This window comes from Streptomyces sp. NPDC090108, assembly GCF_044747185.1.
Lineage (GTDB): Bacteria > Actinomycetota > Actinomycetes > Streptomycetales > Streptomycetaceae > Streptomyces.
The window spans coordinates 277,739-333,802 of the sequence record NZ_JBIVDQ010000007.1 but is presented as its reverse complement, the minus strand read 5'-3'; the positions used below and the strand labels follow the sequence as shown (position 1 = coordinate 333,802).

Annotated in this window: 54 protein-coding genes and 1 pseudogene (2 of these 55 only partly in view); 41 read left to right on the top strand and 14 right to left on the bottom strand. The window is 73.7% G+C overall.

Annotated features, from left to right (window positions below; genetic code table 11):
- The 5 genes from ACIPRD_RS25535 to ACIPRD_RS25515 form a co-directional block, all read left to right on the top strand.
- Positions 1-1,385, top strand: the 3' portion of a protein-coding gene (locus tag ACIPRD_RS25535; protein ID WP_401566216.1) for a sensor histidine kinase. The gene continues 286 nt to the left of window position 1, outside the view; only the last 1,385 of its 1,671 coding nucleotides appear in the window; its start codon lies beyond the left edge, outside the window; it ends in the stop codon at positions 1,383-1,385.
- The gene (locus ACIPRD_RS25530; RefSeq protein WP_356400151.1) at positions 1,382-1,786 is read left to right on the top strand and encodes a roadblock/LC7 domain-containing protein; all 405 of its coding nucleotides are present in this window, start codon (positions 1,382-1,384) and stop codon (positions 1,784-1,786) included. The genes ACIPRD_RS25535 and ACIPRD_RS25530 overlap by 4 nt, the downstream gene beginning before the upstream one ends.
- Positions 1,783-2,193, top strand: a complete 411-nt coding sequence (locus tag ACIPRD_RS25525; protein ID WP_356400153.1) for a DUF742 domain-containing protein — start codon at positions 1,783-1,785, stop codon at positions 2,191-2,193. The genes ACIPRD_RS25530 and ACIPRD_RS25525 overlap by 4 nt, the downstream gene beginning before the upstream one ends.
- Positions 2,174-2,794, top strand: a complete 621-nt coding sequence (locus tag ACIPRD_RS25520; RefSeq protein WP_356400155.1) for an ATP/GTP-binding protein — start codon at positions 2,174-2,176, stop codon at positions 2,792-2,794. The genes ACIPRD_RS25525 and ACIPRD_RS25520 overlap by 20 nt, the downstream gene beginning before the upstream one ends.
- A gap of 96 nt (positions 2,795-2,890) precedes the next feature.
- Positions 2,891-4,453 (top strand): cytochrome P450, encoded by a 1,563-nt coding sequence (locus ACIPRD_RS25515; protein WP_401566213.1) that lies wholly within the window; start codon positions 2,891-2,893, stop codon positions 4,451-4,453.
- 162 nt (positions 4,454-4,615) lie between these two features.
- Here the strand turns inward: ACIPRD_RS25515 and ACIPRD_RS25510 are convergent, their stop codons facing one another.
- On the bottom strand, positions 4,616-5,566 hold the full coding sequence (locus ACIPRD_RS25510) for an RluA family pseudouridine synthase (RefSeq protein WP_401566210.1): 951 nt from the start codon (positions 5,564-5,566) through the stop codon (positions 4,616-4,618).
- A gap of 97 nt (positions 5,567-5,663) precedes the next feature.
- Here ACIPRD_RS25510 and ACIPRD_RS25505 point away from each other — a divergent pair, with 97 nt between their 5' ends.
- Positions 5,664-6,245, top strand: coding sequence for a GNAT family N-acetyltransferase (locus ACIPRD_RS25505; protein WP_356400161.1), 582 nt, complete (start codon positions 5,664-5,666; stop codon positions 6,243-6,245).
- Between the two features lie 146 nt (positions 6,246-6,391).
- Here ACIPRD_RS25505 and ACIPRD_RS25500 read toward each other — a convergent pair whose 3' ends face one another.
- Together ACIPRD_RS25500 and ACIPRD_RS25495 are read right to left on the bottom strand one after the other, a co-directional pair.
- Positions 6,392-7,237: a siderophore-interacting protein gene (locus ACIPRD_RS25500; RefSeq protein ID WP_356400163.1), complete on the bottom strand. Its 846-nt coding sequence runs from the start codon at positions 7,235-7,237 to the stop codon at positions 6,392-6,394.
- 109 nt (positions 7,238-7,346) lie between these two features.
- The gene (locus ACIPRD_RS25495; RefSeq protein ID WP_356400165.1) at positions 7,347-8,267 is read right to left on the bottom strand and encodes a 5'-3' exonuclease; all 921 of its coding nucleotides are present in this window, start codon (positions 8,265-8,267) and stop codon (positions 7,347-7,349) included.
- Positions 8,268-8,480: 213 nt separating this feature from the next.
- Between ACIPRD_RS25495 and ACIPRD_RS25490 the strand changes: the two genes are divergently transcribed.
- The 6 genes from ACIPRD_RS25490 to ACIPRD_RS25465 all read left to right on the top strand — a co-directional run bounded on the left by ACIPRD_RS25490 (position 8,481) and on the right by ACIPRD_RS25465 (position 15,118).
- A complete protein-coding gene (locus tag ACIPRD_RS25490) occupies positions 8,481-9,614 on the top strand; it encodes a glycine betaine/L-proline ABC transporter ATP-binding protein (protein WP_401566206.1) in 1,134 nt (377 codons plus the stop codon).
- Positions 9,607-11,421, top strand: coding sequence for an ABC transporter permease/substrate binding protein (locus tag ACIPRD_RS25485; protein WP_401566203.1), 1,815 nt, complete (start codon positions 9,607-9,609; stop codon positions 11,419-11,421). Before ACIPRD_RS25490 ends, ACIPRD_RS25485 begins: the two co-directional genes overlap by 8 nt.
- A 537-nt stretch (positions 11,422-11,958) precedes the next feature.
- Positions 11,959-12,531 carry an XRE family transcriptional regulator gene (locus tag ACIPRD_RS25480; protein ID WP_356400171.1) on the top strand — a complete coding sequence of 191 codons (573 nt, stop codon included), beginning with the start codon at positions 11,959-11,961 and terminating at the stop codon, positions 12,529-12,531.
- Between the two features lie 162 nt (positions 12,532-12,693).
- Positions 12,694-13,110, top strand: a complete 417-nt coding sequence (locus tag ACIPRD_RS25475; protein WP_401566200.1) for a YciI family protein — start codon at positions 12,694-12,696, stop codon at positions 13,108-13,110.
- Positions 13,111-13,126: 16 nt separating this feature from the next.
- The gene (locus ACIPRD_RS25470; RefSeq protein ID WP_401566197.1) at positions 13,127-14,272 is read left to right on the top strand and encodes an RNA polymerase sigma factor; all 1,146 of its coding nucleotides are present in this window, start codon (positions 13,127-13,129) and stop codon (positions 14,270-14,272) included.
- Positions 14,273-14,725: 453 nt separating this feature from the next.
- Positions 14,726-15,118, top strand: coding sequence for a VOC family protein (locus ACIPRD_RS25465; protein ID WP_356400177.1), 393 nt, complete (start codon positions 14,726-14,728; stop codon positions 15,116-15,118).
- A gap of 29 nt (positions 15,119-15,147) precedes the next feature.
- On the opposite strand, the gene ACIPRD_RS25460 is transcribed toward ACIPRD_RS25465, so the two are convergent.
- Positions 15,148-15,846 carry a gamma-glutamyl-gamma-aminobutyrate hydrolase family protein gene (locus ACIPRD_RS25460; RefSeq protein WP_401566195.1) on the bottom strand — a complete coding sequence of 233 codons (699 nt, stop codon included), beginning with the start codon at positions 15,844-15,846 and terminating at the stop codon, positions 15,148-15,150.
- A 56-nt stretch (positions 15,847-15,902) separates the two neighbouring features.
- A complete protein-coding gene (locus tag ACIPRD_RS25455) occupies positions 15,903-16,640 on the bottom strand; it encodes a FadR/GntR family transcriptional regulator (RefSeq protein ID WP_401566192.1) in 738 nt (245 codons plus the stop codon).
- Between the two features lie 95 nt (positions 16,641-16,735).
- Here ACIPRD_RS25455 and ACIPRD_RS25450 point away from each other — a divergent pair, with 95 nt between their 5' ends.
- Genes ACIPRD_RS25450 through ACIPRD_RS25435 form a run of 4 tightly spaced genes read left to right on the top strand, consistent with a single transcriptional unit; the run spans position 16,736 to position 21,549 of the window.
- Entirely contained in the window at positions 16,736-18,100 is a 1,365-nt protein-coding gene (locus tag ACIPRD_RS25450; RefSeq protein ID WP_401566190.1) for a glutamine synthetase family protein, read from the top strand.
- Between the two features lie 11 nt (positions 18,101-18,111).
- The gene (locus ACIPRD_RS25445; RefSeq protein WP_401566187.1) at positions 18,112-19,485 is read left to right on the top strand and encodes an aldehyde dehydrogenase family protein; all 1,374 of its coding nucleotides are present in this window, start codon (positions 18,112-18,114) and stop codon (positions 19,483-19,485) included.
- Positions 19,482-20,264, top strand: a complete 783-nt coding sequence (locus ACIPRD_RS25440) for a 3-oxoacyl-ACP reductase (protein ID WP_356400187.1) — start codon at positions 19,482-19,484, stop codon at positions 20,262-20,264. The genes ACIPRD_RS25445 and ACIPRD_RS25440 overlap by 4 nt, the downstream gene beginning before the upstream one ends.
- Before the next feature lie 25 nt (positions 20,265-20,289).
- Positions 20,290-21,549: a haloacid dehalogenase-like hydrolase gene (locus ACIPRD_RS25435; RefSeq protein WP_401566184.1), complete on the top strand. Its 1,260-nt coding sequence runs from the start codon at positions 20,290-20,292 to the stop codon at positions 21,547-21,549.
- An 81-nt stretch (positions 21,550-21,630) separates the two neighbouring features.
- Here ACIPRD_RS25435 and ACIPRD_RS25430 read toward each other — a convergent pair whose 3' ends face one another.
- Positions 21,631-22,833, bottom strand: coding sequence for an amino acid deaminase/aldolase (locus ACIPRD_RS25430; RefSeq protein WP_401566181.1), 1,203 nt, complete (start codon positions 22,831-22,833; stop codon positions 21,631-21,633).
- Between the two features lie 1,527 nt (positions 22,834-24,360).
- Between ACIPRD_RS25430 and ACIPRD_RS25425 the strand changes: the two genes are divergently transcribed.
- Together ACIPRD_RS25425 and mycP are read left to right on the top strand one after the other, a co-directional pair.
- Positions 24,361-25,362, top strand: coding sequence for a hypothetical protein (locus tag ACIPRD_RS25425; RefSeq protein WP_401566179.1), 1,002 nt, complete (start codon positions 24,361-24,363; stop codon positions 25,360-25,362).
- Positions 25,359-26,582 carry a type VII secretion-associated serine protease mycosin gene (gene mycP / locus ACIPRD_RS25420; RefSeq protein ID WP_356400195.1) on the top strand — a complete coding sequence of 408 codons (1,224 nt, stop codon included), beginning with the start codon at positions 25,359-25,361 and terminating at the stop codon, positions 26,580-26,582. Before ACIPRD_RS25425 ends, mycP begins: the two co-directional genes overlap by 4 nt.
- Before the next feature lie 122 nt (positions 26,583-26,704).
- Here mycP and ACIPRD_RS25415 read toward each other — a convergent pair whose 3' ends face one another.
- Positions 26,705-27,718, bottom strand: a complete 1,014-nt coding sequence (locus tag ACIPRD_RS25415; protein ID WP_401566176.1) for a serine hydrolase — start codon at positions 27,716-27,718, stop codon at positions 26,705-26,707.
- A gap of 198 nt (positions 27,719-27,916) precedes the next feature.
- Here ACIPRD_RS25415 and ACIPRD_RS25410 point away from each other — a divergent pair, with 198 nt between their 5' ends.
- A complete protein-coding gene (locus tag ACIPRD_RS25410; RefSeq protein WP_401566173.1) occupies positions 27,917-28,648 on the top strand; it encodes an SseB family protein in 732 nt (243 codons plus the stop codon).
- Between the two features lie 33 nt (positions 28,649-28,681).
- On the opposite strand, the gene ACIPRD_RS25405 is transcribed toward ACIPRD_RS25410, so the two are convergent.
- Entirely contained in the window at positions 28,682-29,038 is a 357-nt protein-coding gene (locus ACIPRD_RS25405) for a DUF1844 domain-containing protein (protein ID WP_356400201.1), read from the bottom strand.
- Positions 29,039-29,423: 385 nt separating this feature from the next.
- Here ACIPRD_RS25405 and infC point away from each other — a divergent pair, with 385 nt between their 5' ends.
- The 10 genes from infC (at position 29,424) to ACIPRD_RS25355 (ending at position 40,656) form a co-directional block, all read left to right on the top strand.
- Positions 29,424-30,110 carry a translation initiation factor IF-3 gene (gene infC, locus ACIPRD_RS25400; protein WP_356400553.1) on the top strand — a complete coding sequence of 229 codons (687 nt, stop codon included), beginning with the start codon at positions 29,424-29,426 and terminating at the stop codon, positions 30,108-30,110.
- A 112-nt stretch (positions 30,111-30,222) separates the two neighbouring features.
- Complete coding sequence (gene rpmI / locus ACIPRD_RS25395) at positions 30,223-30,417, top strand: 50S ribosomal protein L35 (protein WP_018549118.1); 195 nt, start codon at positions 30,223-30,225, stop codon at positions 30,415-30,417.
- A 108-nt stretch (positions 30,418-30,525) separates the two neighbouring features.
- Positions 30,526-30,909 carry a 50S ribosomal protein L20 gene (gene rplT / locus ACIPRD_RS25390; RefSeq protein WP_356400203.1) on the top strand — a complete coding sequence of 128 codons (384 nt, stop codon included), beginning with the start codon at positions 30,526-30,528 and terminating at the stop codon, positions 30,907-30,909.
- Between the two features lie 176 nt (positions 30,910-31,085).
- Positions 31,086-31,946 carry an RNA methyltransferase gene (locus ACIPRD_RS25385; RefSeq protein WP_356400205.1) on the top strand — a complete coding sequence of 287 codons (861 nt, stop codon included), beginning with the start codon at positions 31,086-31,088 and terminating at the stop codon, positions 31,944-31,946.
- A gap of 50 nt (positions 31,947-31,996) precedes the next feature.
- Positions 31,997-33,145, top strand: coding sequence for an ATP-binding protein (locus tag ACIPRD_RS25380; protein WP_356400207.1), 1,149 nt, complete (start codon positions 31,997-31,999; stop codon positions 33,143-33,145).
- A gap of 129 nt (positions 33,146-33,274) precedes the next feature.
- Positions 33,275-34,396 (top strand): phenylalanine--tRNA ligase subunit alpha, encoded by a 1,122-nt coding sequence (pheS, locus tag ACIPRD_RS25375; protein WP_356400209.1) that lies wholly within the window; start codon positions 33,275-33,277, stop codon positions 34,394-34,396.
- The gene (gene pheT / locus ACIPRD_RS25370; RefSeq protein WP_401566169.1) at positions 34,396-36,909 is read left to right on the top strand and encodes a phenylalanine--tRNA ligase subunit beta; all 2,514 of its coding nucleotides are present in this window, start codon (positions 34,396-34,398) and stop codon (positions 36,907-36,909) included. Before pheS ends, pheT begins: the two co-directional genes overlap by 1 nt.
- Before the next feature lie 346 nt (positions 36,910-37,255).
- Entirely contained in the window at positions 37,256-38,338 is a 1,083-nt protein-coding gene (locus tag ACIPRD_RS25365) for a PP2C family protein-serine/threonine phosphatase (RefSeq protein ID WP_356400213.1), read from the top strand.
- A 365-nt stretch (positions 38,339-38,703) separates the two neighbouring features.
- On the top strand, positions 38,704-40,062 hold the full coding sequence (locus tag ACIPRD_RS25360) for a transcriptional regulator (RefSeq protein ID WP_356400215.1): 1,359 nt from the start codon (positions 38,704-38,706) through the stop codon (positions 40,060-40,062).
- A gap of 57 nt (positions 40,063-40,119) precedes the next feature.
- Positions 40,120-40,656, top strand: a complete 537-nt coding sequence (locus ACIPRD_RS25355) for an NUDIX hydrolase (protein WP_356400217.1) — start codon at positions 40,120-40,122, stop codon at positions 40,654-40,656.
- 12 nt (positions 40,657-40,668) lie between these two features.
- Here ACIPRD_RS25355 and ACIPRD_RS25350 read toward each other — a convergent pair whose 3' ends face one another.
- Positions 40,669-40,926: a hypothetical protein gene (locus tag ACIPRD_RS25350; RefSeq protein WP_356400219.1), complete on the bottom strand. Its 258-nt coding sequence runs from the start codon at positions 40,924-40,926 to the stop codon at positions 40,669-40,671.
- 218 nt (positions 40,927-41,144) lie between these two features.
- Complete coding sequence (locus ACIPRD_RS25345; RefSeq protein ID WP_356400221.1) at positions 41,145-42,014, bottom strand: 3-hydroxybutyryl-CoA dehydrogenase; 870 nt, start codon at positions 42,012-42,014, stop codon at positions 41,145-41,147.
- A gap of 169 nt (positions 42,015-42,183) precedes the next feature.
- Between ACIPRD_RS25345 and ACIPRD_RS25340 the strand changes: the two genes are divergently transcribed.
- Complete coding sequence (locus ACIPRD_RS25340) at positions 42,184-43,500, top strand: glycoside hydrolase family 10 protein (protein ID WP_401566164.1); 1,317 nt, start codon at positions 42,184-42,186, stop codon at positions 43,498-43,500.
- Positions 43,501-43,570: 70 nt separating this feature from the next.
- Here ACIPRD_RS25340 and ACIPRD_RS25335 read toward each other — a convergent pair whose 3' ends face one another.
- Entirely contained in the window at positions 43,571-44,548 is a 978-nt protein-coding gene (locus ACIPRD_RS25335; protein WP_401566161.1) for a hypothetical protein, read from the bottom strand.
- A gap of 313 nt (positions 44,549-44,861) precedes the next feature.
- Here ACIPRD_RS25335 and ACIPRD_RS25330 point away from each other — a divergent pair.
- Positions 44,862-45,176, top strand: a pseudogene (locus ACIPRD_RS25330) (hypothetical protein); the annotation flags it as partial.
- A gap of 11 nt (positions 45,177-45,187) precedes the next feature.
- Here the strand turns inward: ACIPRD_RS25330 and ACIPRD_RS25325 are convergent.
- Complete coding sequence (locus tag ACIPRD_RS25325) at positions 45,188-45,394, bottom strand: DUF1918 domain-containing protein (protein ID WP_356400227.1); 207 nt, start codon at positions 45,392-45,394, stop codon at positions 45,188-45,190.
- Between the two features lie 20 nt (positions 45,395-45,414).
- Entirely contained in the window at positions 45,415-46,488 is a 1,074-nt protein-coding gene (locus ACIPRD_RS25320; protein WP_401566158.1) for a DMT family transporter, read from the bottom strand.
- Here ACIPRD_RS25320 and ACIPRD_RS25315 point away from each other — a divergent pair.
- From ACIPRD_RS25315 to ACIPRD_RS25305, 3 genes are all read left to right on the top strand, one after another.
- Complete coding sequence (locus ACIPRD_RS25315) at positions 46,487-47,932, top strand: PLP-dependent aminotransferase family protein (protein WP_356400231.1); 1,446 nt, start codon at positions 46,487-46,489, stop codon at positions 47,930-47,932. The genes ACIPRD_RS25320 and ACIPRD_RS25315 overlap by 2 nt on opposite strands.
- A gap of 58 nt (positions 47,933-47,990) precedes the next feature.
- The gene (locus tag ACIPRD_RS25310; protein ID WP_401566154.1) at positions 47,991-48,428 is read left to right on the top strand and encodes a GNAT family N-acetyltransferase; all 438 of its coding nucleotides are present in this window, start codon (positions 47,991-47,993) and stop codon (positions 48,426-48,428) included.
- Positions 48,429-48,518: 90 nt separating this feature from the next.
- Complete coding sequence (locus tag ACIPRD_RS25305) at positions 48,519-49,112, top strand: histidine phosphatase family protein (protein WP_401566151.1); 594 nt, start codon at positions 48,519-48,521, stop codon at positions 49,110-49,112.
- A 5-nt stretch (positions 49,113-49,117) separates the two neighbouring features.
- On the opposite strand, the gene ACIPRD_RS25300 is transcribed toward ACIPRD_RS25305, so the two are convergent.
- On the bottom strand, positions 49,118-49,561 hold the full coding sequence (locus tag ACIPRD_RS25300; RefSeq protein WP_356400237.1) for a DUF6314 family protein: 444 nt from the start codon (positions 49,559-49,561) through the stop codon (positions 49,118-49,120).
- Positions 49,562-49,722: 161 nt separating this feature from the next.
- On the opposite strand from ACIPRD_RS25300, the gene argC reads away from it, so the two are divergent.
- The 7 genes from argC to ACIPRD_RS25265 form a co-directional block, all read left to right on the top strand.
- A complete protein-coding gene (gene argC, locus ACIPRD_RS25295; RefSeq protein ID WP_356400238.1) occupies positions 49,723-50,751 on the top strand; it encodes an N-acetyl-gamma-glutamyl-phosphate reductase in 1,029 nt (342 codons plus the stop codon).
- A gap of 88 nt (positions 50,752-50,839) precedes the next feature.
- Positions 50,840-51,991: a bifunctional glutamate N-acetyltransferase/amino-acid acetyltransferase ArgJ gene (gene argJ, locus ACIPRD_RS25290; protein ID WP_356400240.1), complete on the top strand. Its 1,152-nt coding sequence runs from the start codon at positions 50,840-50,842 to the stop codon at positions 51,989-51,991.
- Complete coding sequence (gene argB / locus ACIPRD_RS25285; RefSeq protein WP_356400242.1) at positions 51,988-52,905, top strand: acetylglutamate kinase; 918 nt, start codon at positions 51,988-51,990, stop codon at positions 52,903-52,905. Before argJ ends, argB begins: the two co-directional genes overlap by 4 nt.
- Positions 52,902-54,110, top strand: coding sequence for an acetylornithine transaminase (locus ACIPRD_RS25280; RefSeq protein ID WP_356400244.1), 1,209 nt, complete (start codon positions 52,902-52,904; stop codon positions 54,108-54,110). Before argB ends, ACIPRD_RS25280 begins: the two co-directional genes overlap by 4 nt.
- 7 nt (positions 54,111-54,117) lie before the next feature.
- Entirely contained in the window at positions 54,118-54,663 is a 546-nt protein-coding gene (locus ACIPRD_RS25275) for an arginine repressor (protein WP_356400246.1), read from the top strand.
- A gap of 158 nt (positions 54,664-54,821) precedes the next feature.
- Positions 54,822-55,409 (top strand): sigma-70 family RNA polymerase sigma factor, encoded by a 588-nt coding sequence (locus ACIPRD_RS25270; RefSeq protein ID WP_356400248.1) that lies wholly within the window; start codon positions 54,822-54,824, stop codon positions 55,407-55,409.
- Positions 55,399-56,064 carry the 5' portion of a zf-HC2 domain-containing protein gene (locus ACIPRD_RS25265; RefSeq protein WP_401566146.1) on the top strand. It continues 105 nt past the right edge of the window, so the window shows 666 of its 771 coding nt (coding positions 1-666); its start codon is at positions 55,399-55,401; its stop codon lies off the right edge, out of view. The genes ACIPRD_RS25270 and ACIPRD_RS25265 overlap by 11 nt, the downstream gene beginning before the upstream one ends.

The following is a 56,064-nucleotide window of genomic DNA, read 5'->3' as shown; positions in this document are numbered from 1 at the left end:
TCCGGCTCGGCACCGAGATCCTGCCCACCGCGCTGTTCCGGCTGCGCGCCGGGGAATCGCTCAGAGAGGTGATGCTCAACGTCCTCGACCGGGACCCCGAGCTGCGCCGGCTGCCCGACTCCCAGCGCGACCTGCTGCGCACCGCGCTGCGCGGCGTGGACCACGAGATCTCGATGCGGGACGCCACCGAGCGCTCCTTCGTCAGCATCGCCCGCCGCGTGCAGGCCATCGTCCACCAGCAGGCCAAGGAACTCCGCGAGATGGAGGAGGACCACGGACGCAACCCCGAGGTCTTCGACGACCTGCTGCGCATCGACCACGGCACCGCGCTGATCGGCCGCCTCGCCGACTCCATCTCCGTGCTCGGCGGCGGCAGGCCCGGCCGCCAGTGGCCGCTTCCCGTGTCCCTGTACAGCGTGCTGCGCGGCGCGATGTCGCGCATCCTCGAGTACCGGCGCATCGACCTCAGTTCGATCGTCAACATCAACATCAAGGGCACCGCCGTCGAGCCGGTCATCCACGCGGCCGCCGAACTCCTCGACAACGCCACGCGCTACTCGCCGCCCTCGACCAAGGTGCACGTCACCGCCGTCGAGGTGCAGACCGGTATCGCCATCGAGATCGAGGACGCCGGCGTCAGCCTCAACGAGGAGTCCCGCGCCCGCATCGAGAAGATGATCGAGGACGCCAAGGCGGGCGACGACGCCCAGAACCTCGGCGAGAACCCGCGCCTCGGCCTCGCCGTCGTCGGCCGGCTGTGCTCCTCCTTCGGCATGGAGGTCTCGCTGCGCGCCTCCGCCTACGGCGGCGTGCGCGCGATCCTCGTCGTGCCGCGCGTCATGACCACCACCGAGCCCGGGGTCGGCGCCGCCCACGGCATCGGCGCCACCGCCGTGCCGATCCCCGAACTCGGCGCCCTGGAAGGCCCCAAGCGGCCGCCCAAGAAGCGCCGCCCCACCAGCCCCCGCATCCCCGCCGGGATCTCCATGGAGGACGACGTCCCCGAGGTCACCGAGTGGACGGCCGGCGGCCTGCCGCAGCGCCGCAGCCGGGTGAAGACACCGCTCAGCCGGCGCATCGCCGAACAGGCCGCCATCGAGCGGGCCGAGGCCGAGGGCAACCCGACCATCTGGTCCCGGTTCAAGAGCGAACCCGCGCCCGGACCCGAGGTCGACCCCGAGCGCAAGAAGCTGATGGAGCGGCCGCCCGGCATGTGGGTCGACGCGTTCTGGGACGGCCTGAAGAAGGGCATGCCCGAGGACGCCACCGCCGCCGAACTGACCGACTTCACGCGGAACCCCACCGCGTACCTGCACCTCATCGACGATCCGGACACCGCCACCGAGGCCGCCATCGGGGGCGACGACGAGGGGGACCTCAAGTGATCCAGCAGCGAGGCAACTTGGACTGGATGCTCAAGCAGCTGAACGACGGCGTACCGGGCATCCAGATGATCGTGGTGCTGTCCGCCGACGGACTGCGCATCGCCCGCTACGGCGGCGAGCCCGACGCCGCCGACCGGGTGGCCGCCGCCTGCGCGGGCGTGCAGAGCCTGGCCGGTGCCATCACCCAGGAGATGCCCGGCACCAGTGAGATGAAGCTCGTCGTGATCGAGATCGACGGCGGCTACTTCTACCTGATGAACGCCGGCGCCAACGCCTACCTCGCCGTGCTCGCCGACGTGACCTGCGAACCGGGCCGGATGAGCGGCATGATGCGCGACCTCGTCGTCCGGATCGGCGCCCATCTCACCAGTCCGCCCCGGCGGAACGGGCAGGCCGTATGACCCCGCCCCGACGCGAACGGCGCCCGCCCGGACAACCGGAGCCGTCGCCGCCGCCCCGGCGGCCCGACGGCGAGGCGGAACCCAAGAACCCCGAGCGGCTGTACGCCGTCACCGGACTCGCCGACGGCGCACGGGCCGAACTCGACCTGGTGACCCTGATCGTGGCGCGCGCCGCACCGCCCCCGTCCGGCACCCCCGAGCAGGCGGCCGTGCTCCGGCTCTGCGCCGCGCCGCTGTCCGTGGCCGAGCTGTCGGCCTATCTGAACCTGCCGTTCGGCGCGATGACCGTACTGCTCACCGAACTGATCACGGCCGAACTGGTGCAGGCGCGCGCCCCGATCGTCCGGCAGGCGCTCCCCGACCGTTCTCTCCTCGAAGCGGTGATGCATGGACTTCAACGGCTCTGACACCCTCCCCGGCCCGCGCGACCAGGACCGGCTCCCGCACACGGCCCAGGCCGCCGTGAAGATCGTGATCGTGGGCGGATTCGGTGTCGGCAAGACCACCATGGTCGGCTCCGTCAGCGACATCAGGCCGCTGACCACCGAGGAGACCATGACGCAGGCGGGCATCGGCGTCGACGACGATTACGGCTCCGAATCCAAGACGGCCACCACCGTCGCCATGGACTTCGGCCGGATCGGCATCACCGACCAGCTGGTGCTCTACCTGTTCGGCACCCCGGGCCAGGAACGCTTCTGGTTCCTGTGGAACGGCCTGTTCGAGGGCGCCCTCGGCGCGGTCGTCCTCGTCGACACCCGGCGCCTGGAGGTCAGCTTCGACGTCATGGGACGCCTGGAGGAACGCGGCGTTCCCTTCATCGTCGCCGTCAACTCCTTCCCGGACGCCCCCCGTCACCCCGTCGAGGACCTGCGCACCGCGCTCGACCTGGCCCCGGACATCCCGATCGTCGACTGCGACGTACGGCGGCGCGCCTCCAGCAAGGAGGTGCTGATGACCCTCATGCACTTCCTGCACTCGCTCGCGCTGTCCGGCGCCCGCACCTGAACCGCGTCCGACCCGTCACCCCGACCGCGCACCCTCCTTCACCCGAACCGCGTCCGACCCCTCACCTCGTGTTCCATTCGCTCCGGAGCGACCCCTGTGACGCACGAATACTCCTCCCTGACCGGAACCCACGAACCCGCCGCCGGCCCCCCGCCGGGCTGCCCCGCCCACGGCCTCGGCCCGGGCGGACTGCACCGGATCCACGGCCCCGGCGCGGAGGACCTGGGCGGCCTCTACGAGCGGCTGCGCGAGCAGTACGGCCCGGTGGCCCCCGTCCTCCTGCACGACGACGTGCCCATGTGGGTCGTCCTCGGGCACGCCGAGAACCTCCAGCTCGTCCGCAGCCCCTCCCAGTACACCCGCGACAGCCGGATCTGGACCCCGCTGCTGGAGGGCATGGTCAAGCCCGACCACCCGCTCATGCCGCACATCGCCTGGCAGCCCATCTGCTCGCACGCCGAGGGCGACGAGCACCAGCGGCTGCGCGCCGCGGTCACCGCCGCCATGGCGACCATCGACCACCGCGGACTGCGCCGGCACATCGGCCGCTCCACCCAGGAACTGGTCAACGGCTTCTGCGAACAGGGCCGGGCCGACCTCGTCTCCCAGTTCGCCGAGCACCTGCCGATGGCCGTCATGTGCGAGATCCTCGGCATGCCCGAGGAGTACGACGACCGGATGGTGCAGGCGGCCCGCGACGCGCTCAAGGGCACCGAGACCGCCATCGAGAGCCACGCCTACGTGATGGACGCGCTGAGCCGGCTCACCAGCCGCCGCCGCGCCCGGCCCGAGGACGACTTCACCTCGCACCTGGTCACCCACGCGGCCGGTCTCAGCGACGACGAGGTCCGCGAACACCTGCGGCTCGTCCTCTTCGCGGCCTACGAGGCCACCGCCAACCTGCTCGCCAACGCCCTGCGCATGGTGCTCACCGAGCCGGGGTTCCGCGCCCAGCTCAACGGCGGACAGATGACCGTGCCGGAGGCGATCGAGCAGTCGCTGTGGGACGAACCGCCGTTCAGCACCGTCCTCGGCTACTACGCCAAGCAGGACGCGGAGCTGGGCGGCCACCGCATCCGCAAGGGCGACGGACTGCTCTTCGCGCCCGCCCCGGGCAACGCCGACCCGCGGGTGCGGCCCGAGCCGGGGGCCAACATGATGGGCAACCGCTCCCATCTCGCCTTCGGCGGCGGCCCGCACGAATGCCCGGGCCAGGACATCGGGCGGGCCATCGCCGACGTCGGGGTGGACCTCCTGCTGACCCGGCTCCCGGACGTCCAGCTGGCCTGCGCGGAGTCGGAACTGGGCTGGCGCTCCTCGATCGCCTCCCGGCACCTGGTGGCGCTGCCCGTGCGCTTCGACCCCAAGCCCCAGCAGGACGTGAAACTCGCGCCGAGCTCCTCGCCCGTCCCGCCGCAGCGCGGTGTCCTGCACCGGGACGCCCCGCGGACCCCCTCCGCGCCCGCGCCCGCGCCCACGCCCGGTCCGACGTCCGCGGCCGTGCCCACGTCCGCGCCCGGACCGTTCGCGGAACCGCTGCCGCCGCACCGCCGGATCCCCGAACAGCCGCGGACCGCCCCGGCCGTCCCGGAACAGCCGGAACAGCCGGAGCGGCAGGGCGTGTGGCGGCGGGTGATGCGGTGGTGGCTGGGGGAGTGAGCCGGACCGCCGGCGGCCGGCGCGCGGGTGGTGGCCGGGAGTGCCGGAGCGTGAGCGCCGGTGGGCGGCGCGTGGGTGGTGGCCGGGAGTGCCGGAGCGTGAGTGCCGGTGGGCGGCGCGTGGGTGGTGGCCGGGAGTGCCGGAGCGGGGGTGCGGGGAGGGCTACTGTCCCGCGGCCCACAGCTCCGGTGACGACCACGCCTCAAGTGTGCGCGCGCTGCGGAAGGAGTGCTCCACCCCGGTGACCGGATCCGTGAACTCCAGCTTGCGGGCCAGCAGTTGGAGGGGGCGCCGGAAGTCGTCCACCGGCGCGGGCGGGAGCACCCGCGGATACAGGGGGTCGCCGAGGATGGGCACGCCGAGCGCGCTGAGGTGCACCCGGAGCTGATGGGTCTGGCCGGTCTCCGGGGTCAGCCGGTAGAGGCCCAGATCCGCGCGGTGCGCGGCCAGTTCCACCCGGGTCACCGCGTTCGGCTCGCCCTCGACCTCCCGGGCGGCGTGCACCCCGCGCTCCTTCAGGATCCGGCTGCGCACGGTCGCCGGCAGCGCGAGCGCGGGGTCGTACGGCGCGACGGCCTCGTACTCCTTGCGCACCTGGCGGTCCCGGAACAGCGTCTGGTACGCGCCCCGTTCCGCGGGCCGCACCACGAACAGCACCAGTCCGGCGGTGAGCCGGTCCAGGCGGTGCGCGGCGCTCAGCGCCGGGAGGTCCAGTCCGTGCCGCAGCCGGGCCAGCGCGGTCTGCGCGACGTGGCTGCCGCGCGGGGTGGTCGCGAGGAAGTGCGGTTTGTCGGCGACGACGATGTGCTCGTCCCGGTGGACGACCTCCAGCGGGAACGGCACCGGGACCTCGGGCGGCAGTTCCCGGTGGAACCACACGAACATCCCCGGCTCGTACGGCGCCTCCGGCGCGACGGGCCGCCCGCCGGCGTCCACGATCAGGCCCGAGGCGAGCATCGACTCGATCACGCCCGGCCCCGCCCCGGTCAGCCGCTCCACGAGGTGCTCCCGCACCGTGGCCCACGTGCCGTCGAACGGCAGCCGCACCCGCACGGGGTCGACCCCGTCGCGCTGGGGGAGCGGGGCGGGCGGGGGCTGGGTGCGGCGTCTCATCACGGCCAAGGGTACGGGGGTGCGCACGTCTGCCCGACGGGCGACGCCGGTGCGAAAGGGCCGGGTCCGCGGGCTTCCGCTTGGCAGGATGCCGACCATGCCTGTTCTCACCCGCCCCGTGGTGCCCGCCGGAACCCTCGCCCGCGTCCCGCAGCCCGTCCTCGCCACCGGTGACGGTCTGCTGCTGCGTCCCTGGCGGCCCGGGGACGCGCCCGCCATCCACGCCGCGTTCCAGGACCCGGCCATCCACCAGTGGCACATCAGGTCCGCCGAGTCCGAGAGCGAGGTCGCCGGCTGGATCGAGGGATGGCACACGACCTGGAAGGAGGAGCGCGGCGCCCAGTGGGCCGTGGTCGACGCGGACACCGACGCGCTGCGGGGCCGGGTCGCGCTGCGGCAGATCCTCCTCGGCGAGGGCGTGGCCGAGGTGGCGTACTGGACGGTGGCGGACGCGCGGGGCCAGGGGGTCGCGGCCCGCGCCGCCGCCACCGTGACGCGCTGGGCCTTCGAGGAGGTCGGCCTGCACCGGCTGGAGCTCTTCCACTCCACCGCCAACCCGGCGTCCTGCCGGGTCGCCGCGAAGACCGGCTTCGCCCTGGAAGGCACCAAGCGCAGCGCCCTCCAGCACCCGGACGGCTGGCACGACATGCACTTCCACGCCCGCGTCCGCGGCGACTGAACCGCCGTCGCGTGCCCGGACCGGTCCGCCCGCCCGGCGCGACCGGTCCGTCCGACAGGCCCGCGCGCCGCACGCCCGCGCGATGCCCGCGCGCCTGCGCACCACATGCCCGCGCGCCGCGCGTACGCGCAAACCCGCGCTGTTCCTCAGGCGGCCGCGCCGCCGCTCTCCTGCTCGGCCTCGATGCGGGCGTTCCAGTCGCGCTTGGAGGCCTGCCAGCCGTCCTCGTTGTGGCCGAGGCGCCAGTACCCGGAGATCGACAGGTCCTCGCGCGGGATCTCCAGGTCGACGCGGAGCATGCGGCGCAGTTCCTTCACGAAGCTCGCCTCGCCGTGCACGAAGGCGTGCAGCCGGCCCTCGGGGAACTCCAGGGCGCGCACGGCTTCGAGCAGGGCGGCGCCGACCGGGCGGTCGCCGCGGTGCAGCCAGACGACCTCCACGTCGGAGTCGATCTTCTGCTCCTCCTCGGGCCCGGCGACCTCCAGGAAGGCGTGCGCGCGGGCGCCGGCCGGCAGGGTCTCCAGGGCGCGGGCGATCGCGGGCAGCGCGCTCTCGTCGCCGGCGAGCAGATGCCAGTCGGCGGCGGGGTCGGGCGCGTAGGCGCCGCCGGGGCCCATGAAGCGCACGCTCTCGCCGGGGCGGACCCGGGTGGCCCAGGGGCCGGCCAGACCCTCGTCGCCGTGGATCACGAAGTCCAGGGTCAGTTCACGGTGTCCGGGGTCCCAGTCGCGGACCGTGTACGTCCGGGTCACCGGCCACTGGTCGCGGGGGAACTCGGCGCGGATCCGGTCCAGGTCGAAGGGCTCCGGGTAGGTCACGCCCTCGGGGCCGAACAGCAGCTTCACGTAGTGGTCGGTGCAGGTGTCCGCCGTGAAGTCCGCGAGGCCGTCGCCGCCGAGCACCACCCGCCGCATGTGCGGGGTGAGCCACTCGGTGCGTACGACCTGGGCGGTGTGGGGCCTTCGCGGCTTTCGTGCCGGACGCTCCGCCATGACGACCTCCTGCAACACTGGTTAGGTATACCTAAGTTAGCATCCCGTCCTGGGTGGCACCTCCTCCCGGACGGCGCAGGCGATCTCTTTGCCGGGAAATTCCCCGGTCTCACTGCCCGAGCGTGGTCAGCAGGCGCTGCAGGGAGCCGCCCAGTCCCCAGCGGGCCGCCAGCGCCTCCAGCGCGGCCGGATCGCGCGGGGCGTGCGGCAGGGCGGTGTCGACGTCCGGCAGCGGGACGTCACCGGCCACCCGGACCACCGTGGGCGCCACCGCGAGATACGGCTCCGCCTCCGTCAGGCGCTTGCGCTGCGACGGCGTGAGCTTCGCCTTCGGGTCGCCGACGGCCGCGGTGATCCCGGCCAGGTCGCCGAACTCGGCGAGCAGCTTCGCGGCCGTCTTCTCGCCGATGCCGGGCACGCCCGGCAGGCCGTCGCTCGGGTCGCCGCGCAGCAGCGCCAGGTCCGCGTACCCCTCGCCGCCGACGCCGTACTTCTCGCGCAGCACCGCCTCGTCGGTCAGCTGGAGCGTGCCGACGCCCTTGAGCGGGTACAGCACGCGGATCCCGCGCCGGTCGTCGACCAGTTGGTACAGGTCGCGGTCGCCGGTGACGATGTCCACCGGTCCGTCCGCCCGCGCGGTGAACGTGCCGATCACGTCGTCCGCCTCGTAGCCCGCGACCCCGACCCGGGCGATGCCGACGGCGTCCAGCACGGCCTCGATGACCGGCACCTGCGGGGCCAGGGTGTCCGGGACCTCCTCCGCGTCCGGGCCGCTCGCGCGCTCCTCGGCGACGCGGTGCGCCTTGTAGGACGGGATGAGGTCCACCCGCCACTGGGGCCGCCAGTCCGCGTCCATGCACGCCACGAGCCGGTCCGGGCGGTGGTCCTTGACCAGCCGGTCGATGAAGTCCAGCAGCCCGCGCACGGCGTTCACGGGCGTGCCGTCCGGCGCCCGCACCGAGTCCGGGACGCCGAAGTAGGCGCGGAAGTAGAGCGAGGCGGTGTCGAGGAGCATCAGTCGTCCGGTCACGCTCGCATCATGCCGTACGGCACCGACAGCGGCCGTACGGCGCCCGCGGCCCGTGGCGGAACGCGTTGCGGTGTGCGCACCGCCGTGAAGCGGGCCACTTCGGCGTTTGCCCCCGCAGGCCGAGGGCATGCGCGGGCTCGGAGTGCTGCCGGTTGCCCGTTCAACTGCTCGTGGCCCGCGGCTCCTTCCTGCCGGCCGAGACGAGGGGTACCCGTGTCATCCAGCCTTGAGGCCGAGCACCTGTTCAAGGTGTTCGGCAGACGACCGGACCGGGCGGTGGAGCGGCTGCGCGAAGGCGCCGGCCAGGACCGGCCGGGCGGCACGACGAGCGACGCACCGGGCGGCGGCCTGCGCGAGGAACTGCGGGCCGAGGGCAGCACCGCGGCCGTGATCGACGTGTCCTTCACCGTCGAACCGGGCCAGATCTTCGTGGTCATGGGCCTGTCCGGCTCCGGCAAGTCCACGCTGCTGCGCATGCTCAACGGCCTGCTGGAGCCGACGGCCGGCCGGGTCCTCTTCGGCGGCCAGGACCTGACCGCGCTCACCGGCCGGGAGCTGCGCGAGGTCCGCGCCAGGAAGATCAGCATGGTCTTCCAGCACTTCGCGCTCTTCCCGCACCGCAGCGTCCGCGACAACGCCGCCTACGGCCTCGCCGTGCAGGGCGTGCCCCGCGCCGAGCGCGAACGCCGCGCCGACGAGGCGCTCGCCCTGTGCGGGCTGGCCGGCTGGGAGGACTCCTGGCCCGACGAGCTCTCCGGCGGCATGCAGCAGCGCGTGGGCCTCGCCCGCGCCCTCGCGACCGACGCGGAACTGCTGCTGATGGACGAGTCGTTCAGTGCCCTGGACCCGCTGATCCGCCGTGACATGCAGGACCAGCTCCTGGAGCTCCAGAAGACCCTGAAGAAGACCATCGTGTTCATCACCCACGACCTCAACGAGGCCATGCGCCTGGGCGACCGCATCGCCGTCATGCGCGACGGCCGCGTCGTCCGCGAAGGCACCCCCGAGGACATCCTGCTGCGCCCGGCCGACGACTACGTCGCCTCCTTCGTCCAGGACGTCGACCGCTCCCGCGTGCTGACCGCGGCCGCCGTCATGGACACCGCCGTGCGCGGCGACGAGGCCGACTGCGGCTGCGGGACGGCCGCCCCGGACACGCCGTTCACCGAACTGTGCGCGCTCAGCGCCCGGCTGGACCACCCGGTCGCCGTGCTCGACGCCGAGGGCGCGCTCGTCGGGGTCGTGCCCCGCCGGCGGCTCGTCGGACTCCTCGGCGACGAGGACGGTGAGCCCGTCGTGTGCGACAGCCCCCGCGGTGAGGGGAAGAAGGTGACCGCCCGTGCCTAGGCTGCCCCTCGGCGACTGGGCCGACTCCGGTGTCGACTGGCTCGTCACCCACCTGTCCTGGCTGTTCGACGCGATCCGCGCGGTCGTGGAGGGCATGTACGACGGCATCGACGCGGTCCTCACCGCGCCCGCCCCGCTGCTGCTGGCCGGCATCCTCGCCGTGCTCGCCTGGTGGCTGCGCGGCCTGACCGCGGGCGTCCTCGCCTTCGCCGGGTTCGCCCTCGTCGACTCGCTCGCCCTGTGGGACCGGGCGATGTCCACGCTGTCGCTGGTGCTCGTCGCCACCGTCATCGCCCTGGTGATCTCGATCCCGCTCGGCATCTGGGCGGCCCGCTCCAAAGCGGTCAGCGCCGCCGTACGGCCCGTGCTCGACCTGCTCCAGACCATGCCGTCGATGGTCCTGCTGATCCCGGCCATCCTCTTCTTCGGCCTCGGCACCGCCGCCGGCGTCATCGCCACGCTGATCTTCGCGCTCGCCCCCGGCGTCCGCATGACCGAACTGGGCATCCGTCAGGTCGACGCCGAACTGGTCGAGGCCGCCGAGGCGTTCGGCACCAGCCCGCGCTCCACCCTGCTGCGGGTGCAGCTGCCGCTCGCCCTGCCCGCCATCATGGCCGGCGTCAACCAGGTCATCATGCTCGGCCTGTCCATGGTGGTCATCGCCGGCATGGTCGGCACCGGCGGACTCGGCGGCGCCGTCAACGAGGCCATCGGACAGCTCGACATCGGCTTCGGCTTCGAGGCGGGCGTCGGCATCGTCGTCCTCGCCATCTACCTCGACCGCATGACCGGCGCGCTCGGCACCCAGCTGTCCCCGCTCGGCCGCAGGGCCGCCGCGAAGGCCCCGGTGACCTTCTGGTCCTACCGGCCCCGCCCGCGCGTCGCGGTCGTCGGAGTGGTCGTCCTCGCGCTGGTCGCGGGCGGCATGGGCTTCCTCGGCACCTCCTCCGGCCCCTCCCGGTCCTCCGGCACGGACGTCGGCGCCGGCAAGGAGATCAGGATCGGCTACATCCCGTGGGACGAGGGCATCGCCTCCACCTTCCTGTGGAAGGAACTGCTGGAGCGGCGCGGGTTCCACGTGACCACCACCCAGTACGCCGCAGGACCCCTCTACACCGGTCTCGCCACCGGCCAGGTCGACGTCGAGACCGACTCCTGGCTGCCCACCACGCACGCCGAGTACTGGAAGAAGTACGGCGCGCGGCTGGAGGACCTCGGCAAGTGGTACGGCCCGACCTCCCTGGAGCTGACCGTCCCGTCCTATGTGAAGGACGTGAACTCCCTGGCGGACCTGAAGGCCCACTCCGCCGAGTTCGGCGGCAGGATCGTCGGCATCGAACCCAGCGCGGGCATGATGGGCCTGCTCAAGAGCAAGGTCCTCGGCGCGTACGGCCTGAAGGGCTCCTACGACGTCGTCGACGGCTCCACGCCGGCCATGCTCGCCGAGCTGAAGCGCGCCTACGCCGCGAAGCAGCCGGTCGTCGTCACCCTGTGGTCCCCGCACTGGGCGTACAGCGAGTACGGCCTGAAGAAGCTGAAGGACCCCGAGGGCGCCTGGGGCAGCGGCGACGGCGTGCACACCCTCGCCCGCAAGGGTTTCGCCGCCGACAACCCCCGGGTCGGCGCGTGGCTGAAGGACTTCTCGATGACCGAGAAGCAGCTCACCGGCCTGGAGGCACGCATCCAGAAGGCGGGCAAGGGCGAGGAGCAGAGCGCCGTGCGCGCCTGGCTCGAGGAGAACCCCGGTCTCCTCGACAAGTGGGCGCCGGTCGCCCGCACACCGGGGAAGAAGCACGCCGCCGGGTGACCTGACCCGCCCGGACGGCCGCCCGAGGGGCGGGCCGCGGCGCGCACGCCCGCCATGGGCGCGCCGCCGCGGCCCGCCCCTCGCGGCGTTCCCGCCGGCTCGGCGAGGTCCCCCGCCGGGCATCCGGAGCGCCCTCGCCGCCGGAAGGATCCATTGACGTGCCCGGTGCGGGAGGAATCCGGTCCGCCGGGTACTCGGGCGGTGAGGCTTCCGGCGGTGGCATCGCCGCCGGAAGCGGTCCGAGAGGTCTTCGCCACAGGAAGGATCCGGCCAACCACAGAGCGCGACGGGAACCGGCCCGGGGGAACACCTGAGCGCGTACGCGCCTTGAAGCAGGAGACATGCTCCTCGTCCGGCGTCCGGGCGCGCCGGCGCGAACCGTGAGGGTGCGGGAAGGCGGCACGGCAGGGATGTGACAGCCGCATGCGGCGGTTTGCCGAACATGCGTAGGGTGCAGAGAACTCATCGGAGGAGGTGCGCCCGCCGAGGTGCACCGAGGCAGCGGTGGCGCGACGCGTGAAGGAGGGAGCCGGAGCGATGGGCGACCACAAAGAGCAGCAGCCCGTGCGGGTGGGCGCGGCCGTACGGCGACGCCGCCGCACGCTGGAACTCACCCTCGCGGTCGTCGCCGAGCGCAGCGGACTCTCCGTGCCCTTCCTCAGCCAGGTCGAGAACGACAAGGCCCGCCCGAGCCGCACCTCCCTGGAGAAGCTGGCCGACGCGCTGCGCACCACGGCCGTGGAACTCCTCGCCGCCGCCGACCCCGCGTGCAGCGTGGACGTCGTACGCGCCGAACCCGTCGCCGACGGCGACTTCGACCCGCGCACCCGGTCCCTGGTGCGCGGCCACCACCAGCTGCACGCCTCCGAGTTCACCGGCGACCACGACGCGGGCCGCGAGTTCCGGCACCGCAACGACGAGCTGATGTACGTCGCCGACGGCGCGGTGGAGATCGAGGCCGAGGGCCGGGCCTACCGGCTCGGCCGGGGCGACACCCTCTACCTGACCGGCGGGGTCCGCCACCGCTGGCGGGCCACCGTCCCGGACACCCGGGTGATCGTGGTCGCGGTCGCCGAGCACATCGAGGCCGTCCAGGACCGGTCCCGCTAGTCCTGGAGGCCGGTCCCGTGTGCCCATCCGGCGGGCCGCCGCACACCCGTGCGCGAGAGACCGGAAAAAAATCCGGCACCGATGTCGAGAACCCGCGTCCGGCTCCGTCCCCAGGGTGGAACGCGACCACAATGGGCCGCACCGGCACCGAGGAGAACCGCGATGGCCAAGTACCTGCTGCTGAAGCACTACCGGGGCGCCCCCGCCGCCGTCAACGACGTGCCGATGGACCGGTGGACCCCGGAGGAGATCTCGGCGCACCTGCAATACATGAGCGACTTCGCGGCCCGGCTGGAGAAGACGGGCGAGTTCGTGGACGGCCAGGCGCTGGCCCCGGAGGGATCCTGGGTCCGCTACGACGGCGAGGGGCGGCCGCCGGTCACCGACGGCCCGTTCGCCGAGACCAAGGACCTCATCGCCGGCTGGATGGTCATCGACGTCGACAGCCACGAGCGCGCCGTAGAACTCGCCGGGGAACTGTCGGCGGCCCCCGGGGCGGGCGGCAGGCCGATCCACGAGTGGCTGGAGGTGCGCCCGTTCCTGACCGCGCACCCCCACGCCACGGAATGCCCCCACTGACGGACGGGGGCCCCTGATGGACGAGGCCCTGCTCAGGAGCCTCACCCCGGGCGTGCTCACCGTCCTCGTCCGCCGCGGAGCCCCCTTCGCGGCGGCCGAGGACGCCCTCCAGGACGCGCTGGTCGAGGCGGTCCGGGTGTGGCCGGCCGATCCGCCGCGCGATCCCCGGGGCTGGCTGGTCACCGTGGCCTGGCGCCGGTTCCTCGACGCGGCACGGGCGGACGCGGCCCGGCGCCGGCGCGAGGACCTCGTCGAGGGGGAACCGGTGCCCGGGCCCGCGCCGTCGGCGGACGACACGCTCGGGCTCTACTTCCTGTGCGCCCACCCGTCGCTCAGCCCGTCCTCCGCGGTCGCGCTCACCCTGCGCGCCGTCGGCGGACTGACCACCCGCCAGATCGCCCAGGCCTACCTGGTGCCGGAGGCGACCATGGCGCAGCGCATCAGCCGCGCCAAGCGCACCGTCTCCGGCGTACGGTTCGACCGGCCCGGCGACGTCTCCACCGTGCTGCGCGTCCTCTACCTGGTCTTCAACGAGGGCTACTCCGGTGACGTCGACCTCGCCGCCGAGGCCGTCCGCCTCGCCCGGCAGCTCGCCGCCGCCACCCGCCACCCCGAGGCGGCGGGGCTGCTCGCCCTGATGCTGCTCCACCACGCCCGGCGCGCCGCCCGGACGGCCCCCGACGGCAGCCTGGTGCCGCTGGCCGAACAGGACCGGGGCCGCTGGGACACCGCGCTGATCGCCGAGGGCGTGGAGATCCTGCAGGCGGCCCTCGCCCGCGACCGGCTGGGCGAGTTCCAGGCCCAGGCCGCCGTCGCGGCACTGCACGCCGACGCGCCCACCGCCGGGGAGACCGACTGGGTGCAGATCGTCGAGTGGTACGACGAGCTGGCGCGCCTGACCGGCAGCCCGGTCGTCCGGCTCAACCGCGCGGTCGCGGTGGGGGAGGCCGACGGGCCGCGCGCCGGCCTGGCGGCGCTCGCCGCACTGGACCCCTCTCTGCCCCGGCACACCGCGGTGGCCGCGTACCTCCACGAGCGGGACGGCGACCTGGCCACGGCGGCACGGCTGTACGCCGAGGCGGCCGGCAAGGCGTTCAGCCTCGCCGAGCGCGACCACCTCACGCGCCGGGCCGCACGGCTCAACGCCCGCCGGAGCCGCTGAGAACCGCGCCCGGACCACGGTGCGGCACCCCGCCGCGACCCGGGGCTCCGCTGCGGCACCCGGCCGCGACCCGGCTCCGCCGCGCCCCGGGGCTCCGCTGCGGCACCCGGCCGCGACCCGGCTCCGCCGCGCCCCGGGGCTCTGGCGCGGCACCCCGCCGCGACCCGGCTCCGCCGCGCCCCGGGGCTCTGGCGCGGCACCCCGCCGCGACCCGGCTCCGCCGCGGCACCCGGCCGCGACCCGGCTCCGCCGCGCCCCGGGGCTCTGGCGCGGCACCCCGCCGCGACCCGGCTCCGCCGCGGCACCCGGCCCGCCCGGTGCGGGCGAGGAGGCACCGCTCGACTTCCGGGAGCGGCGCTGCCTACGATCGAGGGGAGGGCGTCGTGTGCCGGTCACCGGCCCGGTGCGGCACGGAAAGGTGCCCGTGAGATTGGCTTGCGGAGGCATTCACACATGTCTGTCGAGCTGAACCACACCATCGTCCACGCCCGGGACAAGCGGGAGTCGGCCGACTTCCTGGCGAACATCCTCGGGCTCGAGGCCGGGGCCGAGTGGGGCCCGTTCGTGCCGGTGGCCACCGGCAACGGCGTCACTCTGGACTTCGCCACCGTCCCGGACGACGCGATCGTCTCCGAGCACTACGCCTTCCTCGTCTCCGACGAGGAGTTCGACGCGGCCTTCGGACGCATCCGCGACGCCGGGATCACGTTCTGGGCCGACCCGCACCAGGAGCAGCCCGGCGAGATCAACCACCGCTGGGGCGGCCGCGGCCTGTACTTCGAGGACCCGGTCGGACACGCCATGGAGATCATGACGCGCCCGTACGGCGACGAGGGGCAGGCGTAGAGCCGCCGGTACGGCCGCCGGCGCGAGGGTCAGGCCGCCCGGTCCCGGGCCGCCCCGACCAGCGCCCGCACGACCCTGAGGTCCTCGCCCAGTTCCGGATGCCACTGCACCCCCAGCACCCAGCCGCGTTCCGCCGGCAGCTCCACCGCCTCCACGGTGCCGTCCGCGGCGTGGGCGCAGGGCACCAGCCCGGCACCGAGCCGCTCCACCGCCTGGTGGTGGTACGTCGGCACCGGGGTCTCCTCCGGCGCGATCCCGGCGTACAGCGTCCCCGGCACCGGCTTCACCGGATGGCTGCCGTAGGCGCCGACGACCTCCGCGTGGCCGTCGAGGTGCTGCACCAGCGTCCCGCCGAGCGCCACGTTCAGCAGCTGCATCCCCCGGCAGACCCCCAGCAGCGGCACCCGGGCGGCCAGCGCCGCCCCGATCAGCGCCAGCTCCCACGCGTCCCGCTCCGGCGCGGGCGGTCCGGTGAGCGGAGAGCGCACGGCGCCGTACCGCGCCGGATCGACGTCGGGGCCGCCCGCGACGACCAGCCCGTCCAGCCGGGCCACGGCGGCCGCGGCCCGCTCCGGCGCGTCCGGCGGCAGCAGGACGGCCACCCCGCCCGCCCGCTGCACATGGCGGGGATAGGTGGCGGGCAGCAGCACCGCGGCCATGTCCCACACGCCCCAGCGCGCGCTGCCCTCCAGGTAGGTGCTCACACCGATCAGCGGTTCCGCGCTCACGCCGTCTTCCTCCCAGACCCTCAAAGGTGCTCATCCATACCTTTGCAGAAGGCGGGTCACGCCAGGAAGCCCCGCAGCAGGGCCGCCGTGCCCGCGCAGTGCTCACGGGCGATGTTCCGCGCGCCGTCGGCGTCGCCGTCGAGCACCGCCTCCACCAGCGCGGTGTGCTGGCGCTGCGAGTGCTCCAGGTTGCGTACCAGCAGCGGGATGCAGTCCAGGAGCTCGTTGACCTGTGCGCGCACCGCCGCGTACTGGGCGGTCAGCGACGGCGAGCCGCACAGCTCGGCCAGGGTCAGGTGCAGCAGCGTGTCGAGCCGGCGGTAGTCACCGAGCGGGGCCTCGTGCGTGCGGCGCAGCGCCTCCCGCAGGCGGGCGCCCCGCTCCGCGTCGAGCCGGTGCGCCGCGCACAGCCCGGCCGCCCCCACTTCCAGCACCTCCCGGAAGCGCAGCACGTCCTCGATGTCGACCGCGGCGACGCGCCGGCGCAGCTCGTCCTCGCCGCCCGCGTCCGCGCGCGCCAGCACGAACGTTCCGCCGTAGCGCCCGCGCCGCGACTCCACCAGGCCCTGGTCCTGCAGCACCCTCAGCACCTCGCGCAGCGTCACCCGGCTGATCCCGAGCTGTTCCGCGAGCTCCCGCTCGGCCGGCAGCCGCTCGCCGCCGGGCACCAGGCCGAGCCGCACGACCTGGAGGATCTGCTCCAGCGCCTCCTCGAAGCCGTTGCCGGCCCGCACCGGCCGCAGCACGGCCGTGAGCCGCTCGTCCGGCACGTTCGGACCCTCGTCCCGCGACATCCGGCCGTATCCCCTTCCCAATCAATGGTTCTCCGCAATACCTTATGGCCCTCGGCCCGGCCGAAAAAAGCGAAGACGCCGAAGGAGGACCTCCCGTGGCAGACCGCACGCCCCCGCTGAGCGTCGAGGACCTGCGGGCCCTCGTCGCCGGTGGTGAGATCGACACCGTCGTCCTGGCCTTCCCCGACATGCAGGGGCGTCTGCAGGGCAAGCGGTTCGCCGCCGGCTTCTTCCTCGACGAGGTCCTCCGGCACGGCACCGAGGGCTGCAACTACCTCCTCGCCGTCGACACCGAGATGAACACCGTCGACGGCTACGCCATGTCCTCCTGGGACCGCGGCTACGGCGACTTCGCGATGCGCCCCGACCCGTCCACCCTGCGCCGCGTCCCCTGGCACCCCGGCACCGCGCTGCTCGTCGCCGACCTCGCCTGGGAGGACGGCTCCCCGGTCGCCGCCGCCCCGCGCCAGATCCTGCGCCGCCAGCTGGAGCGCCTCGCCGCGCTCGGCTACACCGCCCAGGTGGGCACCGAGCTGGAGTTCATCGTCTTCAAGGACAGTTACGAGCAGGCCTGGGACGCGAACTACCGGGGCCTGACCCCGGCCAACCAGTACAACATCGACTACTCCGTCCTCGGCACCGGCCGCATCGAACCCCTGCTGCGCCGCATCCGCAACGAGATGGCCGGTGCCGGCCTCACCGTGGAGTCGGCCAAGGGCGAGTGCAACCCCGGCCAGCACGAGATCGCCTTCCGCTACGACGAGGCCCTCGTCACCTGCGACCAGCACGCCCTGTACAAGACCGGCGCCAAGGAGATCGCCGCCCAGGAAGGCGTCTCCCTCACCTTCATGGCGAAGTACAACGAGCGCGAGGGCAACTCCTGCCACATCCACCTCTCGCTCGCCGACGCCGACGGCACCAACGCCATGGCCGGGGACGGCCCCGACGGCATGTCCGAGGTCATGCGGCACTTCCTCGCCGGACAGCTCGCCGCCCTGCGCGACTTCTCCCTGCTCTACGCCCCGAACATCAACTCCTACAAGCGGTTCCAGCCGGGATCCTTCGCCCCGACCGCCGTCGCCTGGGGCCACGACAACCGCACCTGCGCCCTGCGCGTCGTCGGCCACGGCCGCTCCCTGCGCTTCGAGAACCGCCTGCCCGGCGGCGACGTCAACCCGCACCTCGCCGTCGCCGGACTCGTCGCGGCCGGCCTGTACGGCGTCGAGCGGAAACTCGAACTGCCCGAACCCTGCCCCGGCAACGCCTACACCGCCGGATTCGCACACGTCCCGGCCACCCTGCGCGAGGCCGCCGCGCTCTGGGAGGACAGCCCGATCGCGCGGGCCGCCTTCGGCGAGGACGTGGTCGCCCACTACGGCAACATGGCGCGCGTCGAACTGGAGGCCTTCGACGCCGCGGTCACCGACTGGGAGCTGCGCCGCTCCTTCGAACGCCTCTGAAAGGTCACCACGTGTCCGACCCGCACGAGCTGAAGGTCCTCAACCCCGCCACCGAGCAGGTCGTCGCCACCGTCCCCGCCGCCGGCGCGGCCGACGTGGACGCCGCCGTCGTACGCGCCACGCGGGCCCAGACCGCCTGGGCCGCGCTCCCGCCCGCCGACCGGGCCCGGCAGCTGCGCCGCTTCGCCGACACCGTCGACGCGCACGTGGAGGAACTGGCCCTGCTGGAGGTCCGCGAGGCGGGCCACACCCTCGGCAACGCCCGCTGGGAGGCCGGCAACGCCCGGGACCTCCTGCTGTACGCGGCCGGCGGCGCCGAACGCCTCCTCGGCCGGCAGATCCCCGCACCCGGCGGCTGGGACATCACCTTCCACGAACCCCTCGGCGTCGTCGGCGTCATCGCCCCGTGGAACTTCCCCATGCCCATCGCCGCCTGGGGCTCCTTCCCCGCCCTCGCCGCGGGCAACGCCGTCGTCCTCAAACCCGCCGAGACCACCCCGCTCACCGCCCTGCGCCTCGCCGAGCTGGCCCTGGAGGCGGGCCTGCCCGAGCACCTCTTCCAGGTCCTGCCCGGCCACGGCCACATCGCGGGCCGCGCGCTCGTCGACCACCCCGGCGTCGCCAAGATCGTGTTCACCGGCTCCACCCGCACCGGCCGCGAGGTCATGGAGCGCTGCGCCCGGCAGATCAAGCCCGTCACCCTCGAACTCGGCGGCAAGAGCCCGAACATCGTCTTCGCCGACGCCGACGTCGAGGCCGCCCTCGACCCCTTCTCCTTCCTCGACAACTCCGGCCAGGACTGCTGCGCCCGCACCCGGATCCTGGTCCAGGAGACGGTGTACGAGCAGGCCCGCGAGTTCCTCGCCGGCGCGCTGGCCGCGGTCGTGGTCGGCGACCCGGCCGACGAGAAGACCCAGATGGGCCCGCTGATCTCCCGCGCGCAGGTCGAACGCGTACGGTCCTACGTCCCCGAGGGCGCCCCCGCCCTGCGCGGCGGCGTCCCGGACGGGCCCGGTTTCTGGTTCCCGCCGACCGTCCTCACCGGCGAGCGGCCGGACAGCGCGGCGGCCCGCGAGGAGATCTTCGGACCCGTCGCCGTCCTGCTCCCGTTCACCGACGAACAGGACGCGGTCCGCCTCGCCGACGACACCCCCTACGGCCTGTCCGGCTCCGTGTGGACCCGGGACCTCGGCCGCGCCCTGCGCGTCTCCCAGGCCGTCCGCGTGGGCAACCTGTCCGTCAACTCCCACTCCAGCGTCCGCTACTGGACCCCGTTCGGCGGCTTCAAGCAGTCCGGCCTCGGCCGGGAACTCGGCCCCGACGCCCTGACCGCCTTCACCGAGACCAAGAACGTCTTCATCAGCACGGAGGGCCCCGCACAGTGACCGACAACATCGTCTGCCGCCGCCTGTCCGGCCGTACCGCCGTCATCACGGGAGCGGGCAGCGGCATCGGACTCGCCACCGCCCGCCGCCTCGCCTCCGAGGGCGCCAACGTCGTCTGCGCCGACATCGACGCCACCGCCGGGAAGGCCGCCGCCGAGGAGGTCGGCGGACTGTTCGTACAGGCCGACGTCACCGACCCCGAACAGGTCGAGGGCCTGTTCGAGGCCGCGTTCGACACCTACGGCAGCGTCGACATCGCCTTCAACAACGCGGGCATCTCGCCGCCCGACGACGACTCCATCCTGGAGACCGGCCTGGAGGCCTGGAAGCGCGTGCAGGAGGTCAACCTCACCTCGGTGTACCTGTGCTGCAAGGCCGCGATCCCCTACATGCGCCGCCAGGGCAAGGGCTCCATCATCAACACGGCGTCCTTCGTCGCGCGGATGGGCGCGGCCACCTCCCAGATCTCCTACACCGCCTCCAAGGGCGGCGTGCTCGCCATGTCCCGTGAACTGGGCGTGCAGTTCGCCCGGGAGGGCATCCGGGTCAACGCCCTGTGCCCCGGCCCCGTCGACACCCCGCTGCTGCGGGAGCTGTTCGCCAAGGACCCGGAGCGGGCCGCGCGCCGGCTCGTGCACATCCCCGTGGGCCGGTTCGCCGAGGCCGACGAGATCGCCGCCGCCGTGGCCTTCCTCGCCAGCGACGACTCCTCCTTCGTCAACGCCACCGACTTCCTGGTCGACGGCGGGATCTCGGGCGCGTACGTCACGCCCCTGTAGGGACAAAGGTGTACGGTCCGCGCGTATGCGACAGCTTCCCGCGTGGACCCTGGCAGCGGCCGCCGCCCTGGCGGCCGCACCCGCCGCACCCGCCGCACCCGCCGCACCCGCCGCACGGGTTCGGGCCGGTGCCGACTGCCCCCGCCTCACGGCCCGTTGGCACGGGGACGACCGGGCCCGCCTGCAGCGGGTCGTCGACGCCTACGGCACCTGCTCCGGGCACCGGGGAGCGGTCGCTGCGTTCGACTGGGACAACACCGTCACCAAGAACGACGTCACCGACGCCACCCTCTCCTGGGCCCTGCGCCACGACGTCCTGCCGCGCCCGGCCCGCTGGAAGGACACCAGCGCCTGGCTCAGCGACGCCGCCGACCGGGCGCTGACGGCCGCCTGCGGCACCGGCGCGGGCGGCTCCCTGCGCACCTCCGACCGGCCCCGCTGCGCCGACGAGATCCTCGAGATCCGCGAGAACGCCACCACCGTGAGCGGCGCCCCGGCCTTCGCCGGCACCTGGAACCACCGGCGCACCGTGCCGGGTTACGCCTGGGTGCCGCAGCTCTTCGCCGGCCGGACCCCGGCCCGGCTCGCCTCCTACGCCGAGGCCGCCCGCCGCGAGGCCCTGGCCGCCCCCGTCGGCGCCACCCGCGTCCTCGGCACCCACACCGTCCCCGCCTACGTCCGCTACTACGACCAGCAGCGCGACCTCGTCCGCACCCTGCGGCGGGCCGGGTTCCGCGTCTACGTCGTCTCGGCGGGCGCCGAGCCCGTCACCGAGGTCTGGTCCCGCGCGATCGGCGTCGACGCCGCCCACACCCTCGCCATCCGCTCCGTCCTCGACCGGCGCGGCCGCATCACCACCCGCAACGAGGGCTGCGGCGGGGTCCCGGCCGGCGAGGGCACCGTGATCCCCTACATCGACGGCAAACGCTGCCGGCTCAACGAGGACGTCTACGGCATCCACGGCCCGGCCGCCTGGAAGAAGCAGCCCCCGTCCCGGCGGATCGCCCTCGGCGCGGGCGACGCCGACACCGACGTCACCTTCGTCGGCGACGCCACCGGCGCCCACCTCGTCGTCAACCGGAACAAGCCGGAACTGATGTGCCGCGCCTACGACGACGCCGACGGCCGCTGGGTGATCACCCCGATGTTCATCGGCCCCCTCCCGCGCAGGGCCGAGCCGTACCCGTGCTCGACCGGCGCGCGGACGGCCGCCGACGGCACCCGGGGGCCCGTACGGCGCCCCGACGGCTCCGTGGTGCCGGACCTGCCCGACACCGTCTTCTGAGACCGGCCCGGGCGGGACGCGGGTGACGGGTGCGCGCGACCGGGCGAGCGGGCGAGCGGGCGAGCGGATGGGCGAGCGGGCCTAGAGGAAGGTGTGCCCCTCGCCCCGGTAGGTCGGCACGGTCGCCGTCACCGTGTCCCCCTCGACGAGGTGCAGCGCGTCGAACCGCTCGCACAGCTCACCCGCCTTGGCGTGCCGGAACCACACCCGGTCGCCGATCAGCAGGTCGTCGGCGGCCGCGCCGAGCAGCGGGGTCTGCACCTCGCCCGCACCCTCCTGCGGGTCGTACGCCAGCCCCTCCGGCAGATACGGCACCGGCAGCCGGTCGCGTCCGGCCGCGCCCGAGGCCGGATAGCCGCCGCCCAGCACGGTGACGGCCCCGACACCCGGGCGCCGCACCACCGGCTGCGCGAACAGCGCCGCCGGACGGCCCCTGAACGACGTGTAGTTGTCGAAGAGCCGGGGCACGTACAGCCCCGAACCGGCCGCTATCTCGGTCACCGCGTCCTCGGCCGCCGTGTGCTGCACACTGCCCGTGCCGCCGCCGTTGACGAACTCCAGGTCCGGCACCGCGGCCCGCACCTCCCGCACCGCCGCCGCGCGCCGCTCCGCCAGCTCCCGGCGGGCCGCGCCCTGCATCAGCCGGACCGCCCGCGACCGCAGCGGCCGCCCGGCCACCGCGTCCCCGACGCCCGCGATGTGCCCCTCGTACGCCATGATCCCCACCAGCCGGAACCCCGGCCGCCCGGCCACCGCCCGCGCCAGCGCGCCCAGTCGGGCGGGGGAGTGCAGCGGGGAGCGGCGGGCGCCGATCCGCACCCGGCCGCCCAGCAGCTTCAGCGAGGTGTCCAACTCCAGGCAGACCCGCACCACTTCACGCCCGCCGTCCCGGGCGGCGTCGATGAGGTCGAGCTGGGCGACGTCGTCGACCATCACGGTGACGGCGGCGGCCGGCTTCGGATCCGAGGTGAGTTCGGCGAACCCCGCCCGGTCCGCCGACGGATAGGCGAGCAGCACGTCACCGAACCCCGAGCGCGCGAGCCACAGCGACTCGGCCAGGGTGTACGACATCACTCCTTGGAAGCCTTCCATGGCCAGCACCCGCTCCAACAGGGCCCGGCAGCGGACCGACTTGCTGGCGACCCGGACCGGCTTGCCGCCGGCGCGGCGGACCAGATCGGCCGCGTTGGCGTCGAAGGCCGCGAGGTCCACGATCGCGAGCGGTGCGTCGAGATGAGCGGTGGCCCGGTCGTAGCGGGCACGGTCAGCGGCGCGCGCAGTCATGACGGCAGCCTGCCAGACGCGATTACCACAGGGTAGGGGGACGTTCCGGGCAGATACCTCGCCCCCGCCGACCGGTTCTCCCTTCCCCGGGGTCAACCCGTAGAGTGACGCGCACGTACCGCGGAGGACACCCGGACGCCTCTTCTCGACCCGGATGCCGTACGAGTTCTTGATCCGGATGCCGTCCGAGCTGAACCGGGATGCCGATACAGCCGTACGGGTATGCGTGCCCGGACAGGCCTTTCGCTCCGGGCACGGCCGGCGAGCAGCGCGGCCCGCGTACGAGAGTCGGCCCGGGCACGAGGAAACGGGGGGTGCATGAGCACGGAAGCGCGCCGCGCCCCCGTACCTCCGCGCCCCACGACACCGCCGGTCCCCACGACGGACGACCACCTCGAGGACGAGCCCTCCGTGTTCACCCCGCGCGCCCCCCGCGGCGAGTCCGGCCCGCCCGCGGGCCCGTCCGCCGGAGCGGGACACCCCGTGGGCGCGCCCTCGGCGGCCCCCGCCCCGCCCGCGGCCTCCCCGGCGCCCGGCGCCTCCGCCGTGCCCACGGCGCCCGCGGTCCCCGCGAGCCCGCCCCCGCCGCCCGCCTCCGCCCGCTTCCCCGACGCCCCGCCGAGCGCGTCCCGCGCCCTGCGCCCGGACGTCACCGGCGCACGCACGGCCGTACCGCCGCACCGCGTCCCCGGCCCGGCGACTCCCGCGGGCGGCTCCGCGACACCCGGAGAGCGGGCCTCGGCGGTCCGCCCCGGCGGTCCGGCTCCGATGACGCCTCCGCGCGGTGCGGCCGTACCGGGTCCGGGAACGCCGGGTCAGGGGGCGTCCGCTGTCCGGACCGGTGTCGCGGATCCGACGGCATCGCCGCCTGCGCCGCCCGCGCCGGGGCCGACCGCGCCTACCGCGCCGGGGCAGGGGGTGTCCGCCGGCTGGAGCGGTGGTGCGGAGCCGATGGCTTCGCCGTTCCCGCAGGGGACGCCGGGGCACGGGGGGTCCGGTGCCCGAACCGGCGCCGGGGAGCCGATGGCTTCGCCGTTCCCGCCCGCCGGGCCGGGGCGGTCTCTGCCGGACCGGTCCGCTGGTGGCGGGGTTCCGGGGGAGTCGCCGTCGGAGACGACGGCACGGCTCCGGCCCGTTCCGGCCGCGCCCGCCCCCGGCGAGGGCGGGGCGTCGCCGTCCGCCGGTGCGGAGTCCGGGCCGTCCCGCCGTCCCGGCGCTCCGGCGGAATCCGCGTCCGAGACGACGCGGAGGCTCCGCCCGGTCCCGCCGGCGCCTGGTGCGCCCGCGTCCGCCGGTACCGGCCCTGCGTCCGCGCCCGCCGGTACCGGCCCCGCGTCTGCCGGTGCCGCTCCCGCCACCGCGCAGGGGGCGCCGCCCACGGCCCCGGCCTTCCCCGCCTCCCCGGCCCCGGCCGGGCAGCGCACCGGCTTCGGGCAGGCGGCGGCCTCTCCGGCCCCCGTCGGGCAGCCCGCCGGCTTCGGGCAGGCGGCCCCCGCCGGGTATCAGGCCCCCGGGGTTCCGGGCCCCGTGCCCCCGGCCCGGTCCGCCGCGCCCGGCACTCTCGGCGGCCCGCGCTCCGCCGGCCCCGGCGCCGGCGTTCCGGCCGGTGCGCCTGGTCACACCGGGGGACCCGGCCGTACCGGTTCCTTCGCCGGCTCCGGGTCCGGGCCCTCGCCCGACCCCGCCCACTCCTGGACCGCCGCCACCCGGCCCGTCGCCCCCTCCGGGGAGCCCGAGGCCTACGGCGAGCCGGCGCGGGAACGGCAGGTGGCGGCGTGGATGCGCGGCCGTACCGGTGCGGCCGCCGCCTGCCTGGTGCTCGGACTCGGCCTCATCGCCGGCGCCGTGACCGGCAGCTGGCTCACCGGGGACGGCGAGGGCGCCGCCTCCGCGAACGCGTTCGCCGCGGCCGCCCCCATGTGGCACAGCGTGCCGGTCGACCAGCTGTTCCCGCCCACCGTCCAGGGGACCGGCGCCGGACCCGGCGGCGCCGACCGGACCTGGACGAGGATCGCCGTGGCCCCGGACAGCGGCTGCGCCGACGCGTTCGACCCGCTGCTGGGCAAGGCCCTCGCCCCGGTCGGCTGCCGCCGCCTCCTGCGGGCCACCTACACCGACGCCACCCAGACCTACGTCACCACCGTCGGCCTCCTCTTCACCAAGGCCGACACCACCGCCACGGCCGCGCTCGCCGCCCGCTTCCACGACGAGCACCTGGACAGCCGGGCGGACCTCATGCCCCGGCCGTACGCCGCGAAGGGCACCCCGGCCGCCGGCTTCGGCGACGCGCAGCGTGCCACCTGGACGGTCAGGGTCCTCACGGACGCCCCCGTCGTCGTCTACACGGTCTCCGGCTGGGCCGACGGCCGTACCTTCGACGCGCCCCAGCCCGCCGCGGAGGCCGCCGGGTCCGGCGCCACCACGCCCCCCGCGCAGGCCGGCCTCGGCAACGAGGCCCAGGGACTGGCGGACCGGTTCGTCCGGCGCCTGCGCACGACCGTCAGCCCGGCCACGGAGAAGTCCCCATGAGGCGATCGACACGCGGCCCGCGCCGCACCGGCGCGACCACCCGCTCCGCCGCCATGACCCTCCTCCTGAGCGCCGCCCTCGCCCTGACGCCGTCCGCCGCGGCCCACGCCGACGGCATCCGCGCCCAGCAGTGGGGGCTGTCCGCGCTCCATCTGGACGAGGCCTGGCGCACCACCAAGGGCAAGGGCGTCACCGTCGCCGTCCTGGACACCGGCGTCGAGGCCGGCCACCCGGACCTCACCGGCAACGTCCTGCCCGCCAAGGACATGGTCGGCTTCGGCGCGAAGCCCGGGGACCGCGCCTGGGCCCGGCACGGCACCGCCATGGCGAGCATCATCGCCGGACACGGCCACGGGCCGGGCGACGGCGCGGGCGTCATGGGGGTCGCGCCCGAGGCGAAGATCCTTCCCGTGAGGGTCATCCTGGAGGACGGCGACGCCGCGCGCTCCAAGGCCCGCACCACCCGCGGCAGCGCCCTCGCCGACGGCATCCGCTGGGCCGCCGACCACGGCGCCGACGTCATCAACCTCTCCCTCGGCGACGACTCCGCCTCCGCACACCCCGAGCCCGGCGAGGACGAGGCCGTGCAGTACGCCCTGAAGAAGGGCGTGGTCGTCGTGGCCTCCGCGGGCAACGGCGGCGACAAGGGCGACCACGTCTCCTACCCGGCCGCCTACCCCGGCGTCCTCGTGGCCGCGGCCGTGGACAAGTACGGCACCCACGCCGCCTTCTCCACCCGCCGCTGGTACGCCGCGGTCAGCGCGCCCGGCGTGGATGTCGTGATCGCCGACCCCGACCACCGGTACTACGAGGGCTGGGGCACCTCGGCCGCCTCCGCCTTCGTCTCCGGCGCGGCGGCCCTGATCAAGGCCGCCCACCCCGACCTGGCCCCCGCCCAGGTCAGAACGCTCCTGGAGGACACGGCCCGCGACGCCCCCGTCGGCGGACGCGACGACTCCCGCGGCTTCGGCATGATCGACCCCGCGGCCGCGCTCAAGGCGGCCGGCCGCCTCCGCCCGCAGAGCCTCCGGCCGGCGGCCTACGGCGACCGCTACTTCGGCGCGGGTCCCGACACGGCCAGGTCCGGGTCCGGCACCACGGCCTGGGCCGCCCCGCTGGCGGGCGGCACCGGCGGCGTGCTCCTGGTGGCAGCGGTGATCCTCTGGAGGACCCGCCGGCCCCGCCCCTCGGGCTGGGACCGCCAGGTGCCCCACCCCTAGCGGGCGTCTCTCCGATCTTCGTGGGTCCGCGACGCCCGGCACGGCACTCGTGCCCGGGGTGTCGCGCCGGCCTCCCCGGGCCCGCGACGCCCCGCGGCCCACGCCTCGCGCACGGCCCCCGGCTACGACCCGGAAGCGAACCCCGACACCGCCGCCTTCGCCGTGGACTCCACCAGCGTGATCCCGGCCGCCTGGCTCGTGGTCCCCCGCGACAGCACCGCCACCAGGTACGCGTGCCCGTCCACCGTCACACGTCCGATGCTGTTCACCACCCACAGCCCGGTCGTGCTCCGCGGCAGCCACCCGTTCTTCAGCGCCGTCGAGCCCCCCGGGGCGGCGGCCGAGACACCCCAGCGCTGATCGCTCTCGACGGACTCCATCAAGGTGCGCGCATACGACCGCGACGCCGGACTCAGCTGCGACTTCTCCCCGAACACCTGCCGCAGCAGGGTCAGTTGATCCGCGGCGGTGGTCCGCGTCAGCCCCCACAGCCCGTCCTCGCCGCCGGAGGTCCCCGTCAGCCCGAACCGCTCGTTCGCCGCGTCCAGCCCCGCCGCCCGGCCGATCGTGTGCCACAGGGCCGTGGCGGAGGCGTTGTCACTGTTCTCGATCATCTTCGCGGCGTACGCCCGCTCGGCCGCCGTCAGCTCCCGGTCCGCGTCCTGGGCGCGGAGCAGCAGCGCCGCCAGGATGTCGACCTTGACGATGCTCGCCGTGTCGAAGGCCCCGTCCCCGCAGACCGCGCTGTCGCCGGAGGCCAGGTCGAGCACCGCCGCCGACACCTCGGCCCCGGCGGGCAACCGGACCGACCTCACGGCCTCGCGCAGCGCCGCGCTCCGGTTGACCGTCGCGGGTTCCGACACGGGTTCCACCGCCGCCTCCTCACGTGCCGGGGCCGAGGAGGAGGCCGCCGGCGACGCCGCCGACGATACGGCGCCCGCGCCGGAGTGCGCCCACGCCTTCACGCAGACCGTGCCGCCGGTCACGACCACGCCCACGGCGGCGACGGCGAGCGCGGCACGCAGGGCGGGGCGCCGCCGGGAGGGACCGCGCCGGGTGCCGCCCCGCCGGGCGGCGCGGCGGGGCAGGACGGAACGGGCACGGCGGTGGCGGGGTGCGGACGCGGAGGGCTCCATGCCCGCGATGCTCGGGGGGCCCGCTGTGCGTACCGTCGGTCCCGCGTGAGATCCGCGTCAGGGAATCCTGAGATTCCCGTGAGGGCCGTCGCGGCACAGGCGCACGCACCGCTGGAGCCGCAGGACCTCCCGTCCCCGGCCCCCGGACCCGCTGCCCCCGGCGGGCCAGGCGCCCACGCCCCTATAGGCTCGGTGACCGTGGCGAACAAGAACATTCCCGACCCCGGCTTCTCCGACGACGACGGCTCCGCCGACCCCCGGCTGAGCGCGGCGCTCGCCGCCTGGGCCGAGAACCGCGGCGCCCTGGGCCCCGTCCTGGAGGCGCTGAAGGGCGCCCGGCTGCTCGTCCCCGTCGTCGCCGTGCTGGGCGAGGTCGAGGAGGACGAGAACGGCCTGCGCCGCGAGAAGACGAGCGACATGGCCGTACCCACGCTGAAGGCCGCCGGCCGCGTCGCCCTGCCCGCCTTCACCTCCAGCGAGTCGCTGGCCCGCTGGGACCCCGAGGCCCGGCCCGTCGCCGTACCGCTGCACCAGGCGCTCCAGGCCGCGGCGCACGAGAAGGCGGACACCGTGGTGCTGGACCTGGCCGGACCCGTGCCCTTCGAGCTGACCGGTCCGGCGCTGCTCGCGCTCGCCGAGGGCCGCACCAGCACCGATCCGCTCACCGACCCGGCCGTCCTGGACGCCGTACGCGCCGCCGTGGCCGCCGAGCCCGCCGTGCTGCGCGCCCATCTCGGTCCCGGACCGGCCGACGGGGTCCTGGCCCTCGTCCTCGACCCGGCCGCCGCGCCCGCCGAGGCCGCCCGCGCGGTCGCCGGCCGGCTGGCCGCCGACGAAACACTGAGGGCCCGCCTGGTGCGGGGCCTCGACCTGGCACTTCTGCCGGCCGGGACCACGCCTCCTGGCGAGCCCTTGTTCGTGCGGGGGTGAAGCCGCCGCGGGTGTCCGCGGGGGGCGGACGGTCTAGCCGTAGACCGCGCCGGTGTACTTCTCGCCCGGTCCGTGACCCGGCTCGTCCGGGACCAGGGAGGCCTCGCGGAAGGCGAGCTGGAGGGACTTCAGGCCGTCGCGCAGCGGGGCCGCGTGGAACGAGCTGATCTCGGTCGTGCTCGCGTCCAGCAGACCGGCGAGCGCGGTGATCAGCTTGCGGGCCTCGTCCAGGTCCTTGTACTTCTCGCCCTCCTCGCTCAGCCCGAGCTTCACGGCGGCGGCGCTCATCAGATTGACGGCGACCGTCACGATCACCTCGACGGCGGGGACCTCGGCGATGTCGCGGGTCATCGCGTCGAAGTCGGCGTTCTCAGGAGGGGTTTCACTCATGCCCACACGATAGGCTCCCAGCCCCTCCGGGCCCCAGTCGGCCTCGGTTAGCCCTTCCCGGCCCGAGCTGCTAACCTTGTGTGACGACCGGCCGGACGCGCATGCCTTGCGGCGAGCGACCCGGCCCACAAGTGGAGGCTTCGAGCTCCCACCCGACCGTCCTCACGGACGGCGGGTCACCGGTCAGACGGATCCGTCGCCTCAGGCGAAGCGATCCGTCCGAGAGTACGCCCCGCGGCCATCGCGGCGGTGTTCCGGTAGTTCGAGGAACCCGCCTGTGATCGTCCGGGGCATTTTTTGTGCATCGGCGCGGTTAGGTCTTACGAACACAGACGTTACGCGGCTGTCCGCCAGACCGCCGCGTGGTGCTTACCGAGGAGGATCCATCAGCGCCGAGCCCCGCATCAACGACCGGATTCGCGTTCCCGAGGTGCGACTTGTCGGTCCCAGTGGCGAGCAGGTGGGTATCGTCCCGCTGGCCAAGGCACTGGAGCTTGCGCAGGAGTACGACCTGGACCTGGTCGAGGTCGCGGCGAACGCCCGTCCGCCCGTGTGCAAGCTCATGGACTACGGGAAGTTCAAGTACGAGTCGGCCATGAAGGCCCGTGAGGCGCGCAAGAACCAGGCGCACACGGTCATCAAGGAGATGAAGCTCCGGCCGAAGATCGACCCGCACGACTATGACACCAAGAAGGGTCACGTCGTCCGGTTCCTCAAGCAGGGCGACAAGGTCAAGATCACGATCATGTTCCGCGGTCGTGAGCAGTCCCGCCCCGAGCTGGGCTACCGACTGCTGCAGCGTCTCGCGGAGGATGTCCAGGACCTCGGTTTCGTCGAGTCGAACCCGAAGCAGGACGGCCGGAACATGATCATGGTCCTCGGTCCGCACAAGAAGAAGACCGAGGCTATGGCCGAGGCCCGTCAGGCGCAGGAAGCCCGCAAGGCGGACGCGAAGGCCAACCCCGGCCGCTCGCAGAACGCCGCGGACGTGGACAGCGCTGAGGAGCCCGAGGCAGCCGAGGCCGCCGAGGCGTCTGCCGAGGCCCCTGCCGAGGCTTCCGCCGAGGCGTGATCCCGGGGGGCGCGAGTCCCCGGAGGATTTAACCGATACAAGAGCGACGCTCCACCGTGCCCGGTTTCACGACCGGGCACCGGAGCGCCACCGACGAGGAGATAACGGCGCTATGCCGAAGAACAAGTCGCACAGCGGTGCCAGCAAGCGCTTCAAGGTCACCGGCTCCGGCAAGGTGCTCCGCGAGCGCGCCGGCAAGCGCCACCTGCTCGAGCACAAGTCGTCCCGCGTGACGCGCCGCCTCACCGGCACCGCCGAGATGGCCCCGGGCGACGCCGCGAAGATCAAGAAGCTTCTCGGCAAGTGACGTGAGCGGCGCTCCCACCGGGCGCCGTACGTCTTCACCGGGACCCAAACATTTCCGGGTCGTGCGAGTCTGAGTCCACTCCACGGCCCCGCTACAAGGAGTTAAAAAGTGGCACGCGTCAAGCGGGCAGTCAACGCCCACAAGAAGCGCCGGGCGATCCTCGAGGCGGCCTCCGGCTACCGCGGTCAGCGTTCGCGCCTGTACCGCAAGGCCAAGGAGCAGGTCACCCACTCGCTGGTCTACAACTACAACGACCGCAAGAAGCGCAAGGGCGACTTCCGTCAGCTGTGGATCCAGCGCATCAACGCTGCGGCCCGCCAGAACGGCATGACGTACAACCGCCTCATCCAGGGTCTGAAGGCCGCCAACATCGAGGTGGACCGCAAGATCCTCGCCGAGCTGGCCGTCAACGACTCCAACGCCTTCGCGGCGCTGGTCGAGGCCGCGCAGAAGGCGCTGCCGGCGGACGTCAACGCCCCCAAGGCTGCCTGACACCGCTCCGGCCTCGGGCCGACGTGACCGAGCGGACCCGTGGGCTCTCGCCCGCGGGTCCGTTCGCGTTGTGTGGTGCAGGATGGTTCGGCACCGCCGACGACCGCCGTCGTCGATCACCGCTGCGGCGACAAAAGGCATGCGCCCATGGCGCGAAGAAGTTGAGGTGACGTTCGATGCCCCCCGTCAGCCCCGAGCTGATCTCCCCCCGCTCCGCCCGTGTGAGCGCCGCCCGGCGCCTCGCCAAGCGGAACTTCCGGGGCAAGGACCGGCTGTTCCTGGCCGAGGGGCCGCAGGCCGTGCGGGAGGCCGCCGCCCACCGGAGCGGCGGACAGGCGACCCTCGTCGAACTGTTCTCCACCGTGGAGGCCGCGGAACGCTACGCCGACATCGTCGCCGCGGCACGTGAGGCCGGCGCCCGCGTGCACCTGGCCTCCGAAGAGGTCATCGCCGACATCTCCACCACCGTCACCCCGCAGGGCCTCGTAGGCGTCTGCAGGTTCCTGGACACCCCGTTCGAGGACATCCTCGCGGCCCGTCCGAAGCTCGTCGCCGTCCTCGCCAACGTCCGCGACCCCGGCAACGCCGGTACCGTGCTGCGCTGCGCCGACGCCGCCGGCGCCGAGGCCGTCGTCCTCACCGACGCCTCCGTCGACCTGTACAACCCCAAGGCCGTCCGCGCCTCCGTCGGCTCCCACTTCCACCTCCCCGTCGCCGTGGGCGTGCCCGTCGAGCGCGCCGTGGCCGAGCTGAAGAAGGCCGGCGTGCGCATCCTCGCCGCCGACGGGGCCGGCGACCACGACCTCGACGAGGAACTGGACCGGGACACCATGGGCGGCCCGACCGCCTGGGTGTTCGGCAACGAGGCGTGGGGGCTGCCCGAGGAGACCCGCGCCCTCGCCGACGCCGTCGTGCGCGTCCCCATCCACGGGAAGGCCGAGAGTCTGAACCTCGCCACCGCCGCCGCCGTATGTCTCTACGCGTCGGCGCGTGCACAGCGCGCCTCCGGAGGGTGCCGCTCCGTCACCGCGAGCTAGTAGGGTGACGGACTCGGGGCCCTGCGCCGGCTGAGAGGTGGGGTACGGGGATGAGTGTGGTGGGCACGAACACTGTGCCGGACGAGCGCGGCGCGCACCGCGCACCCGCGCCCCGCAGCGATGACCCCACCGTCCTGGGCTTCGACCCCGACCAGCTGCCCGACGGCCTCGTCGTCGCCGACGAGCACGGCCGCGTGGTCTGCTTCAACGCCGCCGCCGCCCGCATCACCGCCGTCCCCGCCGCCGACGCCCTCGGCGCGCCGCTGGACAGGGCGCTGCCGCTGGAGGATCTGGAGGGCCGCCGCTGGTGGCAGCTCACCGACCCCTACGGCGGCCTCGCCATCCGGGTACGGCAGCCCGAGCGCAACCTGCTCCTGCCCGGCGGCCGTGAGGTGCTCGCCAGCGCCCGGTACGTGCGCGCCGAGCCCCTCGGGCCCGTGCGGCGCGTCGTCGTCACCCTCCGCGACACCGAGGCCCGCCGCCGCACCGAACGCAGCCACGCCGAGCTGATCGCCACCGTCGCCCACGAGCTGCGCTCCCCGCTGACCTCGGTGAAGGGCTTCACCGCCACGCTGCTGGCCAAGTGGGAGCGCTTCACCGACGACCAGAAGCGGCTGATGCTGGAGACCGTGGACGCCGACGCCGACCGCGTCACCCGGCTCATCGCCGAGCTGCTCGACATCTCCCGGATCGACAGCGGGCGCCTGGAACTGCGCCGCCAGCCCGTCGACATCGGCGCCGCCGTCGGACGGCACATCCAGGCCTACGTGGCCGCCGGACAGCCCGCCGACCGCTTCCTGCTGCGCATCGAGCAGCCGCTGCCCGACCTGTGGGCCGACCCCGACAAGGTCGACCAGGTCCTGAGCAACCTGCTGGAAAATGCGGTGCGCCACGGCGAGGGAACCGTCACCATCGGTGTCACGCCCTCGGCGTCCCCCCGCGAGGGCGAGGACGGCGAGCACGCGGCCACGTCGGTCACGGTGAGCGACGAGGGGCCCGGCATTCCGGAGGAGTCCATGAACCGCGTCTTCACCCGCTTCTGGCGGGGCAGCAAGCGCGGCGGCACCGGTCTCGGGCTGTACATCGTCAAGGGCATCGTCGAGGCGCACGGCGGCACCATCACGGTCGGCCGCGCCGCGGGCGGCGGCGCCGAGTTCCGATTTACGTTGCCCGTGGCGGCGCCCGCTTATCTGAGCTGAGCCGCACACGGGCGCATTCGCCCATCCCAACCCCGTTAGACTCGGCCTTTGGCACCTTTGTGTCCCACACACGGCCCTCCGAGTCGCGGACGGGGACCTCCAGCCAGCCAATCGGAAGCACGGGAAGAGATGTCGGCACCGAATAAGTCGTACGACCCTGTAGAGGTCGAGGCGTTGAAACCGGAAGAGATCGAGCGCATGCGGGACGAGGCGCTCGCCGCCTTCGCGGCCGCGGACTCCCTGGACGCGCTGCACGAGGCCAAGGTCGCCCACACCGGCCCCGCCTCCCCGCTGTCGCTGGCCAACCGCGAGATCGGCGCCCTGCCCCCGCACGCCAAGGCGGACGCCGGCAAGCGTGTCGGCATGGCCCGCGGCGCCGTGAACAAGGGCCTGGCCGCGCGCCAGACGGAGCTGGAGGCCGAGCGGGACACCCGCGTGCTGGTGGAGGAGGACGTCGACGTCACCCTGCCGTACGACCGCGTCCCGGCCGGCGCCCGGCACCCGCTCACCACGCTCTCGGAGCGCATCGAGGACGTCTTCGTGGCCATGGGCTACGAGGTCGCCGAGGGCCCCGAGGTCGAGGCCGAGTGGTTCAACTTCGACGCCCTCAACATCGGCCCGGACCACCCGGCCCGCGGCGAGCAGGACACCTTCTTCGTCGCCGGCGCCGACGGCGAGGCCGAGTCCGGTGTCGTCATGCGCACCCACACCTCGCCGGTCCAGATCCGCTCCCTGCTGAGCCGCGAGCTGCCGGTCTACGTGGTCTGCCCCGGCCGTGTGTACCGCACCGACGAGCTGGACGCCACGCACACCCCGGTCTTCCACCAGGTCGAGCTGCTGGCCGTGGACGAGGGCCTGACCATGGCCGACCTCAAGGGCACCCTGGACCACATGGTCCAGTCGCTGTTCGGCGAGGGCGTGAAGACCCGGCTGCGGCCGAACTTCTTCCCCTTCACCGAGCCGTCCGCCGAGATGGACATGGAGTGCTACGTCTGCCGCGGCGAGTCCGTCGGCAACCCGGACCGGCCCTGCCGCACCTGTTCCAGCGAGGGCTGGATCGAGCTGGGCGGCTGCGGCATGGTCAACCCCAAGGTGCTGGCCGCCTGCGGCGTCGACCCGGAGAAGTACAGCGGGTTCGCCTTCGGCTTCGGCATCGAGCGGATGCTGATGTTCCGCCACAACGTCGATGACATGCGAGACATGGTCGAGGGTGACGTCCGGTTCACCCGGCCGTTCGGGATGGAGATCTGATGCGGGTCCCGCTTTCCTGGCTGCGGGAGTACGTCGATCTCCCCGCCACCGAGACCGGCCGCGACGTGCAGGCCAAGCTCGTCTCGGCGGGCCTCGAGGTCGAGACCGTCGAGCAGCTCGGCGCCGACCTCAAGGGGCCGCTCGTCGTCGGACAGGTGCTGACCATCGAGGAGCTGGAGGGCTTCAAGAAGCCGATCCGCTTCTGCACGGTGGACGTCGGCACCGCCAACGGCACGGGTGAGCCGCAGGAGATCGTCTGCGGCGCCCGCAACTTCGCCGTCGGCGACAAGGTCGTCGTGGTCCTGCCCGGCGCCGAGCTGCCCGGCGGCTTCGCGATCGCCGCGCGCAAGACGTACGGCAGGACCTCCCACGGCATGATCTGCTCCGGCGACGAGCTGGGCATGGGCGACGACGGCAGCCACGGCATCATCGTGCTGCCGCAGGAGACCGAGGCCGGCCGCGACGCCATCGAGCTGCTGGAACTGGTCGACGAGGTCCTGGACATCGCCGTCACCGCCAACCGCGGCGACTGCCTGTCCATCCGCGGCGTCGCCCGCGAGGTGGCCATCGCCTACGGCCTCCCGCTGCGCGACCCGGCCCTGATCGACGTACCGGCCCCGAACGCCTTCGGCTACCCGGTCCAGGTCTCCGACCCCGTCGGCTGCGACCGCTTCACCGCGCGCACCGTCACCGGTCTGAGCCCCGAGGCCCGCTCCCCGATCTGGCTCCAGCGCCGGCTGCAGAAGGTCGGCATGCGTCCGATCTCGCTCGCCGTCGACGTCACCAACTACGTGATGATGGAGCTGGGCCAGCCCCTGCACGCCTACGACCGCGGGCTGGTCGAGGGCACCATCGGCGTGCGCCGGGCCGCGGAGGGCGAGAAGCTCGTCACCCTCGACGGCGTCGAGCGGAAGCTGCACGCCGAGGACCTGGTCATCACCGACGAGCGCGGCCCCATCGGCCTCGCCGGCGTGATGGGCGGCGCCGACACGGAGATCGCCGACCACGAGGACGAGGCGAACGCCACGACCGGCGTCGTCATCGAGGCGGCGCACTTCGACGCCGTGTCGATCGCGCGGACGGCCCGCCGTCACAAGCTGTCCTCCGAGGCCTCCCGCCGCTTCGAGCGCGGCGTCGACCCGCAGGCCGCCGCCGCGGCCGCGCAGCGCACCGTGGACCTGCTGGTCCTGCTCGCGGGCGGCACCGCCGAGGCCGGCGTCACCGAGGTCGTCGCGGCCTCCGCGCCGCGCACGGTCCACATGCCGGCGACGCACCCGGACACCGTCGCGGGCGTCGCCTACGGCCGTGAGACCGTCGTCCGCCGCCTCCAGGAGATCGGCTGCGACGTCATCGGCCAGGACGAGCTGACGGTCACCGTCCCGTCCTGGCGGCCCGACCTGACCGAGCCGAACGACCTCGCCGAAGAGGTCATCCGGCTGGAGGGCTACGAGAACCTGCCCTCCACGCTGCCCAAGCTCCCCTCGGGCCGCGGTCTGACCCACCGTCAGCGGCTGCACCGCCGGGTGGGCCGGGCGCTGGCCGGCACCGGCTTCATCGAGGCGCCGAGCTACCCGTTCGTCGGGGAGCAGGTCTTCGACCAGCTCGGCCTGGACAAGGACGACCCGGCCCGCCGCGTCGTCAAGCTGGCCAACCCGCTGAACGACGAGGAGCCCGCGCTCCGCACCACGCTGCTGCCGGGCCTGCTCGCCGCGCTGCGGCGCAACGACGGCCGCGGCTCGCACGACCTGGCCCTCTTCGAGACGGGCCTGGTCTTCCAGCCCCGCGAGGACCGGCGCGCCGGCGGTCACCTCTCGGTCGACCGCCGTCCCACCGAGGCGGAGATCGCCGAGCTGAACGCCGCGCTGCCTGTGCAGCCGCGCCATGTCGCCGCCGTCCTCGCGGGCGCCCGCGAACAGGCCGGCTGGTGGGGCAAGGGCCGTCCGGCCGACTGGGCCGACGCGATCGAGGCGGCGCGTGCCGTCGCGCGTGAGACCGGTGCCGACCTGATCGTGCGCAAGGGCCGGTACGGCCCCTGGCACCCGGGCCGCTGCGCCGAGTTCGCGGTCGTCGTGGACGGTACGGAGAAGGTCGTCGGCCACGCCGGCGAGCTGCACCCGCGGGTCGTCAAGGCCCTGAGCCTGCCCGACCGCACCTGCGCGATGGAGCTGGACCTGGACGCCCTGGAGGCCGCGGGCGACGACACCCCCCAGGCGCCGGGCATCTCGTCCTTCCCGGTCGCCACGCAGGACGTCGCCCTCGTGGTGGACAAGCCGGTCGCGGCCGTCGAGGTCGAGGCCGCGCTGCGTGAGGGCGCCGGTGAACTGCTGGAGTCCATCCGGCTGTTCGACGTGTACGAGAACGCCGCTCAGCTCGGTGAGGGCAAGAAGTCGCTGGCGTACGCGCTGCGCTTCCGCGCGGCGGACCGGACGCTGACCGTGGACGAGGCCTCGGCCGCCCGGGACGCGGCGGTCGCCCTCGCGGGCGAGCGCACCGGGGCCGCGCTCCGCGGCTGATCACCGCCGGGTTCCCGCTGTCGGCCGGTCACGGTTCTCCGTGGCCGGCCGCACGGCTTCTCCGGCACGGCACGGCTCCGGGTCTCCAGGCTGCGGGCTCCGGGTCCCCAGGCCTGCGGGCTCCGGGTCTCCGGTGCTCCGGGCTCCGTGCTGCGGGCAACCGGGCTCCGGACGGTCCGCCGATGGTGGTCGCCGCATAAATGCGGCCGCCCCGCAAGGGATCACTCGTTTGAGTGGGAGTCGGACGGGATCCGGCCCGTTCCGGCCACGTGTGTGAACAGAATCGGACCGGCCTTTCGGGGCCGGTCCGTCTGCTTTGCCGGAGCCCGTCTGGGGGACCGCTGGCATGATCCGCACCACGGCACAGACACCCACCGCGCGCAGGGCCGTACTGCCCCTGATCTGGGGCGGTGTGGCCGTCGCCTACCCGGGCTGTCCACTCGCCCAGCAGAACGGCCTCGGCGCGCGAGTCGTCACCAGCACGGTGTTCTTCGCGGTCGGCGCCGGTCTCCTGTGCCATGCCCACCGCACCCTGCTGCGGGAACTCCGGCAGGCCCGCAGAGTCGCGGGCGCCGCCCAGCGTGTGCTGCTGCGGCCCCTGCCGCCCCGCCTCGACGGACTGCACCTGGCCGCCGCCCAGTTGTCGGCCGACCGGGGCGCGAGCATCGGCGGCGATCTGTACGAGGCCGTGGCCACCGAGCACGGGGTCCGGGTGGTCATCGGCGATGTGCGCGGCCATGGGATCGCCGCTCTCGGCACGGTCGCCGCGGTCCTGGGCAGCTTCCGGGAGGCCGCCCACGACGAGTCCGAACTCGGCGCCGTCCTGGGCCGGTTGGAGCGGGCCCACGCCCGCCATCTGCGGGAGCGCTCGCGCGCCGACCACCCGTCGAGCGGGGAGGAGCCCGGACCGCCGGTGGCCGAGGAGTTCGTCACCGTCCTGCTTCTGGAGATCGGCCGCGACGGCGAGGTGCGCGCGCTCAACTGCGGGCATCCCTGGCCGTATCTGCTCAGCGGCACTCGCGTGGAGCCGCTGAGCACCGCCGAACCCCTCCCGCCCCTGGGCCCGTTCCCGCTGCCGTCCGACCTGGGACCCCAGTCGTGCGGCCGTCTGCTGCCCGGGGACTCCCTGGTCCTGTTCACGGACGGCGCGGAGGACGCGAGGGACGCCAGAGGGCGGTTCTTCCCGCTGGCGGCGGCGCTGCGGGAGATCGTGCGCGGACATCCGGTCACCCCGCAGGCCGTGCTCCGGGCGGTGTTCGGGGCGCTCTCGGCCCACATCGGCGGCCGCCCCACGGACGACATCGCCGTACTGGTCCTGCGCAACGGGCGTCGGCAGGCCCAGGCGCCGGAGGAACGGGACGACGCCCCCGGCGAGGTGGCACCGGCCGGCCCGGCGCCCGCCGGCCCCCGGTCCACGACGCACCGTTAGCCGCACCGGCAGTGGTACCGCCGACCGCTTCCCGGACACCTCTCGCCTCGCAACTACGGCGGTCGTGGGTCGACTTGAGTGCGCCTTCACGACCTCCCGGGGCGCGTGCGGCCGGGGTATGCGGTGCAGGGGTGCGCCTGCGGGCCGCACCCGGACGAGGCGCCCCGGGAGGTCGTATCCGGCCAGGCCACCGCTGTAGGAGGGGGAGCCGGCGGCCTGGCCGTCCTCTTGCGAGGCACCTCAGTCAACCGGCACGCGACGTTCCGCGACAGTGCGCACACGCTCCGGATGCGCGTGTTCCGTTCACACCCCGTGTGAACGCGGATTCACTACGCTGGCGGCACCAAGCCACTCGGGGGCGACCCATGCAGCCGAACACTCTGCTCGACGCGATCCTGGACGAGGCGGGTGTCTCGCACGCCGGTCTCGCGGCCCACGTCAACCAGGCGGGCCGGAGACGGGGCCTCGCGCTCCGGTACGAACACACCGCCGTGGCACGCTGGCTGAAGGGCCAGCGGCCGCGCGGCCAGGTGCCCGACCTGATCTGCGAAGTGCTCGCCGCGCGCCTCCAACGGCCCGTCACCCTGGACGACATCGGCCTCGGAGTGCCCGGCGAACCGGCCACCGCGCACGCCGGTTCGCTGTCCGGCTTCGTCGAGCGGGCCACCGCCCTGTGGCGCTCCGACGAACAGCAGCGGCCGCATGTGCTCGGCGCCCCGGCGGTGACCGGCACGCCCGCCGTGATGCCGGTGTGGGAGTGGGAGAACCCGCCCGAGGACGTGGACGTCTCGCGCGGCGGCCAGAACCGCGTCACCCCGGCCGACATCGAGATGCTGCGCAGCGCCCGCGCCCACTATGAGCAGCTGTACCGCAAGGCCGGCGGCATCGCGACCCGCACCCGGATCGTCGGCTTCCTCAACACCGAGGCCGCGCCCCTGCTGCGCGGCGGCTACACCGACGCCACCGGCCGTCAACTGCACCGCGCGACAGGCGGGTTGGTGGCGATCGCCGGGATCTGCGCCTACGACTCCGACGCGCACGGCCTCGCCCAGCGCTACTTCCACCAGGCGCTGCGGCTGGCGAAGGCCAGCGGGGACCAGGGGCTCGGCGCCTACGTCATAGCCCTGTTGGTCAACCAGTCGCTGTTCATGCGGGAGTACCGGCAGGCGGTCGCCTTCGCCGAGGCCGCGCTGCGCACCGCCGGCCGGCACATCACCCCCGCCCTCGCCTCGGATCTGTACGCGATGCAGGCCAAGGCGTACGCCCATCTCGGCGATTCGGGGAGCGCGCTGTCCTGCATCCGGCGTGCCGAGACGGCCGCCGAACACATCCGGCGCGGGCACGAGCCCGACGAGACCGGCTACGTCCAGCCGGGCCTGGTCAACGTCCAGGTGGCCGAGGCGCTGCTCAGCCTCGGGGAGCTCGCGGCGGCCCGGGAGCACGCGGCGGCGGCGGTGGACAACCCCGCGCACGACCGGGGCCGGGTGCACCGGCTCGCCATGCTCAGCACGATCGAACTGCGCCAGGGCAACGCGGAGAACGCGGTGGCCATCGCCGTCCAGATGGCCGAGCAGGCGCGGGGGATGGAGTCCCAGCGGCTGCGGGACAGACTCCGCGCCGTACGCGAACACCTGACGCGCTGCGGCTCGGCGGGCACCGCCGAGGCCGCCGAACTCATCGACGGGGCGCTGCGCGTGCCCCTGCAAGGGCCACGCGCCCTGTAGGCCCGAAGAAGTCCCTGCTGCGATATTGCCCCTTACTCAGCGGAAGGTGGCAGAACCGTGCAGTGGACGAAACAGAACGAACAAAATGTGTATGCAAACCGCTGGTTCAGCGTCAATCTCGCGGATGTCGAGCTGCCGGACGGCCGGCATCTCGACCACTTCGTCATCCGGTTGCGGCCCGTCGCCGTCGCCACGGTCGTCAACGAGTCGGACGAGGTCCTGCTCCTGTGGCGCCACCGGTTCATCACGGACAGCTGGGGCTGGGAACTGGCCGCGGGGGTCGTGGAGGACGGCGAGGACATCGCGGGCGCGGCCGCCAGGGAACTGGAGGAGGAGACCGGCTGGCGGCCGGGACCGCTGAAGCACCTGATGACGGTGGAGCCGTCCAACGGCCTCACCGACGCCCGGCACCACATCTACTGGTCCGACCGCGGCGAGTACACCGGTCACCCCGTGGACGACTTCGAGTCGGACCGCCGGGAATGGGTCCCGCTCAAAGTCGTCCCCGATCTGATCGCCCGCGGGGAGGTCCCGGCCGCCAACATGGCGGCCGCGTTGCTCCTGCTGCACCACCTCAGGCTCGCGGAGGGCTGAACCCGTCCTTCGCTAGTGGGCCAGGGCCTGCCAGACGGCGACGGCGAGTGCTCCGAGGGCGGTGAGCGCGGCGACCGAGGGGAGCGGCCAGCGTGCGTGCTCCAGGGAAGTCATACGGGAGTTCAGCTCGTCCAGTTCCTTGGCGCTCTCCTCGGTGCGATGGCTGAGCAGGGCCAGCCCTCCCTCGACACGCGCGTAGGCGACGTCGAGGCGGCGGCGTAACTCTGCGAGTTCTCCGTGAACCACGGGATGCTCCGGGTCGATGGTCACGGTCCACTCCTTTCCGTGGTCGGATGCACGGGTTCCGCATCCCTTGCATGCGCATGAAGAGTCAACTCGCCTGGTGGGCGCGTGGGGAGCGTGTGCGAGCGGCATATGCGTGCCCGGCGCGCACACGGTGTGTGAAACGCGCGGGCCCGGCACCGAAGTCCGGTGCCGGGCCCGCGGTGGTCGCAGCCGGTAGTCGCCGCGCCCGAGGACGCCTGGTGTCAGCCGTAGTTGTAGAACCCGGAGCCGGTCTTGCGGCCCAGGCGGCCCGCCTCCACCATGCGCTGGAGCAGCGGGGGAGCGGCGTACAGCGGCTCCTTGTACTCGGTGTACATCGAGTTCGCGATGGAGACGATCGTGTCCAGGCCGATCAGGTCCGACAGCCGCAGCGGGCCCATCGGGTGGGCGCAGCCCATCTCCATGCCGTTGTCGATGTCCTCGCGGCTCGCGATGCCCGACTCGAACATGCGGATCGCGGACAGCAGGTAGGGCACCAGCAGCGCGTTGACGACGAACCCGGAGCGGTCCTGGGCGCGGATGGCGTGCTTGCCCAGCACCTTCTCGGCGAAGATCTGCGCGCGGCTGAGGGTGCCCTCGGAGGTGGTGAGCGCCGGGATCAGCTCGACCAGGTTCTGCACCGGGGCCGGGTTGAAGAAGTGGATGCCGACGACGTGGTCGGGGCGCGAGGTGGTGACCGCCAGCTTCACCAGCGGGATGGAGGAGGTGTTGGAGGCGAGGATCGCGTCCGGGCGGGTCACCACCTGGTCGAGCACCTGGAAGATCTCGGTCTTCACCTGCTCGTTCTCCACGACGGCCTCGATGACCAGGTCGCGGTCGGCGAACTCGCCGAGGTCGGTGGTGAAGCTCAGCCGCGTCAGCGAGGAGTCCCGCTCCTCCTCGCTGATCTTGCCGCGCTCGGCGGCCTTGGCCAGGGAGTTGAACAGCCGGGTACGGCCGATCTCCAGAGCCTCGCCGGTGGTCTCGGCGACCTTCACGTCCAGTCCCGCACGGGCGCACACCTCGGCGATGCCCGCGCCCATCTGACCACAGCCGACGACTCCGACGCGCGCAATGTCCGTGCTGCCCGTCACATCGTTCCCTTCGCTGGTTCTCCGGCTCGGCGGGACTGCCGGGTTCGGCGCCCGCCTCCGTCCGTGCACGTTACCGCCAAGTATCGATGATCGATCGGGCGGGTGGAGGGCATCCTAATGCGCGAGACGATCCGTGACGGCGCGGATCCGGAGCGTGCGGGGTGCGCGGATGAGGCGGATGTCACGGCGGGCGTTCACGCTGACGGGCCTGACGACCCTGGCCACGGCCCACACGGCGGCCGCGGCACCCCTGGAGCCGGGACAGGCCTCCCCGCAGGACCCGCACGGCCCGCACGGCCCGCAGGACCCCCTCGGCTCCCGCGCCCCGCACCCTCCGCGGCGCGGTACGACGCAGATGCGCGGGGTGTGGATCGCCGCCGTCGGCAACCGGGACTGGCCCTCGCGGCCGGGCCTCGGCGCCACCGCGCAGCGCAAGGAGCTCACCGCCCTCCTCGACCGGGCGGTGCGTGACCGGCTCAACACGGTGATCCTCCAGGTGCGGCCCACGGCGGACGCCCTGTGGCCCTCGCCCTACGAGCCCTGGTCCGAGTGCCTCACCGGCACCCAGGGCCGAAGCCCCGGCTGGGACCCGCTCGGCACCGCGGTCCGTGAGGCCCACGCCCGGGGCCTGCGGCTGCACGCCTGGTTCAACCCGTACCGGATCGCCAACCACGCCGACCCCGGCCGGCTGGCCCCCGCGCACCCCGCCCGCAAGCATCCGGACTGGGTCGTGACCTACGGCGGGAAGCTGTACTACGACCCGGGACTGCCCGAGGTCCGCGCCTTCGTGCAGCGGGCCATGCTCGACGCGGTCGCCCGCTATCCCGTGGACGCCGTCCACTTCGACGACTACTTCTACCCCTACCCGGTCGCCGGCCAGACCTTCGACGACGACGCCGCCTACGACCGCTACGGCGGCGCCTTCGCCACCCGGGCCGCCTGGCGCCGCGACAACATCGACAGGCTGGTCAGGGAGATGGCGGCGGGCATCAGGAAGACGCGGCCCGGCACCCGGTTCGGGATCAGCCCCTTCGGGGTGTGGCGCAACGCCGCCACCGACGCCCGCGGCTCGGACACCCGGGCGGGCGTGCAGACGTACGACGACCTGCACGCGGACACCCGCAAGTGGGTCCGTGAGCACTGGATCGACTACATCGTCCCGCAGCTGTATTGGTCGGCACACCCGCTTGACCAGCAGGTTCCTGCTAACTATGCCGTTCTTCTGCCCTGGTGGGCGGAGGTCGCGAGGGGCTCTCGGACGCAGCTCTACATCGGGGAAGCCCTCTACAAGGCGGGCGACCCGGCACGGCCCGCGGAGTGGCAGGACCCGGCCGAACTGTCCCGCCACCTCACCCTCGCCAAGGGGCACCCAGAGGTGCGGGGGCATGTGTTCTTCGCGGCCAAGGAGGTAGCGGTGGACCGGATCGGGGCCATGGCCCGGGTGGTTGCCGACCATTACCAGCGGCCGGCGCGGGCGCCCCGATGAATTGAAGGGCAGGCCGCCTTCGGGGCGGCCTCAGAGATCTTGAGTCGGCATCCTGAATCGGAACTGGCTCTTAGTTCCGCCAGATGCCTTGCGCGAGCGTCACTGTCCAATCCGCGCTGGACTGGACACGGATGAGTGCCGGTCCGTTCAGCCTGCCCTTGCCGTTGCAGGTGCCTTTCCCGGCGATCAGCCGCTGCCCTGGCTCGCCGTCGTCCGTCAGCTCTTCGAGCCAGAACGTTCCGCCGTTGTTCTGGGTGGCCCGGATCGTGGCCGGTCCGCCCAGGTAGCGGAAGACGTACGGGCCACGGGAGTTCAGCTTCGACTCCAGCACCGGTACGTGCTCGTCGAGCGACTGCAGCCACACGCGCCAGGGGCCGTGCCCCGCCACCTTGACGCGAACCGTACCGAAGCCGTTCGCGGGGAGTGGCAAGATCGTCCGCCGCGCGTTGCTGCCCCGCTTGATCAGGTGCCGCATGCCCTCGTGGCCAAGGAGCTGGGCGGAGCCTCCCGCGTCCATCCGGACCACAAGGAGCGCCGGCTGTTCGGGGTCAGGTCGCACCAGCTCGACCATCTGGTATCCCGTCGCCTCCGCGCGCTGTCCCGTGGGCGTGCCGGGGGGCCAGATCTTGTAGGGCCGCCAGTGCGCGCCCTTCCCCGGCGGCGGGGTCGCGCCCCGCGCGGGGCGCGGATCGGCGCTGTACGCCTGAGCGGTGAGGTCGGTGCGGTTCATGGGCGCCGGGGCCAGGCCCGGGACCGGGCGGCGAGCTGGCAGCGGCCGTCCCGCGGCCCGTGCCTCGGCACAGGCGAGGGCGTGCCGGCCCTCTGCCAGGGCGTGCAGAACGTCCTGGGCGTCCTCGCGGTCGCGATCGCCGACGAAGTCGCGCTTGGCCCGTTCGTAGGCGTCCAGCGCACGCTCGTAGTCCGCGAAGACGAGCTCGTCGGAGTCCTGTCTGGTCGGGACGAAGGTATGGCGCGCGAGCTCTTCTCCGAACGCCGTGATGTCGGCGTCGATCAGCGCCAGTTCGTCCGCACGACGCCGTCGGAACATTCCGTGCCAGCCGGGTATGCCCACTGTCGCCCCCAGTCGTCCCCACCCGCGCCGGGGCCCGGCGGTCCCGTGCTGACGAGATCGTAGGCGAAGGCCCCGCCGCCAGGCGACGTGATCCTGGCCGACAAGGCGTACTCCTCCCGGGGGATCCGCGAGCACCCACCCGTTACGCGAAGACCGCGACCATCTGCTTGGGCCGGACTCCACATCGCGGGCATCTTCGTCTGATCCGCGCGCTGATCCAAACGAAGCCGGTGTGCTCACGTCGCTAATGCTGCTGTCCGCAATCACCAGGTAGCGCTACGCCGCCTGGCCGCAGCTCTACTGGAACATCGGTTTCGCCGACGCCGACTACAGGAAGCTCCTCGCCTGGTGGGCGGCGGCGGCCAAGGGCAGCGGCACGCGGCTCTACATCGGGGAGGCGCTGTACAAGGCGGGGGCCGCCGGGCAGCCGGCGGCCTGGCAGGACCCGGCCGAGCTGTCCCGGCACCTCACCCTCGCCGCCGGGTACCCGCAGGTGGGCGGGCATGTGTTCTTCGCCGCGGCGGACGTGGCGAAGGACCCCGTCGGGGCGATGGCGCGCGTGGTCGCCGGCCACTACGGCAAGCCGGCGGAGCCACCGCGCTGAGCCGCGATCGGTTATGAGCGGTTTTCCTGATGGTGGTCCTCGTGGCGGACCTCGCAGTCGGGTCCGGGGGACATCACGGCCTCGTGCCCGTCCTCGAAGCGGACGCGGTACGGCGGGTTGCCCTCGGTGCCCATCACTTCGACTACTTCCGAGACCTGGTCGTGCTGGCCTACCACCCTGCCGTGCTGGACAAGGTGATCGCCCTTGGATGCGCGCATCTTTCAGGCCCTCCTCATGGTCACGACCGTTGCGTGACGGCGATGCACACGAGTACGGCGACGGCGGTCAGCGGAGCTGCCGCCGTGAGGTGCTCGCCCAATAGCAGCGCCGACCACACCAGTGTGAGCAGCGGCTGAGCCAACTGCAACTGGCTGGCCCTGGCCACCCCGACGGCCGCCATGCCGCGGTACCACAGGAGCAGTCCGAGGAACTGCGAGCCGACCGCCACCCACAGCAGGCCCACCGCACCGTGCACGCCCGGACGCACCGGCTCGTACGCCAGCGCCAGTGCCGCGCCCGGCACGCTCAGCGGCAGGCAGAGCACCAGCGCCCAGCCGATGACCTGCCAGCCCGGCATGACCCGGGCCAGCCGGCCGCCCTCGGTGTACCCGGCCGCGCACACCACCAGCGCGGCGAACAGGAAGCCGTCGGCCGCGGTGAGGGCGCCGCCGTTCTGCGCGAGGGTGAAGGCGAGCACGGCCGCGGCGCCGGCCAGGGCCGCGGCCCAGAACCGGCGCGAGTGCCGGGTGCCGCCGCGCAGCGCGGAGAAGGCGGCCGTGGTCAGCGGCAGCAGCCCCACCACGACGGCGGCGTGCGCGGTCGTGGAGGTCTGCAGGGCCAGGGTGGTCAGCAGCGGGAAACCGAGCACGACCCCGGCCGCGACGACGGCGAGCCCCGGCAGATGGCGCCGCTCGGGCAGCCGTACCCGCCGGCCGGTCCCGCGGAGCCCGTCGCGGGCCGTCCTCCCGGACCCGAGCCGGAGCCCCTCGGCGGGACTTCCGGACCCGCGGAGCCCCTCGGCGGCCGTCCCGGGTCCGACCCGGAGCCCCTCAGCGGCTGTCCCGGTCTCGCGCCCGCCCGGGCGCCTGCCGGCGAGCAGCAGGCAGGCGCCCGCGACCAGTGCGGCGACGACTCCGCGCAGCGCGGTCAGCGACCAGGGACCGAAGCCCTCCAGACCCCAGGCGGTGGCGGGGAAGGTCAGCGAGAAGGCGGCGACGCCGAGGGCGGCCTGCGCGGTGCCACGCCCCCGGTGCTCGCTCTCGGCGGGGACCGCTATCGGGGCCGAGGCAGTAGCGCTACTCTGTACTCTCATGCAAGAGCGTAGCAGCGTAGGCGAATTGACGGAACAGCTCCGAAGGGAGCTCGACCGCTACTCTCCCGGTGGAAAGCTGCCGTCGAGCCGGGCACTGGTGGAACGCTTCCGGGTGAGTCCCGTGACCGTGTCCAGGGCCCTCGCCCAGCTCGCCGCCGAGGGACTGGTGGTCACCCGGCCCGGCGCGGGCGCCTTCCGCGCCCTGCCCGGCGCCGGTGCCGCGCCCGCCGGCGACACCTCCTGGCAGGAGGTCGCGCTCAGCGCCGGGGACGCCGCCGAGATCGTGCCCCGCACGGTCGACGCCTCCGGGGTCACGGTCTGCCTCGCCGCGCCGCCGCCCGGCGTCCTGGAGTTCAACGGCGGCTACCCGCACCCCACCCTCCAGCCCGAGCGCGCCATGGCGGCGGCCCTCGCCCGCGCCGGACGGCGGCCGGGCGCCTGGGGCAGGCCCCCGCTGGAGGGGCTGCCGGAGCTGCGGGAGTGGTTCGCCCGCGAGATCGGCGGCGCCGTCACGGCCGCCGACGTGCTGATCGCCGCCGGCGGCCAGTCCGCGCTCGCCACCGCCCTGCGCGCGCTCGCCCCGCCCGGCGCGCCGGTCCTGGTCGAGTCGCCCACCTACCCCGGCATGCTGGCCCTCGCCCGGGCCGCCGGACTGCGCCCGGTCCCGGTCCCGGTGGACTCCGACGGCGTACGCCCCGACCTGCTCGCCGACGCCTTCCGGGCCAGCGGCGCCCGGGTGTTCGTCTGCCAGCCCCTGTTCCAGAACCCCACCGGCGCCGTGCTGGCCCCCGGCCGCCGCGCCGAGGTGCTGCGCATCGCCCGCGCGGCGAACGCCTTCGTCGTCGAGGACGACTACGTGCGCCGCATGGTCCACGCGGACGCGGCGCCGCTGCCCCGCCCGCTCGCCGCCGACGACCCCGACGGCGTCGTCGTGCACGTCGCCTCGCTGACCAAGGCGACCTCCCCCAGCTTCCGGGTGAGCGCGCTGGCCGCGCGCGGGCCGGTGCTGGAACGCCTGCGCGCCATCCAGGTGGTGGACAGCTTCTTCGTGCCCCGGCCGCTCCAGGAGGCCGCCCTCGAACTCGTCGGCTCCCCGGCCTGGCCCCGGCATCTGCGTTCCCTGTCGGCCGAGTTGAAGGCCCGCCGCGACGCGATGACCGGCGCGCTCGCGCACCGCCTGCCCGAACTCGCCCTGCCGTACATCCCGTCCGGCGGCTACCACCTGTGGCTGCGCCTGCCCGACGGCACCGACGAGACCGCGTTCACGGCCGCCGCCCTGCGCGCGGGCGTCGCCCTCACGCCGGGCCGCCCCTACTTCAGCGCCGAACCGCCCGCCGCGCACGTCCGGCTGAGCTTCGCGGCGGTGGCGGGCACCGGCGAGATCACCGAGGGGGTACGGCGGTTGCGCACGGCCTGCGACGAGGTCCTGCGGCACCGGCCCTGAACGGCCCGCACCGCAATCCGTTCGACCGGCCGCCCCGGCGCCTGCGAGGATCCCGGGCATGAGCGACACGCCCGCCCTTCCCGAGGGCTACGAGTTCTCCGCGGACGCCGCCCGTGTCGACGTCGACCGCGTCCACCACTGGCTGTCGACCGGCGCCTACTGGGCGATCGGCCGACCCCGCGAGACGCACGAGCGGGCGATGGAGTCCTCGCTGAACTTCGGGGTCTACGACAGCGCCTCGGGGGAGCAGGTGGCCTACGCGCGCGCGGTGACCGACCGCGCCCTGTTCGCCTGGCTCGCCGACGTGTACGTGGACCCCGCGGTCCGCGGCACCGGCATCGGCACGGCCTTCGTCGGCCTTGTCCGCGACCACCTGCACTCCTTCGGGCTGCGGCGCGTCCTGCTCGCCACCGAGGACGCGCACGGGGTGTACGCGAAGGCGGGCTTCGAGCGGCTGGAGCGGCCGGACCAGTGGATGGCGCTCCGCTTCCGGTGACCGGCCGCTCACCGTGAGCGGGGTGTCACCTCGGGTAACTGCCCGGTAATGGCCCTTGACCCGGTCACCTCCTGGGCACACCATCTCCGCATGCCACTTCGGGTGACGTTCGTCGCCGCGGCGCGCGGCGCCGGGCCGCGCGAGGAACGTTTCGGGGACGACCGGCCGCTCGACCAGGCGGGCTGGGACGAGGTGCAGCGGGTCGCCGGGTATCTGCTGCCGCTGGCCGCCGCCGAATTGCGCTACTGCTCACCCACACCGCGCAGCCGCGCCACCGGCGACGCGCTCGGGTACGCCCCGCTGCTCCAGCTCGCCCTGCGGGACTGCGACATGGGCCGCTGGCGCGGACTGACCCTGGGCGAGGCGATGGCCCGCGAGCCGCAGGCGGTGGACGCCTGGTTCTCCGACCCGCGTTCCAGTCCGCACGGTGGCGAACCGCTGCTGACGTTCATCTCCCGGGTCGGCGGCTGGCTCGACACCCGGCCGGTCGGTGACGGCGACCGGATCGTGGCGGTCGCCGAGCCCTCGGTGATCCGGGCCGCGCTGGTCTACGCGCTGAAGGCGCCGCCGGCCAGCTACTGGAACATCGACGTGAGCCCGCTGTCGACGACCACGGTCGCGGGCCGCCCCGGCCGCTGGAGCCTGTGCCTGGACGGGATGTCCGCTCAGGTCTCACGCGCGTAGCCGGTTCAGGTCTCGCGCACGTAGTCGGTGGTCAGCACCAGATCCTTCGCCGGGCCGCCGACCCGCCACACCGTACGCCAGTGGTCGGCGTCCAGGGCCGTGAACTCGCCCTGGTAGAAGTCGGCCGAGCACGGATGTCCGGCGACGTGCCGGCCCGTGGTCAGGTCCAGGTCGTGGAAGGGCCGGCCGTCCGCGAAGGTCACCTCCGCCGTTCCGGGCGACGCTCCCGGCAGGAACCGCAGGGTGCGCGTCGCGGGCCGCGTCACGCCCTGCCAGGTGAAGTTCCCGGACTCCTCGTGCAGCAGACCGCCGCCGGGCAGCGGCCCGAACACGGTGACCCCCTCGAAGCGTCCCGCCTCCTCGCCCGCCAGGTCCCGCACCTCCCGGGTCACCCGCCACCGGCCGGCCAGATGCGCCAGCACGTCGGGCACCGGCCAGAACTCGCCCATCACCGCTTCCTTCCCGGCCCCGGAAAGGACCACCGGTGCCGAGCTTACGGCGACCCGCGCCACCCCACCCCGCGCCGGACCCCGGGGGGCGGGTCCATGCGAGGGCATTGCATAAAAGTGCGGAGCTACGTATAGTCATGCCATCCGAAGGAGGGTTGGACATGGTGGTACGCGCGGCGGTGGCCGGGGCGAGCGGGTATGCGGGCGGAGAGCTCCTGCGCCTGCTCCTCGCACACCCCGAGATCGAGATCGGGACCCTGACCGGGAACTCCAACGCCGGTCAGCGCCTCGGCGCGCTCCAGCCGCACCTGCTGCCGCTGGCCGGCCGGGTGCTGGCCGAGACCACGGCCGAGACCCTCGCCGGACACGACGTCGTCTTCCTGGCGCTGCCCCACGGGCAGTCCGCGGCCGTCGCCGAGCAGCTCGGCACGGACGTCCTCGTCGTCGACATGGGCGCCGACTTCCGGCTGAAGGACCCGGCCGACTGGGAGCGGTTCTACGGCTCCCCGCACGCCGGCACCTGGCCCTACGGCCTCCCCGAACTTCCCGGTGCCCGCGCCGCGCTGGAGGGGTCCAGGCGCGTCGCGGTGCCCGGGTGCTACCCCACCGCCGTGTCCCTCGCCCTGTTCCCGGCCTACGCCGCCAGGCTCGCCGAGCCCGAGGCGGTGATCGTCGCCGCGTCCGGCACCTCCGGGGCCGGCAAGGCGCCCAAGGCGCACCTGCTGGGCAGCGAGGTCATGGGCTCCATGACGCCCTACGGCGTCGGCGGCGGCCACCGGCACACCCCCGAGATGATGCAGAACCTCGGCGCGGCGGCGGGGGAGCGGGTCACCGTCTCCTTCACCCCGACCCTCGCGCCGATGCCCCGCGGCATCCTCGCCACGTGCAGCGCGAAGGCGCGGGCGGGCGTGACGGCCGAGTCGGTGCGCGCCGCCTACGCGAAGGCGTACGCCGACGAGCCGTTCGTCCACCTCCTGCCCGAGGGGCAGTGGCCCGCCACCGCCTCCGTGTACGGCTCCAACGCCGTCCATGTGCAGGTCGCCCTCGACGAGGCGGCGGGCCGGATCATCGCGGTCGCCGCCATCGACAACCTGGCCAAGGGCACCGCCGGCGGCGCCGTCCAGAGCATGAACATCGCCCTGGGTCTCGACGAGACCACCGGGCTTTCCACGATCGGGGTCGCTCCATGAGCGACGTGCGCGCGGCCATCCGCCCGCGGGGAACGACGATCGCCGCACCGGTGCACCACGCGGGCGGAGAAGCGAACGAGGAGACGCAGTGACTGTCACGGCAGCCAAGGGATTCACGGCGGCGGGTGTCGCCGCCGGGCTCAAGCAGAGCGGCAACCCCGACCTGGCCCTCGTGGTCAACAACGGCCCCCGCCGTGCCGCCGCGGGCGTCTTCACCACCAACCGCGTCAAGGCCGCCCCGGTCCTGTGGTCCGAGCAGGTCCTGGGGAGCGGCCAGGTGTCCGCGGTCGTCCTCAACTCCGGCGGCGCCAACGCCTGCACCGGCCCCCAGGGCTTCCAGGACACCCACGCCACCGCCGAGAAGGCGGCCGGGCTCCTCGGCCGCGGCGCCATCGAGATCGCCGTCTGCTCCACTGGGCTCATCGGTGTCACGCTGCCCATGGACAAGCTGCTCCCCGGCGTGGAGAAGGCCGCGGCCCAGCTGTCCGAGCACGGCGGCGAGAAGGCCGCCCTGGCCATCATGACCACCGACACCGTGCACAAGACCGCCGTCGTGAGCCGGGACGGCTGGACCGTCGGCGGCATGGCCAAGGGCGCGGGCATGCTCGCGCCGGGCCTCGCCACCATGCTGGTCGTGCTCACCACCGACGCCGACCTCGGCGACGAGGACCTGGACAAGGCACTGCGCGCCGCCACCAGCCTCACCTTCGACCGGGTCGACTCCGACGGCTGCATGTCCACCAACGACACCGTCCTGCTGCTCTCCTCCGGCTCCTCCGGCGTCACCCCCGGCCACGAGGACTTCGCCGAAGCCGTGCGGGAGGTCTGCGCCGACCTCGGCCGGCAGATCATCGGCGACGCGGAGGGCGCCAGCAAGGACATCAGGGTCGAGGTGATCAACGCGGCCGGCGAGGAGGACGCCGTCGAGGTCGGCCGCTCCATCGCCCGCAACAACCTCCTCAAGTGCGCGATCCACGGCGAGGACCCCAACTGGGGCCGGGTGCTGTCCGCGATCGGCACCACGTCCGCCGTCTTCGAGCCCGACGAGCTCAACGTGGCCATCAACGGCGTATGGGTGTGCCGGAACGGCAGCGTCGGCGAGGACCGCGACCTGGTCGACATGCGCTACCGCGAGGTGCACATCGTCGCCGACCTCGCGGCCGGCACCGAGACCGCCACCATCTGGACCAACGACCTGACCGCGGACTACGTCCACGAGAACAGCGCGTACAGCTCATGAGCACTCCCACGCGGAAACACACCGCGCTCCCCAAGGCGCAGACCCTCGTCGAGGCACTGCCCTGGCTGACCCGCCACCACGGGAAGACCGTCGTCATCAAGTTCGGCGGCAACGCCATGGTCGACGAGGACCTGAAGGCCGCCTTCGCCCAGGACGTCGTCTTCCTGCGGCACGCCGGCCTCAAGCCGGTCGTCGTGCACGGCGGTGGCCCCCAGATCAGCGCCGCGCTCGACCGGCACGGCATCGTCAGCGAGTTCAGGGCGGGCCTGCGCGTCACCACCGAGGACGCCATGGACGTCGTACGGATGGTGCTCGCCGGGCAGGTCCAGCGCGAGCTGGTCGGGCTGCTCAACCAGCACGGACCGCTCGCCGTCGGGATCACCGGCGAGGACGCGCACACCATCACCGCCACCCGGCACCGGCCCGAGATCGACGGCGAGCCCGTCGACATCGGACGGGTGGGCGAGATCACCGCGATCGACACGGGCGCGATCGAGGCCCTGCTCGCCGACGGCCGGATCCCGGTCGTCTCCTCCATCGCCCGCAGCCAGGACGAGGGTGACTCCGGCCATGTCTACAACGTCAATGCTGATACGGCGGCTGCGGCACTCGCTGCTGCGCTGGGCGCCGAGACCCTCATGGTCCTCACCGACGTCGAAGGACTCTACGAGGACTGGCCCCACAGCGACGAGGTGATCAGCCGCCTCACCGCCTCCCAGCTGGAGAAACTGCTGCCGGAGCTGTCCTCGGGCATGGTCCCGAAGATGCGGGGCTGCCTGTTCGCCGTACGCAACGGCGTGCGCACCGCCCGCGTCATCGACGGCCGTGTGCAGCACTCCATCCTGCTGGAGATCTTCACGGACGAAGGCATCGGCACGATGGTCGTGCCCGACGAGAACGGGGACCCGGCATGACGGGCGGCGCGAGCAACGCAGAGCTGACCGCGCGCTGGCGGGGCGCCCTCATGGACAACTACGGCACCCCGCGCCTGCCCCTCGTGCGCGGCGCCGGCACCCGGCTGTGGGACGCCGACGGCAAGGAGTACCTGGACTTCGTCGGCGGCATCGCCGTCAACGCCCTCGGCCACGCCCACCCGGCGGTCGTCGAGGCCGTCAGCACCCAGATCGCCTCCCTCGGCCATGTCTCCAACCTCTTCATCGCCGAACCCCCCGTCGCCCTCGCCGAACGGCTGCTCCAGCTCTTCGGCCGGGACGGCAGGGTCTTCTTCTGCAACTCCGGCGCCGAGGCCAACGAGGGCGCCTTCAAGATCGGCCGGCTGACCGGACGCGGCCACATGGTGGCCACCACCGGCGGCTTCCACGGCCGCACCATGGGCGCCCTCGCCCTCACCGGCCAGCCCGGCAAGCAGGAGCCGTTCCGGCCGCTGCCCGGCGACGTCACCCATGTGCCCTACGGCGACGCCAAGGCGCTGGCCGCCGCGGTCACCCCGGACACCGCCATGGTGATCATCGAGCCGATCCAGGGCGAGAACGGCGTCGTCGTACCGCCGCCCGGCTACCTCAAGGCGGCCCGCGCGATCACCGCCGCGACCGGCGCCCTGCTCGTCCTGGACGAGGTGCAGACCGGCGTCGGCCGTACCGGCAACTGGTTCGAGTACCAGGCCCACGAAGGGGTCCTGCCCGACGTCGTCACCCTCGCCAAGGGGCTGGGCGGCGGCCTGCCGCTCGGCGCCACCGTCGCCTTCGGCCGCGCCGCCGAGCTGCTGAAGCCCGGTCAGCACGGCACCACCTTCGGCGGAAACCCGGTCGCCTGCGCGGCCGGCCTCGCCGTCCTCGACACCGTCGCCGACGAACAGCTGCTGGAGAACGTCAAGCGGCAGAGCGAGCGGCTGCGCGCCGGAATCGAGGCTCTGGGCCACCCGATGATCGACCATGTCAGGGGCGCGGGCCTGTTGCTGGGTATCGTGCTCACCGGACCGCACGCAGCCGACGTGCAAGCGGCGGCCCAGGAGGCCGGATTCCTGGTGAACGCGCCCGCCCCCGACGTCGTACGGCTCATGCCGCCGCTCAACCTCCGCGACGACGAGGCCGGCGCCTTCCTCCAGGCGCTGCCCGGCATCCTCGAGACCAGCGGTGAGGACGGACGATCCGGAGAATGAGACGACGATGAGCCAGGCGCAGGAACACGAGCAGGCGGCGGGTGCCGGGCCCGCCGTGCCGCAGACCCGCACCGCCCGCCACCGCCGGATCGTGGACATCCTCAACCGGCAGGCGGTGCGGTCGCAGAGCCAGCTGGCGAAGCTGCTCGCCGACGACGGGCTGAGCGTCACCCAGGCGACGCTCTCCCGCGACCTCGACGAGCTGAACGCGGTCAAGATCCGCAACAACGACGGCGACCTGATCTACGCGGTGCCCAGCGAGGGCGGCTTCCGCACGCCCCGCGCGCCCCTCGGCGAGTCGGCGAAGGAGGAGCGGATGCGGCGCCTGTCCCAGGAGCTGCTGATCTCCGCGGAGGCCTCCGCCAACCTGGTGGTGCTGCGCACCCCGCCCGGGGCCGCCCAGTTCCTCGCCTCGGCCATCGACCAGGCCGAACTGCACGACATCCTCGGCACGATCGCCGGCGACGACACCCTGCTGCTGATCAGCCGGGACCCGACCGGCGGCCAGGCGCTGGCCGACCACCTGCTGCGGCTGGCCCAGAACGCCCACTGAGCGGGGCGTCCGCACGCCCGCGCGTCCGCCCGGCACGGCCTCCCGCGGCCGCCCGTCACTGACGGGCGGCGCCGGACGCCCGGACGGACAATGAGAAGGTGATCTTCCGCCGCGACGGCCGGGCAATCCCCTGGCGCGGGCGCACCGTACCTGAGGGTATGCAGGGAATCCGTTTCCCGGTGGGCCGCCTCCCGGACGAGGCCCTGCTGTCCGGACTCGCCACCGGCGACCCGGAACTCGCGGCAGGCTTCGTACGGAGGTTCCAGCACAAGGTCTACGGTGTCGCCATCGCCGTCACCGGGGATCCGCAGCTCGCCGAGGACATCGCCCAGCAGACGTTCGAGCGGGCATGGCGTCATGCCCAGGTCTACGACCCGCGCCGCGGTTCGGTGGCGACCTGGCTGACGACCATCGCCCACAACCTCGCCGTCGACGCCCTCCGCGCCCGGCGGTCCGAGCCGGTCGCGCCGGAGGAACTCGACGCACTCCTCGACGCCGTCAGCGACACCCCCGAGCGGTGGGCGCTCGCCGACGAGGCGTCCGCCCAGGTACGGGCCGCCGTGGCCCGGCTGCCCCGGGAACAGGGCCGGGCCCTGGTGATGGCAGGCATCTACGGCATGACGGCCCAGCAGATCGCCGACCGGGAGCACATCCCGCTCGGCACCGCCAAGACGCGCATCAGGACCGCGATGGCCAAGCTGCGCGCCACGCTCACGCCATCGAAGCGAGGCGGCCATGGCCGATGACGTCACCTGCGCGAAGCTGCGGGAGAACGGTGCGGAACTGGCGCTCGGCGTGCTCTCCGGGCGGGAGCGTGCCGAGACCGTCGCCCACCTGGAGGGGTGCGCGGAGTGCCGCGAGTACGTCGAGCAGCTGACCCTCGCCGGCGACCGGCTGATCGGCCTGCTCCCGGACCGCGAGCCGCCGCCCGGGTTCGAGTCCCGGGTGATCCGCGGGCTGGCCCGTGCCGCGACGGCCGAGGAGCCGCACGTACGGGCCCGTCCGGCGGACCGCCGGGGCCCGTACGGCCGCGTCCGCCGGGCCCGGCTGCGGCTGGCGTCCGCCGTGGCCGCGTTCGCCGTCGCCTGCGGACTGGCCGGCTGGGGGATCGCCACCGGGGTCCAGGAGCTCACCGCCGCGCCGGCCCCCGCCGTGGAGACCGAGCCCGTGCTCGTCGGGGACCTGCTGGCCCCGGCCTCCGGGGGCGCCCGCGCCGTCGGCGAGGTCTACGCCCACCCCGGCAGCCCCGGCTGGATGTTCGTCACCGTCGCTCTCAGCGGCCCGCACCGCTCGTACACCGGCACGGTCAGGTGCTTCCTGGAGCGTGCCGACGGCACCTCGGTCCGCGCCGGTGACTTCTCCCTGCGCAACGGGCGCGGCAGCTGGGGGGTCGCGGTCTCC

Bases quoted from the DNA above. Each gene is read 5' to 3' on its own strand.
- ACIPRD_RS25525 (WP_356400153.1), top strand. From the start codon at position 1,783: ATGACCCCGCCCCGACGCGAACGGCGCCCGCCCGGACAACCGGAGCCG.
- ACIPRD_RS25520 (WP_356400155.1), top strand. From the start codon at position 2,174: ATGGACTTCAACGGCTCTGACACCCTCCCCGGCCCGCGCGACCAGGAC.
- ACIPRD_RS25510 (WP_401566210.1), bottom strand. From the start codon at position 5,566: ATGAGACGCCGCACCCAGCCCCCGCCCGCCCCGCTCCCCCAGCGCGAC.
- ACIPRD_RS25505 (WP_356400161.1), top strand. From the start codon at position 5,664: ATGCCTGTTCTCACCCGCCCCGTGGTGCCCGCCGGAACCCTCGCCCGC.
- ACIPRD_RS25500 (WP_356400163.1), bottom strand. From the start codon at position 7,237: ATGGCGGAGCGTCCGGCACGAAAGCCGCGAAGGCCCCACACCGCCCAG.
- ACIPRD_RS25480 (WP_356400171.1), top strand. From the start codon at position 11,959: ATGGGCGACCACAAAGAGCAGCAGCCCGTGCGGGTGGGCGCGGCCGTA.
- ACIPRD_RS25475 (WP_401566200.1), top strand. From the start codon at position 12,694: ATGGCCAAGTACCTGCTGCTGAAGCACTACCGGGGCGCCCCCGCCGCC.
- ACIPRD_RS25470 (WP_401566197.1), top strand. From the start codon at position 13,127: ATGGACGAGGCCCTGCTCAGGAGCCTCACCCCGGGCGTGCTCACCGTC.
- ACIPRD_RS25465 (WP_356400177.1), top strand. From the start codon at position 14,726: ATGTCTGTCGAGCTGAACCACACCATCGTCCACGCCCGGGACAAGCGG.
- ACIPRD_RS25455 (WP_401566192.1), bottom strand. From the start codon at position 16,640: ATGTCGCGGGACGAGGGTCCGAACGTGCCGGACGAGCGGCTCACGGCC.
- ACIPRD_RS25435 (WP_401566184.1), top strand. From the start codon at position 20,290: ATGCGACAGCTTCCCGCGTGGACCCTGGCAGCGGCCGCCGCCCTGGCG.
- ACIPRD_RS25430 (WP_401566181.1), bottom strand. From the start codon at position 22,833: ATGACTGCGCGCGCCGCTGACCGTGCCCGCTACGACCGGGCCACCGCT.
- mycP (WP_356400195.1), top strand. From the start codon at position 25,359: ATGAGGCGATCGACACGCGGCCCGCGCCGCACCGGCGCGACCACCCGC.
- ACIPRD_RS25415 (WP_401566176.1), bottom strand. From the start codon at position 27,718: ATGGAGCCCTCCGCGTCCGCACCCCGCCACCGCCGTGCCCGTTCCGTC.
- ACIPRD_RS25405 (WP_356400201.1), bottom strand. From the start codon at position 29,038: ATGAGTGAAACCCCTCCTGAGAACGCCGACTTCGACGCGATGACCCGC.
- rpmI (WP_018549118.1), top strand. From the start codon at position 30,223: ATGCCGAAGAACAAGTCGCACAGCGGTGCCAGCAAGCGCTTCAAGGTC.
- ACIPRD_RS25385 (WP_356400205.1), top strand. From the start codon at position 31,086: ATGCCCCCCGTCAGCCCCGAGCTGATCTCCCCCCGCTCCGCCCGTGTG.
- ACIPRD_RS25380 (WP_356400207.1), top strand. From the start codon at position 31,997: ATGAGTGTGGTGGGCACGAACACTGTGCCGGACGAGCGCGGCGCGCAC.
- pheS (WP_356400209.1), top strand. From the start codon at position 33,275: ATGTCGGCACCGAATAAGTCGTACGACCCTGTAGAGGTCGAGGCGTTG.
- pheT (WP_401566169.1), top strand. From the start codon at position 34,396: ATGCGGGTCCCGCTTTCCTGGCTGCGGGAGTACGTCGATCTCCCCGCC.
- ACIPRD_RS25365 (WP_356400213.1), top strand. From the start codon at position 37,256: ATGATCCGCACCACGGCACAGACACCCACCGCGCGCAGGGCCGTACTG.
- ACIPRD_RS25360 (WP_356400215.1), top strand. From the start codon at position 38,704: ATGCAGCCGAACACTCTGCTCGACGCGATCCTGGACGAGGCGGGTGTC.
- ACIPRD_RS25340 (WP_401566164.1), top strand. From the start codon at position 42,184: ATGAGGCGGATGTCACGGCGGGCGTTCACGCTGACGGGCCTGACGACC.
- ACIPRD_RS25335 (WP_401566161.1), bottom strand. From the start codon at position 44,548: ATGTTCCGACGGCGTCGTGCGGACGAACTGGCGCTGATCGACGCCGAC.
- ACIPRD_RS25325 (WP_356400227.1), bottom strand. From the start codon at position 45,394: ATGCGCGCATCCAAGGGCGATCACCTTGTCCAGCACGGCAGGGTGGTA.
- ACIPRD_RS25315 (WP_356400231.1), top strand. From the start codon at position 46,487: ATGCAAGAGCGTAGCAGCGTAGGCGAATTGACGGAACAGCTCCGAAGG.
- ACIPRD_RS25320 (WP_401566158.1), bottom strand. From the start codon at position 46,488: ATGAGAGTACAGAGTAGCGCTACTGCCTCGGCCCCGATAGCGGTCCCC.
- ACIPRD_RS25310 (WP_401566154.1), top strand. From the start codon at position 47,991: ATGAGCGACACGCCCGCCCTTCCCGAGGGCTACGAGTTCTCCGCGGAC.
- ACIPRD_RS25305 (WP_401566151.1), top strand. From the start codon at position 48,519: ATGCCACTTCGGGTGACGTTCGTCGCCGCGGCGCGCGGCGCCGGGCCG.
- ACIPRD_RS25300 (WP_356400237.1), bottom strand. From the start codon at position 49,561: ATGGGCGAGTTCTGGCCGGTGCCCGACGTGCTGGCGCATCTGGCCGGC.
- argC (WP_356400238.1), top strand. From the start codon at position 49,723: ATGGTGGTACGCGCGGCGGTGGCCGGGGCGAGCGGGTATGCGGGCGGA.
- argB (WP_356400242.1), top strand. From the start codon at position 51,988: ATGAGCACTCCCACGCGGAAACACACCGCGCTCCCCAAGGCGCAGACC.
- ACIPRD_RS25280 (WP_356400244.1), top strand. From the start codon at position 52,902: ATGACGGGCGGCGCGAGCAACGCAGAGCTGACCGCGCGCTGGCGGGGC.
- ACIPRD_RS25275 (WP_356400246.1), top strand. From the start codon at position 54,118: ATGAGCCAGGCGCAGGAACACGAGCAGGCGGCGGGTGCCGGGCCCGCC.
- ACIPRD_RS25270 (WP_356400248.1), top strand. From the start codon at position 54,822: ATGCAGGGAATCCGTTTCCCGGTGGGCCGCCTCCCGGACGAGGCCCTG.